The 55,183-nt window shown below is 71.9% G+C and carries 58 protein-coding genes (1 of these 58 cut by a window edge); 35 read left to right on the forward strand and 23 right to left on the reverse strand.

The features are described from left to right. Positions 1-127: 127 nt before the first annotated feature. Complete coding sequence (locus tag AB0M83_RS21690; RefSeq protein WP_364519643.1) at positions 128-1,342, reverse strand: MFS transporter; 1,215 nt, start codon at positions 1,340-1,342, stop codon at positions 128-130. Between the two features lie 233 nt (positions 1,343-1,575). Beyond that, positions 1,576-1,872 (reverse strand): antibiotic biosynthesis monooxygenase, encoded by a 297-nt coding sequence (locus tag AB0M83_RS21695; RefSeq protein WP_364519645.1) that lies wholly within the window; start codon positions 1,870-1,872, stop codon positions 1,576-1,578. 212 nt (positions 1,873-2,084) lie between these two features. On the opposite strand from AB0M83_RS21695, the gene AB0M83_RS21700 reads away from it, so the two are divergent. The 13 genes from AB0M83_RS21700 (at position 2,085) to AB0M83_RS21760 (ending at position 17,030) form a co-directional block, all read left to right on the forward strand. Continuing rightward, entirely contained in the window at positions 2,085-3,470 is a 1,386-nt protein-coding gene (locus tag AB0M83_RS21700) for an AlkA N-terminal domain-containing protein (RefSeq protein WP_364519647.1), read from the forward strand. Positions 3,471-3,490: 20 nt separating this feature from the next. Beyond that, entirely contained in the window at positions 3,491-4,315 is an 825-nt protein-coding gene (locus AB0M83_RS21705) for an isocitrate lyase/phosphoenolpyruvate mutase family protein (RefSeq protein WP_364519649.1), read from the forward strand. 192 nt (positions 4,316-4,507) lie between these two features. Further along, on the forward strand, positions 4,508-5,704 hold the full coding sequence (locus AB0M83_RS21710) for an acyl-CoA dehydrogenase family protein (protein ID WP_364519651.1): 1,197 nt from the start codon (positions 4,508-4,510) through the stop codon (positions 5,702-5,704). Positions 5,705-5,747: 43 nt separating this feature from the next. Further along, positions 5,748-7,412 (forward strand): ABC transporter substrate-binding protein, encoded by a 1,665-nt coding sequence (locus AB0M83_RS21715; protein ID WP_364519653.1) that lies wholly within the window; start codon positions 5,748-5,750, stop codon positions 7,410-7,412. Between the two features lie 60 nt (positions 7,413-7,472). After that, the gene (locus tag AB0M83_RS21720) at positions 7,473-8,819 is read left to right on the forward strand and encodes a SidA/IucD/PvdA family monooxygenase (RefSeq protein ID WP_364519655.1); all 1,347 of its coding nucleotides are present in this window, start codon (positions 7,473-7,475) and stop codon (positions 8,817-8,819) included. Then, positions 8,816-9,187 carry a cupin domain-containing protein gene (locus tag AB0M83_RS21725; RefSeq protein WP_364519657.1) on the forward strand — a complete coding sequence of 124 codons (372 nt, stop codon included), beginning with the start codon at positions 8,816-8,818 and terminating at the stop codon, positions 9,185-9,187. Before AB0M83_RS21720 ends, AB0M83_RS21725 begins: the two co-directional genes overlap by 4 nt. Continuing rightward, the gene (locus AB0M83_RS21730; protein WP_364519659.1) at positions 9,184-10,722 is read left to right on the forward strand and encodes a class I tRNA ligase family protein; all 1,539 of its coding nucleotides are present in this window, start codon (positions 9,184-9,186) and stop codon (positions 10,720-10,722) included. The genes AB0M83_RS21725 and AB0M83_RS21730 overlap by 4 nt, the downstream gene beginning before the upstream one ends. 395 nt (positions 10,723-11,117) lie before the next feature. Continuing rightward, positions 11,118-12,395: an FAD-dependent oxidoreductase gene (locus tag AB0M83_RS21735; protein WP_364519661.1), complete on the forward strand. Its 1,278-nt coding sequence runs from the start codon at positions 11,118-11,120 to the stop codon at positions 12,393-12,395. Positions 12,396-12,411: 16 nt separating this feature from the next. After that, complete coding sequence (locus tag AB0M83_RS21740) at positions 12,412-13,710, forward strand: ATP-grasp domain-containing protein (protein ID WP_364519663.1); 1,299 nt, start codon at positions 12,412-12,414, stop codon at positions 13,708-13,710. Beyond that, entirely contained in the window at positions 13,707-14,048 is a 342-nt protein-coding gene (locus AB0M83_RS21745) for a hypothetical protein (RefSeq protein WP_364519665.1), read from the forward strand. The genes AB0M83_RS21740 and AB0M83_RS21745 overlap by 4 nt, the downstream gene beginning before the upstream one ends. Then, positions 14,045-15,391, forward strand: a complete 1,347-nt coding sequence (locus tag AB0M83_RS21750) for an FAD-binding oxidoreductase (RefSeq protein WP_364519667.1) — start codon at positions 14,045-14,047, stop codon at positions 15,389-15,391. Before AB0M83_RS21745 ends, AB0M83_RS21750 begins: the two co-directional genes overlap by 4 nt. 23 nt (positions 15,392-15,414) lie before the next feature. Then, positions 15,415-15,921, forward strand: a complete 507-nt coding sequence (locus tag AB0M83_RS21755) for a flavin reductase family protein (RefSeq protein WP_364519669.1) — start codon at positions 15,415-15,417, stop codon at positions 15,919-15,921. Positions 15,922-15,977: 56 nt separating this feature from the next. Further along, complete coding sequence (locus tag AB0M83_RS21760; RefSeq protein ID WP_364519671.1) at positions 15,978-17,030, forward strand: radical SAM protein; 1,053 nt, start codon at positions 15,978-15,980, stop codon at positions 17,028-17,030. A gap of 52 nt (positions 17,031-17,082) precedes the next feature. Here AB0M83_RS21760 and AB0M83_RS21765 read toward each other — a convergent pair whose 3' ends face one another. Together AB0M83_RS21765 and AB0M83_RS21770 are read right to left on the reverse strand one after the other, a co-directional pair. Further along, entirely contained in the window at positions 17,083-18,621 is a 1,539-nt protein-coding gene (locus AB0M83_RS21765) for a DUF222 domain-containing protein (protein ID WP_364519673.1), read from the reverse strand. Between the two features lie 186 nt (positions 18,622-18,807). Next, positions 18,808-19,233, reverse strand: coding sequence for a MerR family transcriptional regulator (locus tag AB0M83_RS21770; RefSeq protein ID WP_364519675.1), 426 nt, complete (start codon positions 19,231-19,233; stop codon positions 18,808-18,810). Between the two features lie 24 nt (positions 19,234-19,257). On the opposite strand from AB0M83_RS21770, the gene AB0M83_RS21775 reads away from it, so the two are divergent. Next, positions 19,258-20,643, forward strand: a complete 1,386-nt coding sequence (locus AB0M83_RS21775; RefSeq protein WP_364519677.1) for an MFS transporter — start codon at positions 19,258-19,260, stop codon at positions 20,641-20,643. Here AB0M83_RS21775 and AB0M83_RS21780 read toward each other — a convergent pair. Both AB0M83_RS21780 and AB0M83_RS21785 read right to left on the reverse strand, forming a co-directional pair. Then, positions 20,618-20,902, reverse strand: coding sequence for a MoaD/ThiS family protein (locus AB0M83_RS21780; protein ID WP_364519679.1), 285 nt, complete (start codon positions 20,900-20,902; stop codon positions 20,618-20,620). The genes AB0M83_RS21775 and AB0M83_RS21780 overlap by 26 nt on opposite strands. A gap of 2 nt (positions 20,903-20,904) precedes the next feature. After that, positions 20,905-21,987, reverse strand: coding sequence for an exo-alpha-sialidase (locus tag AB0M83_RS21785; protein WP_364519681.1), 1,083 nt, complete (start codon positions 21,985-21,987; stop codon positions 20,905-20,907). A 171-nt stretch (positions 21,988-22,158) separates the two neighbouring features. Between AB0M83_RS21785 and AB0M83_RS21790 the strand changes: the two genes are divergently transcribed. From AB0M83_RS21790 to AB0M83_RS21800, 3 genes are all read left to right on the forward strand, one after another. Further along, positions 22,159-22,530: a YciI family protein gene (locus tag AB0M83_RS21790; protein ID WP_364519683.1), complete on the forward strand. Its 372-nt coding sequence runs from the start codon at positions 22,159-22,161 to the stop codon at positions 22,528-22,530. 51 nt (positions 22,531-22,581) lie between these two features. After that, positions 22,582-23,406, forward strand: a complete 825-nt coding sequence (locus AB0M83_RS21795; protein WP_364519685.1) for an NAD(P)H-binding protein — start codon at positions 22,582-22,584, stop codon at positions 23,404-23,406. Positions 23,407-23,490: 84 nt separating this feature from the next. Then, on the forward strand, positions 23,491-24,372 hold the full coding sequence (locus tag AB0M83_RS21800) for a M48 family metalloprotease (RefSeq protein ID WP_364519687.1): 882 nt from the start codon (positions 23,491-23,493) through the stop codon (positions 24,370-24,372). Here AB0M83_RS21800 and AB0M83_RS21805 read toward each other — a convergent pair. The 3 genes from AB0M83_RS21805 to AB0M83_RS21815 are packed head-to-tail and all read right to left on the reverse strand — an operon-like array spanning position 24,362 to position 26,000. Continuing rightward, positions 24,362-25,336, reverse strand: a complete 975-nt coding sequence (locus AB0M83_RS21805) for an NAD(P)-dependent alcohol dehydrogenase (protein WP_364519689.1) — start codon at positions 25,334-25,336, stop codon at positions 24,362-24,364. The genes AB0M83_RS21800 and AB0M83_RS21805 overlap by 11 nt on opposite strands. Continuing rightward, positions 25,333-25,557, reverse strand: coding sequence for a helix-turn-helix transcriptional regulator (locus AB0M83_RS21810; protein ID WP_364519691.1), 225 nt, complete (start codon positions 25,555-25,557; stop codon positions 25,333-25,335). Before AB0M83_RS21810 ends, AB0M83_RS21805 begins: the two co-directional genes overlap by 4 nt. Further along, positions 25,551-26,000, reverse strand: coding sequence for a hypothetical protein (locus tag AB0M83_RS21815; protein ID WP_364519693.1), 450 nt, complete (start codon positions 25,998-26,000; stop codon positions 25,551-25,553). The genes AB0M83_RS21810 and AB0M83_RS21815 overlap by 7 nt, the downstream gene beginning before the upstream one ends. 106 nt (positions 26,001-26,106) lie before the next feature. Here AB0M83_RS21815 and AB0M83_RS21820 point away from each other — a divergent pair, with 106 nt between their 5' ends. Continuing rightward, entirely contained in the window at positions 26,107-26,457 is a 351-nt protein-coding gene (locus AB0M83_RS21820) for a YciI family protein (RefSeq protein ID WP_364519695.1), read from the forward strand. Positions 26,458-26,463: 6 nt separating this feature from the next. Then, entirely contained in the window at positions 26,464-27,702 is a 1,239-nt protein-coding gene (locus AB0M83_RS21825) for an RNA polymerase sigma factor (RefSeq protein WP_364519697.1), read from the forward strand. Positions 27,703-27,869: 167 nt separating this feature from the next. On the opposite strand, the gene AB0M83_RS21830 is transcribed toward AB0M83_RS21825, so the two are convergent. Together AB0M83_RS21830 and AB0M83_RS21835 are read right to left on the reverse strand one after the other, a co-directional pair. Next, positions 27,870-28,487 (reverse strand): enoyl-CoA hydratase/isomerase family protein, encoded by a 618-nt coding sequence (locus tag AB0M83_RS21830; protein WP_364519699.1) that lies wholly within the window; start codon positions 28,485-28,487, stop codon positions 27,870-27,872. Beyond that, positions 28,487-29,077, reverse strand: a complete 591-nt coding sequence (locus AB0M83_RS21835; RefSeq protein WP_364519701.1) for a TetR/AcrR family transcriptional regulator — start codon at positions 29,075-29,077, stop codon at positions 28,487-28,489. The genes AB0M83_RS21830 and AB0M83_RS21835 overlap by 1 nt, the downstream gene beginning before the upstream one ends. Positions 29,078-29,130: 53 nt before the next feature. On the opposite strand from AB0M83_RS21835, the gene AB0M83_RS21840 reads away from it, so the two are divergent. After that, the gene (locus tag AB0M83_RS21840; RefSeq protein ID WP_364519703.1) at positions 29,131-29,484 is read left to right on the forward strand and encodes an arsenate reductase family protein; all 354 of its coding nucleotides are present in this window, start codon (positions 29,131-29,133) and stop codon (positions 29,482-29,484) included. On the opposite strand, the gene AB0M83_RS21845 is transcribed toward AB0M83_RS21840, so the two are convergent. Continuing rightward, complete coding sequence (locus tag AB0M83_RS21845) at positions 29,481-30,692, reverse strand: threonine synthase (RefSeq protein ID WP_364519704.1); 1,212 nt, start codon at positions 30,690-30,692, stop codon at positions 29,481-29,483. The genes AB0M83_RS21840 and AB0M83_RS21845 overlap by 4 nt on opposite strands. Before the next feature lie 11 nt (positions 30,693-30,703). Further along, positions 30,704-31,195: an emopamil-binding family protein gene (locus AB0M83_RS21850; RefSeq protein WP_364519706.1), complete on the reverse strand. Its 492-nt coding sequence runs from the start codon at positions 31,193-31,195 to the stop codon at positions 30,704-30,706. A 30-nt stretch (positions 31,196-31,225) separates the two neighbouring features. On the opposite strand from AB0M83_RS21850, the gene AB0M83_RS21855 reads away from it, so the two are divergent. Continuing rightward, positions 31,226-32,020 (forward strand): DUF1295 domain-containing protein, encoded by a 795-nt coding sequence (locus AB0M83_RS21855; protein WP_364519708.1) that lies wholly within the window; start codon positions 31,226-31,228, stop codon positions 32,018-32,020. After that, positions 31,987-32,829, forward strand: coding sequence for a carbon-nitrogen hydrolase family protein (locus AB0M83_RS21860; RefSeq protein WP_364519710.1), 843 nt, complete (start codon positions 31,987-31,989; stop codon positions 32,827-32,829). The genes AB0M83_RS21855 and AB0M83_RS21860 overlap by 34 nt, the downstream gene beginning before the upstream one ends. Before the next feature lie 17 nt (positions 32,830-32,846). Here AB0M83_RS21860 and AB0M83_RS21865 read toward each other — a convergent pair whose 3' ends face one another. The 3 genes from AB0M83_RS21865 to AB0M83_RS21875 form a co-directional block, all read right to left on the reverse strand. Then, positions 32,847-33,593: an SDR family oxidoreductase gene (locus AB0M83_RS21865; protein WP_364519712.1), complete on the reverse strand. Its 747-nt coding sequence runs from the start codon at positions 33,591-33,593 to the stop codon at positions 32,847-32,849. 91 nt (positions 33,594-33,684) lie between these two features. Then, entirely contained in the window at positions 33,685-34,596 is a 912-nt protein-coding gene (locus AB0M83_RS21870; RefSeq protein ID WP_364519714.1) for a LysR substrate-binding domain-containing protein, read from the reverse strand. Next, positions 34,596-35,858, reverse strand: a complete 1,263-nt coding sequence (locus AB0M83_RS21875; RefSeq protein WP_364519716.1) for a cytochrome P450 — start codon at positions 35,856-35,858, stop codon at positions 34,596-34,598. Before AB0M83_RS21875 ends, AB0M83_RS21870 begins: the two co-directional genes overlap by 1 nt. Before the next feature lie 209 nt (positions 35,859-36,067). Between AB0M83_RS21875 and AB0M83_RS21880 the strand changes: the two genes are divergently transcribed. Beyond that, entirely contained in the window at positions 36,068-36,796 is a 729-nt protein-coding gene (locus tag AB0M83_RS21880) for an alpha/beta hydrolase (protein WP_364519718.1), read from the forward strand. 240 nt (positions 36,797-37,036) lie between these two features. Continuing rightward, positions 37,037-40,264: a tetratricopeptide repeat protein gene (locus AB0M83_RS21885; RefSeq protein ID WP_364519720.1), complete on the forward strand. Its 3,228-nt coding sequence runs from the start codon at positions 37,037-37,039 to the stop codon at positions 40,262-40,264. Here the strand turns inward: AB0M83_RS21885 and AB0M83_RS21890 are convergent. Continuing rightward, positions 40,201-40,425, reverse strand: coding sequence for a hypothetical protein (locus AB0M83_RS21890; protein ID WP_364519721.1), 225 nt, complete (start codon positions 40,423-40,425; stop codon positions 40,201-40,203). The genes AB0M83_RS21885 and AB0M83_RS21890 overlap by 64 nt on opposite strands. Beyond that, entirely contained in the window at positions 40,422-41,219 is a 798-nt protein-coding gene (locus AB0M83_RS21895; protein WP_364519723.1) for an L-histidine N(alpha)-methyltransferase, read from the reverse strand. Before AB0M83_RS21895 ends, AB0M83_RS21890 begins: the two co-directional genes overlap by 4 nt. A 28-nt stretch (positions 41,220-41,247) precedes the next feature. Here AB0M83_RS21895 and AB0M83_RS21900 point away from each other — a divergent pair, with 28 nt between their 5' ends. The 3 genes from AB0M83_RS21900 (at position 41,248) to AB0M83_RS21910 (ending at position 45,364) form a co-directional block, all read left to right on the forward strand. Further along, entirely contained in the window at positions 41,248-42,693 is a 1,446-nt protein-coding gene (locus AB0M83_RS21900) for a PLP-dependent aminotransferase family protein (protein ID WP_364519725.1), read from the forward strand. Positions 42,694-42,843: 150 nt separating this feature from the next. Then, positions 42,844-44,613 carry an MFS transporter gene (locus AB0M83_RS21905; protein WP_364519727.1) on the forward strand — a complete coding sequence of 590 codons (1,770 nt, stop codon included), beginning with the start codon at positions 42,844-42,846 and terminating at the stop codon, positions 44,611-44,613. Positions 44,614-44,677: 64 nt separating this feature from the next. After that, a complete protein-coding gene (locus AB0M83_RS21910; RefSeq protein WP_364519729.1) occupies positions 44,678-45,364 on the forward strand; it encodes a hypothetical protein in 687 nt (228 codons plus the stop codon). On the opposite strand, the gene AB0M83_RS21915 is transcribed toward AB0M83_RS21910, so the two are convergent. The 3 genes from AB0M83_RS21915 to AB0M83_RS21925 form a co-directional block, all read right to left on the reverse strand. After that, the gene (locus AB0M83_RS21915; RefSeq protein ID WP_364519731.1) at positions 45,354-46,451 is read right to left on the reverse strand and encodes an acyltransferase; all 1,098 of its coding nucleotides are present in this window, start codon (positions 46,449-46,451) and stop codon (positions 45,354-45,356) included. The two genes, AB0M83_RS21910 and AB0M83_RS21915, sit on opposite strands and share 11 nt — an antisense overlap. 157 nt (positions 46,452-46,608) lie before the next feature. After that, entirely contained in the window at positions 46,609-47,268 is a 660-nt protein-coding gene (locus AB0M83_RS21920; protein WP_364519733.1) for a peptidylprolyl isomerase, read from the reverse strand. Between the two features lie 25 nt (positions 47,269-47,293). Beyond that, the gene (locus tag AB0M83_RS21925) at positions 47,294-47,548 is read right to left on the reverse strand and encodes a DUF2631 domain-containing protein (RefSeq protein WP_155545384.1); all 255 of its coding nucleotides are present in this window, start codon (positions 47,546-47,548) and stop codon (positions 47,294-47,296) included. A gap of 174 nt (positions 47,549-47,722) precedes the next feature. Here AB0M83_RS21925 and dxr point away from each other — a divergent pair, with 174 nt between their 5' ends. From dxr to AB0M83_RS21945, 4 genes are all read left to right on the forward strand, one after another. Further along, positions 47,723-48,925 carry a 1-deoxy-D-xylulose-5-phosphate reductoisomerase gene (dxr, locus tag AB0M83_RS21930; RefSeq protein WP_364519735.1) on the forward strand — a complete coding sequence of 401 codons (1,203 nt, stop codon included), beginning with the start codon at positions 47,723-47,725 and terminating at the stop codon, positions 48,923-48,925. Positions 48,926-48,928: 3 nt separating this feature from the next. Beyond that, complete coding sequence (locus AB0M83_RS21935; protein WP_364519736.1) at positions 48,929-50,143, forward strand: site-2 protease family protein; 1,215 nt, start codon at positions 48,929-48,931, stop codon at positions 50,141-50,143. A 118-nt stretch (positions 50,144-50,261) separates the two neighbouring features. Then, a complete protein-coding gene (ispG, locus tag AB0M83_RS21940) occupies positions 50,262-51,413 on the forward strand; it encodes a flavodoxin-dependent (E)-4-hydroxy-3-methylbut-2-enyl-diphosphate synthase (protein WP_364519737.1) in 1,152 nt (383 codons plus the stop codon). Positions 51,414-51,430: 17 nt separating this feature from the next. Next, the gene (locus AB0M83_RS21945; RefSeq protein WP_364519738.1) at positions 51,431-52,102 is read left to right on the forward strand and encodes a methyltransferase domain-containing protein; all 672 of its coding nucleotides are present in this window, start codon (positions 51,431-51,433) and stop codon (positions 52,100-52,102) included. Here the strand turns inward: AB0M83_RS21945 and AB0M83_RS21950 are convergent. Beyond that, positions 52,091-52,345 carry a hypothetical protein gene (locus AB0M83_RS21950; RefSeq protein WP_364519739.1) on the reverse strand — a complete coding sequence of 85 codons (255 nt, stop codon included), beginning with the start codon at positions 52,343-52,345 and terminating at the stop codon, positions 52,091-52,093. The genes AB0M83_RS21945 and AB0M83_RS21950 overlap by 12 nt on opposite strands. Positions 52,346-52,428: 83 nt before the next feature. Between AB0M83_RS21950 and AB0M83_RS21955 the strand changes: the two genes are divergently transcribed. Beyond that, positions 52,429-53,235 (forward strand): AraC family transcriptional regulator, encoded by an 807-nt coding sequence (locus tag AB0M83_RS21955; RefSeq protein ID WP_364519740.1) that lies wholly within the window; start codon positions 52,429-52,431, stop codon positions 53,233-53,235. Further along, positions 53,232-53,624, forward strand: coding sequence for a VOC family protein (locus AB0M83_RS21960; protein WP_364519741.1), 393 nt, complete (start codon positions 53,232-53,234; stop codon positions 53,622-53,624). The genes AB0M83_RS21955 and AB0M83_RS21960 overlap by 4 nt, the downstream gene beginning before the upstream one ends. 299 nt (positions 53,625-53,923) lie before the next feature. Here the strand turns inward: AB0M83_RS21960 and AB0M83_RS21965 are convergent, their stop codons facing one another. Next, complete coding sequence (locus AB0M83_RS21965; RefSeq protein ID WP_364519742.1) at positions 53,924-54,130, reverse strand: DUF4177 domain-containing protein; 207 nt, start codon at positions 54,128-54,130, stop codon at positions 53,924-53,926. A gap of 100 nt (positions 54,131-54,230) precedes the next feature. Here AB0M83_RS21965 and AB0M83_RS21970 point away from each other — a divergent pair, with 100 nt between their 5' ends. Then, positions 54,231-55,085, forward strand: coding sequence for a GNAT family N-acetyltransferase (locus tag AB0M83_RS21970; protein WP_364519743.1), 855 nt, complete (start codon positions 54,231-54,233; stop codon positions 55,083-55,085). Between the two features lie 72 nt (positions 55,086-55,157). Beyond that, positions 55,158-55,183, forward strand: the start of a protein-coding gene (locus AB0M83_RS21975; protein WP_364519744.1) for a penicillin-binding transpeptidase domain-containing protein. 1,768 nt of this gene lie beyond the right edge of the window; 26 of the gene's 1,794 nt are visible here — the first part of the coding sequence; the start codon lies at positions 55,158-55,160; its stop codon lies beyond the right edge, outside the window.

The raw sequence follows: 55,183 nt of genomic DNA on the forward strand, positions 1-55,183 counted from the left end.
TTTCTTTTTTTTTATTTTTTTTTTTTTTTTTATTTTTTTTTTTTTTTTTTTTTCTTTCTTTGTGTTTCGGGGGCCCTCCCCCCCCCCCCCCCCCCGGCGGCGCCCCCCCCCGTCGGGGTCCGGGACCTCAGGGGGTGGCGCGGCGGGCCGTCATGCCGAGCAGGGCGCACAGCGCCGCCGCCAGGCCGAGCGCACCGCACAGCCACCAGACGCCGTTGCCCAGCGCGACCCACGCGGCGACGCCGAACAGCGGGCCGAGTGCCATGCCGAGGCCGAAAGTCGCCTGGTGGGCGCTGATGTAGCGCGCCTTGACGGCGGCGGGGAACGTCGAGGGGTAGGCGAACATCGTCGGCCCGTTGATCATGATGCCGAAGACGAACACGATCGTGCAGGCGACGAGCGCGACCGCCGAGCCGCCGCTGAGGCCGAACCCGGCGACCCCGAGGCCCATCAGCACGGTCCCGGCCGTGGCGGCGACGTGACCCGGCCAGCGCGTGACGTACGAGGTGATCTTCAGCTCGCACAGGATCAGCACGGCCGACGCGGTCACGAGCACGACGCTGTAGAGACCGGCGGAATGCCCCTCGGCGGTGATCTTCAGCGGCAGGGAAACCGTGTACTGGACGTAGATGATCGACCCGATCAGCACCGAGGCCAGGAAGAACCAGAACCGGCCGTCGCGCAGCAAGATCCCGTACGCGGCACGGGTTCCGTTCCCGGCCGGCTCCGACACCTCGCGCTCGACCCGGCGGTCGGGCAGCAGCCGCACCGCCAAGACCGCGTAGAGCAGCGCGGTCGTCGCGTCGAACCACAGCAGCAGATCCCAGTCGAGCAGGATCAGGCCCGCCGCGATCAGCGGGCTCAGCGCCGCGCCGAGGTTGAGGGCGATCCGCATCATCGAAAAGCCCATGACGCGGTCGGAATCGGGCATCAGCTCGCTGAGCAGGACGGCGGCCGCGGGCCGGTAGCTCTGGGTCGCGAGGCCGGCGAGCAGCATCGCGGCCATCAGCGCGGCGATCAGCCCGGGCCGCCCGAAGAACGGGACGAGCGCGAGGATCACGGCCGAGCCGGACATCGCCGCGGTGATGGTCGCCCGCGGGCCGATGCGGTGCACGAGCTCGCCGCCGGCCAGGCCGCCGAGGACCGAGCCGATGCTGTAGGCGGCGAGGACGAGGCCGGCCTGCCCCGCGGAGAACCCGCGGAAGACCAGGTACAGCACCATGAACGTCTGGACGAACGCGCCGAGCTGGTTGACGAGCACGCCGCCGAGCAGATAGCGGACGGGCGTGGGCGTCCGGCGCAGGACGGCCAGTACGCCGGCGGGTTTTTCGGTGGTGGTCACGGCCGAGCCTCCAGGGGCTGTGCGAAGGGGTGTGCCGCACCTCGATCGGGTGCCGGCTTCCTCATTGCAGCGGCCTGGCCGGTTGACCGGCAGAGTTGGTTTCGCCGGAAAATCAATTCCCGCGTGATGTGGACAACCCCGATAATCGGAGCGTGACGCGGTTGTCGCGGAATTCGCATGCCCGCGCCCGGCCGGACGCAGCGATTGCTGCATCCGGCCGGTATGCGGCAAAATCAGAGGTCGACGATCAGTTCGTGGTCGATTTCGACGAAGTCCGTGATCAGATCGGCGAACTTGCCCGAAATCAGTTCCTTGTAGGCGGCCGAACCGGTGTGCGCGTCGTAGGCGGCCTGGTCGGCGAAGTGCTCGACGAACAGCAGGAAGTCCGGCTTGGCGGGGTCGCGGTAGACGCGGAAGGACAGGGTGCCGTCCTCCTGCCCGGGGCCGAGCGGCGCGAACTCGTGCACGAGCGCCTCGGCCTCGGCCTGCTTGCCCGGCTTGAGGGGGATGGGGAACACCTTCGCCAGCATGGGGGAAACCTCTCGGTAGTGCGGTGCTTGCTCCGGCGACCACTCTGCCGAGCGCCCGGAGCCGCGTCTGGTCAGATCCGGACACGTCTGTCGTCGATGCGTGGCTTCGCCACCCGGACCCGCGAAGAAGTCTTCTCCCGGGGTGCGCACCTGCCCCGGTCCTGTCCGGATCTGGCTAGCGCCGGCCGGGCCCGATCGCCTACACCTGGGACATGACGACTTTTTCGGCCGTGGTCACCACCGGCATCTACTGCCGTCCCGGCTGTGGGGCGAAGCCGCTCGCGGAGAACGTGAAGACGTTCGAGCTGGCCGCCGAGGCCGAGGCCGCCGGGTTCCGGGCGTGCCTGCGCTGCCGCCCCTACCGCGTGGCCGGCCCGGTCGGCGCGGACGCGCCGGAGCTCGTCTGCCGTGCGGTGCAGCTGATCATCGCCGGCGCGCTGGACACGGGCACCGAAGCGGAGCTGGGCCGGCGGCTGGCCGTGTCCCCGCGGCACCTGCGCCGGCTCTTCCACGACCACCTCGGCGTGACGCCGGACCAGCTCGCCCGCTCCCGGCGGTCGCACTTCGCGCGCCGCCTGCTCGACGACTCCGACCTGACCGTCGCGGACGTGGCGTTCGCCGCCGGGTTCGGCAGCCTGCGCCAGTTCAACCGGGACATGAAGCTGGTCTTCCGCGCTTCCCCGCTCGAGCTGCGCAACCGGCGCCGGCGGACCGACCGGCTCGCCGCGGACGGCGGCCTGATGATGCGGCTGCCCTTCGAGTCGCCGCTGAACTGGGAAGCGCTGAGCGCGTTCCTGGCCGACCGCGCGGTCCCCGGGGTCGAGTCGGTGCTCGACGGCGTCTACCGGCGCACGATCAGCCTCGACGGCGAGGCGGGCGTCATCGAGGTGCGCCGCGGCGGCGACGACCACCTGCTGCTGACCGCGCACATGCCGTTCTGGGAGGGCCTCATCCACGTCGTGGACCGCGTCGGGCGGATGGTCGGTGTCGACGCCGACACCAAGCCCGCCGAGGCCGCCTTCGCCGACGACCCGGTGCTGGGCCCGCTGCTGCGCAAGCGGCCCGGCCTGCGCGTGCCGGGTGCCTGGGGTTTCTTCGAAGTCGGCGTGGAAGCCGTGCTGAGCCAGTACAGCGTCCGCGCGCGGGTCCGGCGGCAGCTGGCCGCGCTGGTCGAAGCGGCGGGCCAGCCGGTGCCCGGCCTCGAACACGGCCTGACCCACCTGTTCCCCTCGGCCGAGACGCTGGCCCAGGCGGACCTGGAGGGCGCCCGGCTGCCCGCGAAGACCGCGCGGACGCTGCGTGCGTTCGCCTCCGCCGTGGCCGCCGACGAGACCCTGCTCGACCCCGGGGCGAGCCTGGCCGACTGCACCGCCGGGCTGACGGCGTTGCCCGGCATCGACCGGAGCACCGCCCAGGAGATCGCCCTGCGGCTGGGGCACGCCGACGCCTTCCCGGCCGCCGAGCGCACGGTCGAGGCGACGTTGCTCGAACACGACGTCTTCGCCGACGCCGGCCGGCTGGGCACCGCCTGGCACCCGTGGCGCGCCTTCGCCGCGACCCACCTGATCGCCGCCGGTGTACCGACACCGGCCGCTTGAAACACCCAGAAGGAGAACGGATGTCTGCCACCCGGCTCGCCGAACGGCTGCGCGCCCTGCACACCGACCGCACGCTGGTGCTGCCGAACGCCTGGGACGCCGCCAGCGCGGCCCTCATCGCGCGGGCCGGGGCCCCGGCGATCGCCACGACCAGCGGCGGGGTCGCCTGGTCCGCCGGGCGGCCCGACGGGCACGGCCTCACGCGCGAGGAGATGGCCGAGCTGGTCGCGCGGATCGTGCGCGTCGTCGACGTCCCGGTGACCGCCGACATCGAGGGCGGCTACGGGCCGTCCGAAGATGACGTCGCGGCGACCGTCCGCGCGGTCGTCGAGGCCGGCGCGGTCGGGGTCAACCTGGAGGACTCGACCGCTCCCGGCGGTCCGCTGTTCGACGTCCCGGCGCAGGTCGGGCGGGTTCGCGCGGCCCGTGACGCGGCGACGGCGGCCGGCCTGCCCGGGCTGTGGCTCAACATCCGCACCGACGTCTACCTGTTCGGCATCGGCGAGGCCGAAGGCCGCCTGGACGACGTTCTCTCCCGCGCCGGCGCCTACGCCGCGGCGGGCGCGGACAGCGTGTTCGTGCCGGGCCTGGTCGACCTGGAGACGCTCCGCGTCCTCGTCAAGGAGAGCCCGCTGCCGGTGAACGTGATGGTGTGGCCGGGCGCCCCGACGGTGGCGGAGCTGGAAGCGGTCGGCGTCCGCCGGATCAGCGTCGGCACGGCGATCGCGCAGGCCGCCTACGCGGTCGCCCAGCGCGCGGCGGTGGAACTGCTGGAGCAGGGCACCTACACCGCGTTGGAAGGGGGCCTGGACTTCGGCGCCGTCAACAGCGCCGTGACCGGCTGAGCTCCATCCACGGACGGGCCGCGACGGGGAGGAATCCCCTTCGCGGCCCGTCCGCTGTCTACTCCCGTTGTGCACCCCGTTGATTTTCCTTGACGGCCAACCGTTTCCATCAATTAAAGCGCTGGCTTCAATCACTTCCAAGCGGCCGACCCGGACCGCGACCGAGAAGAAGACCTCGAGGGAAGTGATGTGATGACCGTAGTCGAGCCGCTGCCGGTCCGCCCGCCGGAAACCGCGGCGGAGATCCTCGGCCGGGCCCAGGCACTCGCCCCGGTGCTGCGCGAACGCGCCGAGGAGATCGAACGGGCGCGGCGGCTGCCCGCGGACGTCGTGGACCTCCTGCGCGGCACCGGCGTGTTCCGGATGGGCTTCTCCCGCGACCACGGCGGTCCCGAGCTCACGTCGATCGAGCAGACCGAGGTGATCGAGGCCCTCGCCTACGGCGACGCCGGCGCCGGGTGGTGCGCGATGATCGGGTCGGACACCGGGCTCTACGCGTCGTTCCTGGACCGCGCCGTCGCCGCGGAGATGTTCCCCAGCCTGGACATGGCGACCGCCGGGCTGCTCTTTCCCAACGGCCGTGCGGAAATCGTCCCCGGCGGCTACCGCCTCACCGGCCGCTGGCAGTTCGGCAGCGGTGTCACGCACGCCGACTGGGTCGTCTCCGGGGCGTTCCTCTACCGCGACGGCAAGGCCGAACCCGGCGCCGACGGGTCGCCGCACGAGTCGATCCTGCTCATGGTGCCGAAGGCGGACGTCGAGGTGCTCGACACCTGGCACACCACCGGCCTGGCCGGCAGCGGCAGCTGCGACTACACGATCACCGACGTGTTCGTGCCCGCCGCGCACACGCTCACCTTCGCCGAAGTGCGCGGGGGATCGGGTCCGCTGGCGCAGCCCGAGGTGCACATGCGGAACATGCCGGGCGTCGCGCTCGGCGTCGCCCGCGCCGCGCTCGACCACGCCACGGACGCCTCCGTGTCCGCGGGCCGGGAAGACGACTACCGCACGCAGACCACCTTGGCCGACTGTGAAGGCGACTTCGCCGCGGCTCGCGAAGGCGTCTACGGCGCGTTGCGGCGCCAGCACGAAGTCCTGTCCGCGGGCGGCTCCCTCGACGACCTGACCCCGCGTGAGCGGGCCGCGCTGCCGCTGTCCCGGCGGCACGCGTTCCGCACGGCGCGGTCGATCGTCACCCGCCTCTACGACCTGGTGCAGACCACCGCGATCTACCGGCCTTCGCCGCTGGACCGCTGGCTGCGCGACACCACCACGATGTGCCAGCACATCGTGGCGCAGGACCGGATCCTGCAGACCGCCGGCGCCCACCTCCTCGGTGGCCGCCCCGCGTTCCCGCTGGCCCTCGGCATCACTTCCAGCCGGCGCTGACCCGACCCACCCCAGGCCCCACCCCGAAAGAAGGAAAACACCCATGCGAAAGCTCCGGGCCGCCGTCTGCGCGGCCGCCGTGCTGGCTGTCACGCTCACCGCGTGCAGCACCCCGGGCGGCACCACCGCCGCTCCCACGCCGGACGGCGCCGCCGCGCCCGCCGCGGCGAACATCGACCGCGACGCGGTCATCAGCTACAGCGAAACCGAGCCGGCCAGCCCGCTGGTGCCGGGCAACACCACCGAGGTCGGCGGCATCAGCGTGCTGGGCACGCTGTTCCGCGGCCTCATCGAGTACGACGCCAAGACCGCCGCTCCCCACAACGCCGTCGCGGACTCGGTCACCACCACCGACTCCAAGGTGTGGACGGTCAAGTTGAAGGACGGCTGGACGTTCCACGACGGCACCCCGGTGACCGCCAAGAGCTTCGTCGACGCGTGGAACTACACCGCGTACTCCCCGAACCTGATGGCCGGCGCCAGCTACTTCTCGCACGTCGTGGGCTTCGCCCAGGTCAACAACGCGACCCCGGACGGCAAGCAGCCGGCGGCGCTGCCGGCGGCCAAGGAGCTGCCGGGCCTGAAGATCGTCGATGACAAGACGTTCACCGTCACGCTCGACGCGCCGTTCTCGGAGTTCGGCGTCCAGCTCGGCTACGCGGCGTTCTTCCCGATGCCGGCGAGCTTCTTCGCCGACCGCAAGGCGTTCGAGGCGCACCCCGTCGGCAACGGGCCGTTCAAGTTCGAGTCCTACACGCCGGGCAAGGACCTCGTCGTCAAGCGGTTCGACGGCTTCGCCGGCGCGCAGAAGCCGAACGTCGGCGGCATCGACTTCCGCTTCTACACCGACCTCGACAAGGCGTACGCCGACGTCATCGCGAACAAGCTCGACTTCCTGTCGTTCACGCCGTGGACGTCCACCCAGGGCGGCAAGATCAAGAAGGACCTGCCCGACGACCGGCGCAAGACCTACACCTACCTCGGCTACCAGGCGATCGCGTTCCCGCTGTTCGACAAGCGCTACGACAGCCCGCAGTTCCGCCAGGCCATCTCCATGGCGATCGACCGGAAGGCCCTGATCCAGCAGGTCTTCAACGGCGGCCGCACCCCGGCCGACGGCCTGGTCGCCCCGAACGTCCAGGGCCACCTCGACAACCAGTGCGGCGAGCTGTGCACCTACGAGCCGCAGAAGGCCAAGCAGCTGTTCGACGCCTCGGGTTTCCAGGGTGACATCGAGCTGACTTCGAACATCGACTCCGGCAACCAGGAGTGGATGGAGGTCATCTGCAAGCAGATCCAGGCTTCGCTGGGCCGCACCTGCAAGTTCACCCCGCAGACGACGCTGGGTGACTTCCGCAAGCAGCTCAACAACCGGACCGTCACGGGCATCTACCGCTCGGCGTGGGTCGCGGACTACCCGTCGATCGAGAACTTCCTCAACCCGCTGTTCCGCACCGGTGCCGCTTCGAACGTCGGGCAGTACTCGAACCCGAAGGTCGACGAGCTGCTCAAGCAGGCCGACGCCGCGCCGTCGCAGCAGCAGGGCCAGGCCCTGTACCAGCAGGCCGAAAAGCTGGTCCTGCAGGACATGCCGACCATCCCCATCTGGTGGCAGTCCGGCACCGCGGCCTGGGCGTCCCGGCTGCACAACGTCCAGCCCACCCAGTTCCGCGAACTCGACCTCTTCAGCGTCACCGTCGGCAAATAGCTCCGTGCGGCGCGCCGCGACCCGGCGCGCCGCACGTCGAACCGTGAAAGCAGTGATGACATGACCGTCCACGAGGTGGATGTCCTGATGATCGGAGCCGGCCCCGCGAACCTCGCGCTGGCCGTGGCCCTCGAGGAGTGCGGCCGGGCCGGGGTGGCCCGCTCCGCGATGATCCTCGAACAGTACGAAGACGTGAAGTGGCAGCGCAACCTGATGCTGCCCTGGGCGCGCAGCCAGGTGTCCTACGTGAAGGACCTGGTGACCCTGCGCAACCCGCGCAGCCGGTTCTCCTTCCTCAACTTCATGTACGAGCGCGGCGAGCTCGACGAGTTCGTCAACCTCGGCACCTTCAACCCGTTCCGCTGGCAGATCTCGGCCTATCTGCAGTGGGTGGCCGACTCGCTGGAGCAGGTGAAGATCCGCTACAACGCCCGCGCCGAGCGCGTCCTGCCGATCCACTCGGAGTCCGGCAAGGTGCTCGGCTTCACCGTCCCGCTGTCCGACGGCGACACGATCCTCTGCCGCGACCTCGTCGTCGGCGGCGGCCGCGACGCCCACGTGCCCGAGGTGTTCCGCGGGCTGCCGGCCGAGCGCGTCGTGCACAGCACCGAGTTCAGCACCCGGGTCGCCGAGACCACGGGGCTCGCCCGCCCGGGCAAGCCACTGCGGCCGGTCGTCGTCGGCGGTGCCCAGAGCGCGGCCGAGATGTTCATGGCCCTGCACCAGGAGGCGCCGGGCTCGTCCCCGACGCTGCTGCTGCGCGCGATCGCCCTCAAGGACTACCAGACCAGCAAGTTCGTCAACGAGCTGTTCTTCCCGTCGTTCGTGGACGAGTTCTTCACGATGTCCGAGGAGGCGCGGGCGAAGGTGCTCGCGGAGATGCACCTGACGAACTACGGCGGCCTGGCGGCGCCGTTCCTCGAAGAGCTCTACACGATGCTCTACAAGCAGCGGATGCTCGGCCAGCCCGTTTCGACCATCCGCGGCTCCGCGGACGTCGTCGGCTCCCGGACGGAGCCCCTGCCCGGCGGTGGCGAGGAGATCGTGCTCGACGTCCGCGACCTCAAGCACGACACGGTCGAGCAGGTCCGCTGCGACGCGGTGTTCCTCGGCACGGGCTTCGACCCGCGGATGCCGTCGATGGTCCGCGGCCTGGCCGACTCGATCGGCCTGGAGGGCATCTCCGTCGACCGCCGCTACCGCGCCGACCTCGGCGCCGGCGCCCACGGCGCGCTGTACCTGCAGGGCGTCAACGAGGCGACGCACGGCATCTCGGACTCGCTGATCAGCGTGCTGGCCCAGCGGTCGGCCGAGATCGCCGGGGACATCGTCGAGCGCCGCGTCACGGGCTCCGGCCCCGACGAAGACCGCCGTCGTTCCGACGAGTCCGTGGGGGTGGGGGTGTGATCGACATCCGCCGGCTCGACCGCGACCACCTGGAGCGCGCGTACGGGCTCGACTCGCAGCGGCTGCTGCCCTGGCCGGAACTCAACGCACCGTTCGAAGGCGCCTGGTGCGTCCTGCGTCCCGGCACCACGTCCACCCCGCACGCCCACCACGAGTACGAGATCTTCATCGCCGTCTCGGGCACCGCGACCCTGGTCGTGGACGACGAGCCGCACCCGTTCAGCGCGGGCGACGTCGTCCGGCTGCCGCCGGGGTCGACGCACTGCGTCACCAACCAGGGCGCCGAGGACTTCGAGTACTACGGCGTCTGGTGGGACACCGGGATGTCGGACCGGTTCACGGCCCGCCACGAAGCAGGCGTGTCATGACCGCCCGGACGGTCGTCATCTCGCCCGCCCCGACGGCGAACGGCGACCTGCACCTCGGGCACATCGCGGGGCCGTTCCTGGCCGCGGACGTGCACACGCGCTACGCCCGGTCGCAGGGCCGGGAAGTGTTGCTGGGCACGGGGTTCCAGGACACTTCGACGTTCGTGGTGACGACCGCGCATCGGCGCGGGGTCACCCCGGCGGAGCTGGTCGCCACGTCGGCCGCGCAGATTTCCGCCAGCCTCGAAGCCATGGGCATCGGCGTCGACGGCTACACCGGCGACGACGACCGGTTCACCAAGTGGGTCGTCGACTTCGTCGGCCGGCTGTACTCGGCCGGCAAGCTGGAACTGCGCACGATGAAGTTCCCGTACTCGTCGCGCTCGGGGCAGTTCCTGGTGGACGGCTTCGCGTCCGGCAGCTGCCCGGAGTGCCTCGCCGAGGGCTGCGCGGGACTGTGCGAGAGCTGCGGGCAGCTGGTCGCCGCGGAGGACCTGCTCGACGTCCGGTCCACTTTGGACTCTTCGGACCCCGTGGTGCTGCGCGAAGCCGACGTGCTCGTGCTGCCGGTCGAGCGGTACCGGTCGCGGCTGCAGGCGCACTTCGCGGCGCACGCGCCGGGAATGCGGCCGCACATGGCGCAGGCGATGGCCGCGATGCTGGCGAAGCCGTTGCCGGACTTCCCGGTGACGTACCCGATCTCGTGGGGTATCGAGGTGCCCTTCCCCGAGGTCGCGGGGCAGCGCGTCAACCCGAACGCCGAGCCGATGGCCTGGAGCATGCACGCCACGGCGCTGGCCGCGGAGAAGCGCTCCGGTGCGGTCTCCTCGGAGGACGCGTTGTGGCTGGCCGGCGCGGGTTCGGAGATCGTGTACTTCCTCGGGTTCGACAACATCTACCCGTTCGCGATCGCCGGCCCGGCCATGCTCCTGGCGCTGGACGGGCGCTACGACCTGCCGACGCGGTACTTGACCAACGAGTTCTACGAGCTGGACCACCGGAAGTTCTCCACCAGCCGCGGGCACGTGGTGTGGAGCCGGGACCTGGCCGCCGAGGTGCCGCGCGACCTGATCCGGTTCCACCTGGCCGCGACCAGCCCCGAGCACCAGCGGACGAGCTTCACCCGCGACGGGCTGGCCCGGGTGACGTCGTCACGGCTGGTGTCCCCGTGGAACCGGGTGGCCGACAAGGTGAACCGGTGGGTCGGGATCGGCCCGCTTCCGGTGTCTGCACGGTCGCGTCGCGCGGCTTCGCTGATGGCCGAGCGGTTCGCGGCGTCGTACGAGCTGGCGGGGTTCAGCCTGAACCGCGCGGCGGAGACGATCGCGGAGCAGCTGGCCCGTCTGGACGGCCGCGAGGTGACGGGCGCGAACGCGGGCGACTTCTGCTTCGAGGTCGACCGGCTGCTGCGCGGGGCCGCGCCGATCCTGATGGATCTGGCGGAGCAGGCACTGGGCACGGATCCCGGCGCCGAGGCGGAGTCGTTCACCCCGGCGCCGCTGCCGCGCCTGCGACCGGCGGGGAGCGACCGATGAGTGCGAACACATTGCCGGGCGCGGCGACCGCCGCGCCCGGCGCCGGCCGGGACGGTCCGCTGTCTCGCGTGGGCCTGGAGGCCAGCGCGGGCCGGGGCGACTTGGGCAAGGCGGTTTCCGGGACGAGCCCGGCGCCGACCGCCGGCGCGCGGCAGGCAAGGGCGATTGCCGCCGGCGGGGCTGCTGCTCTGCCGGGCCGCGCGGCGACTGAGGTGCTTGGCGGGGCCGCGACCCCACCGAGTGGTGTGGTGGCCGGGCCGACGAGTGCTGCCGGCCGGCCGGGCACGCCCACGGCCGAGCCGGGCGGGCGCCCGATGGGCGCCGGCGCGCGGCAGGCTAGTGGGCTCGCTGGATCCAGTGGAACCGGCACCCTGCTGGCCGAGACTGGTGCCGGGATGGGGCAGGCAACCGCGGCGACCGCCGGGGCCGCCACCCTGCCGGGCACTGTCACCGCGCCCACCCTGGGTCTGGGCGAAACCGCGTCCCCGGCGGACCTTCCCCCGCACTCCGGTGCCGGACACGACACGCTGCTGACCGCAACCCTGACCACGTCGAGCGCAACTCACCCGGCCATGGCCGCGTCCGCAGCCCGCCGGGCCGGTCGCCGGGGCAGCCTGCGGGTCGTCGTGGTCGGTGGGGGGATCACCGGGTTGCTCACCGCCATCCAGTGCGTCCTCGCCGGGCACCGGGTCGTCCTCCTCGAACGCGGCCCCGTGCCGCACCCCGGGTCCACCTCCTTCGACCAGCACCGCGCGCTGCGGGCGCTCGTCGTCGGGGACCCGGCCGCCACGCGGCGGGCCGCCGAGCTGCACCACCGGTGGCGGGAGCTCGACATGCTGCTGTGCGACCACCTGCCGGGTGCCAACCTGTACCGGCGCGTCGGGGTGCTCCAGGCCCTGCCGCCCGGTCTCGTGCCGTCGGCCGTCGCCACCGCGGGGGCCGCCGGCGTGCCCATCCGGATCGTGCACCCGTCCGGCTACCCCCTCATCGGGTTCCCGAGGGGCAGCGGCGCCGTGTTCGAGCCGCACGCCGGGACGCTGCTCGCCGACCGCGTGCTGCACGCCGCCGCACGGTGGCTGCGGCACCACCCGGACGCCGAGCTGCGGCCCGGCCGGGAAGCCGTCGCCGTCGACCCGGACCAGGCGAAGGTCCAGCTGGCCGACGGCACGACCGTCACCGGCGAAGCCGTCCTCGTCGCCGCCGGTCCCTGGACCGCGGCACTGATCGGCCGGCCCGTCGCGCTGCACCGGCAGACGATGGTCTACCTGCGCCCGCCCGCCGCGCTCGCCCACGCCTGGGCGGCGACGCCCACCGCGGGCGGGATCGGCGCCGACGGGCGGGCGTGGCTGCTGCCCTCGGTGGCGGGCACGCTGCTCAAGGTCAGCACCGACGCCGTCCGGCGTGAGGTGCCCACCCTCTCCGGCCCCGACGACAACGCGGGCTGGGCGGCCCGCGTCCTGGCCGCCGGCATCGTGTCCGATGTGGACGGTTACGACGTCGTGCGCGTCAAGCACTGCCACTACGCCACCTCCGAAGGCGGCGAAACCGGCTTCGTCCGCGTCGGGCCCGCCGCCTGGGCCCGTCCGGCCAGCGGCCCCGACGGCTTCCGCACTGCCCCGCTGGCCGCGGACGCCGTCGTCGCCGAACTCGCCGTCCAGCCCTCGTTCCTCTGACCCGAAAGGACTTTCGATGACCTCGAACCCGGGCGCGCTGCTCGTCATCGGCAGCGGCCTCAAGCTCTACCGCGAATACCTCGTCCGCTCCGTCGCCCGCCGCGCCCGCGAAAACGGGCTCCGGCTGGTCTTGATCAACAACCTCAAGCCGACCTGGCAGCACGAGTACTTCGACGACATCACCGTGGTCAACGTCTTCGACCACGCGCTGCTCGCCGAGACCGCCCGTGAGCTGGCGACCCGCTACACGGTGGCCGGCGTGCTCTGCTGGGACGAGCCGCTGGTCATGCCCGCGGCCGAACTGGCCGACGAGTTCGGCGTGCCCGGCCTGAGCATCCCCGGCGTGCACGGCTGCCGCGACAAGCACAGCTGCCGCGTCCGGCTCACCGCCGCCGGCCTGCCCCAGCCCGGCTTCCACCTGGCCATCGACCTCGACGACGCCCGCGCGGCGGTCACCCGCATCGGCTTCCCGGTGGTCGTCAAGCCCCGCGCGCTCGGCGCCAGCATGGGCGTCTCCCTCGCCCGTGACGCGGGGGAGTTCGACGCCGCGTACCGCGTCGCCCACGAGGCCAGCCTCGTCGGCGACGAGCCCTACCGCGGCGGCGCGATCATCGAAGGCTTCGCCGACGGCCCCGAGATCAGCATCGACGGCGCCGTCCACAAGGGCGAGTACCTGCCGATGTTCATCGCCCGCAAGAGCACCGGGATGCCGCCGTTCTTCGAGGAGACCGGCCACCTGGTCGACTCCGCGGACCCGCTGCTGCGTGACGAAGAGCTGCTGCGCGTCCTGGCCGAAGCGCACCGCGTGCTCGGCATCGAGAACGGCATCACCCACACCGAGGTCCGGCTGACCGACCGTGGTCCGGTGATCATCGAGGTCAACGGCAGGCTCGGCGGCGACCTCATCCCGCTGCTCGGCAAGACGGCCACCGGCATCGACCCGGGCAGCGTGCTGTTCGACGTCGCCACCGGCCAGCGCCCGGACGTCGCGCCGACGCGGTCCGGGGTCGCCGGCATCCGGTTCGGCTACCCGGACCACGACTGCGTCGTGCACTCGGTCGAGGTTCCGTGGGAGGCTCCCGGGCTCGTGATGGCGTCGCCGATGGTCGAGCCCGGCACCACGCTGCGGCTGCCGCCGGGTGGCTACATCGCGCGCCACTCGTTCGTCGCGTGCGAAGCAGACGACGCGGCCACCTGCCGGCAGCGGCTGGAGGACGCGGCCTCGCTGGTCGAGGTGGACTCGGTCGAGATCGAGCCGCCGCCCACCGGCACGACGCTGGCGATGCCGGCCGGGCTCCTGGACGTGGACGAATGAGCATCCACTACGACGGCCGCCGGTTCCGCACGCTGGGCGGTGGCGACGGCACGTACGCGGAGTACCGCCAGCAGGGCGATCTGGTGTGGGCCGAGTTCGAGGGCGGCCACGTCCTGCGCGGCACGGTGACCGGCACCTGCGACGCCGCCGGCGTCCTGCGGCTGGCCTACACGATGGTCCTGGCGAGCGGCGAGGTGATCGCCGGGCACAGCACCAACACCCCGCAGTGGCACGGCGGCACCCTGGTGCTGCGCGAGGTCTGGGAACGCTACGGCGAGCACGCGGCCACCGGCGTCTCCTACCTCGAAGAGGTCATGGCGGAAAGCAGGGTGTCATGACCGCCTGGGACGGCCTGCGCGGCCTCGGCGAGCTCCGGTTCCCCGGCGACCCCGGCTTCGCCGCCGTGTCGCCGGTGAACCGGCGGTTCGCCGCCACCCGCCCGGCGGCGGTGCTCTCGGTCTCGCGCACGGAAGACGTCGCGCGGGCCGTCGGGTGGGCCCGTGCGGAGTCGGTGCCCGTCACGGTCCGCGGCGGCGGGCACAGCTACGCGGGGCACTCGGCGGGCCCCGGCCTGGTGCTCGATCTCGGGCGGCTGTCCGGGATCCGCGTCGACCGCGGGACCGGACGGGTCACCGTCGGCGGCGGGACGCCGATGAAGGCGCTCTACGCCGGGTTGCGCCCGTGGGACCTGACGTTCCCGCTCGGCAACTCCGACACCGTCGGCATCGGCGGCCTGACCCTCGGCGGCGGCGTCACGACGATCTCCCGCGCGCACGGCCTCACGTGTGACGCGCTGGTCTCGACCGACGTCGTGCTCGCGGACGGCCGGGTCGTCACGGCGTCGGCGTCGGAAAACCCGGACCTGTTCTGGGCCTGCCGCGGCGGCGGGGGCGGCAACTTCGGCGTGAACACGAGCTTCACGTTCCAGGCGCGCCCGGCTCCGACCGGCTCGACCTGCGTCGTGCTCTGGGCGTGGCCGCACGCGGTCGAAGTCCTCGCGGCGATGCAGGAAATCATGCTCGCCGCGCCGGAGGCGTTCTCCGCGCGGATCGGCATCTCGCGGTCGGCGGGCGACGACGGCGTCGTCTCCGTGGTGGGCCACCACCTCGGCCCGGCTTCGGAGCTGTGGGAGCTGCTGGCGCCGGCCTTCGCCGTGGCGGCGCCGGACCGGGTGGACATCGAAGACCGGGACTTCTGGGACGCGGCGTCCTTCCTGCACCACAGCAGCGAAGGCGGCGCGTTCGCGGTCCGCACGCGGTGCACGCCGCACGCGATCGCGGACGCTGGGCTGGAGGCGCTCGTCCGGGCGGTCGAGAAGTGGCCCGGCGGCGGCAATCCCGACGGCGCCGGGGTGGCGTTGTTCGCGTGGGGCGGGGCGATCGGCCGCGTCCCGGTGGCGGACACCGCGTTCCCGCACCGGGACACGAAGTTCCTGCTGAGCCTGGACACGTCGTGGGCCGAGGGGGACACGCCGGGGGCCGTCGCGGCGAACCTGGACTGGCTGCACGCGCTGCACGCCGAGACGGGCGAGTTCGCGCCGGACGCGTCGTACGTCAACTTCACCGATCCGGACCTCGAGGACTGGCGCGGCGCCTACTACGGCCCGAACGCCGCCCGGCTCGCCGAGGTCAAGCGCCGGTACGACCCGGACCGGTTCTTCTCCCACCCGCAGGGGTTGTGATGGCTTCCGATCTTCGTGGTGCGATGCGCACCTTCGCGACCGGCGTGTGCGTCGCCACGACGTACCGCGACACCCCCGGCGGCCGGCGGCACGACGCCGTGACCGTCAACTCCCTGGGGTCGATCTCCCTCGACCCGCCGCTGGTTTCGCTGTCGTTCCGCAAGGAGTCGGCGTTCCTGGCGGACCTCCTCGAGACGGGCCGCTGGGTGGTGTCGATCCTCCCGGCGGACGCCCGGGAGGTGGCCCGCCGGTTCGCCGGACCGCGCGCGTCACGCGTCTCCGAAATTGCTGTCCTGGCGGCGAAGCCGGGGGAGCGGACCGGGGCGCTTGTGCTGGACGGCGCGAGCTGGCTGGAGTGCGCCCTGGCCGAGAAGTTCGACCTGGGTGACCACACGCTGGTCGTCGGCGAGGTGCTGGCCACGGGCCACGACCGCCACGCGCCGGCGCTGGTGTTCGTGCACGGCGGCTACCACGCGGTCACCGATCCGCGCCACGTCGCCGGGCCGGGGCAGTGGGGCGAGGCGCTCTAGCGGTCATGTCCGAATCTGGCTAGCCCGGCTGTCCGGGGCCGGGCATGCTCGTCGGGGTGAGTGAAGACGCGATGCGCTGGAGCGGCCAGCGCACGGACCGGGTCGACGAGGGAACGCTGCCGGGCCTGGCCCGGCTGACCGGGTTCGTGCGCAGTGTCCGGACGCCGGAGTTCCGGGACGTGACGTTCCACGAGGTGCTCGCGAAGAGCGCGTTGAACCACGTCCCGGCGGACGCGCGGATGTTGCCGGGCGAGTACACGATCAACCCGTACCGCGGGTGCACGCACGCGTGTCAGTACTGCTTCGCCAGGCCGACCCACACGCGCCTCGGCCTGAACGTGGCCGGCGACTTCGACAACGAGATCATCGTCAAGACGAACATCGTGGAGGTACTGCGCACCGAGCTCGCCCGCAAGCGAAAACTCCCACCGCGCGTGGCGTTCGGCACGAACACGGACGTGTACCAGCGCGCGGAGGGCCGCTACGAGCTGATGCCCGGCATCATCGACGCGCTGACGGGGCACCGGGTGCCGTTCTCGATCCTGACGAAGGGCTCGCTGATCCGCCGGGACCTCGGCCTGCTGGCCCGGGCGGCCGAGCGGACAACGGTGCACCTGGGCGTGTCCTTGTCGATGCTGGACGAGGAGCTGCAGCAGTCGGTGGAGTTCGGCACGGCAACGACGACGGCTCGCTTGGCCACGGTCCGCGCGATCCGCGACGCGGGCCTGGAGTGCACGGTGTTCCTGTCGCCGATCCTGCCGTACCTGTCGGATTCGGTCGCGCAGCTGGAATCCTTGGTGGCCGCGGTGGCTTCGGCGGGGGCCACGGACGTGCTGTACCACCCGCTGTACTTGTCGAGCGGGGTGAAGGACGTGTTCTTCACGTGGCTGCGGCGGACGTACCCGTCGTTGGTGACGGAGTACACGCGGTTGTACTCGTCGGGATCGGAGACGTCGTACCGGCACGAGATCGGGGCCCGGATCCGGCCGTTGATCGCGAAGTACGGATTTCCCGAGCCGGACAAGACGATCGAGGACAAGTTCGCGCTGAACGGCCGGCGGGGGCAGCAGCTTCCGCCTGAGGAACCCGCTCAGGCAACGCTGTTCTGACGGCGTGGGTGTAGGCCCGGAGCCGGTTGGCTGCGGGCCTTTCCCGTTTGGTTCAGGCTGCGAATGGCAGTGGTTGGTGGAGGTTGTTGCGCCGGGGTTTTCGGCGTTTGTCCAGGAACACGGGTGGCAGGAATTCGGGTAGGCCGTCGGTGGCGATGCGGACCTGCCAGCCGGAGCGGTGCAGGAGTCGGTGGTGGTGGGCGCACAGTAGGACCAGGTTGTCCAGCTCGGTCGGCCCGCCGTCTGCCCAGTGCCGGATGTGGTGACCTTGACAGTGACGGGGTGGGCGATGACAGCCCGGGAAGGCGCAGCCGCGGTCGCGCAGGTACAGCGCGCGGCGGAGTGGGGTAGAGACCAGGCGGTGGTGACGGCCGAGGTCGAGGGGTTCGCTCTCGGTGCCGAGGACCGCGGGTATGAGCTTGCAGTCGCAGGCGTGGATGCGGGCTTCGGCGGCGGAGATCGTGCCGAGGTCACCGAGCATGGCTCGACCGACGGCGTTGAGCATGGTGCCGAGGGCGGCTTGATCGGCAGCGGGTGTGGTGGTGCCGTTGTTGCCGACCATGGCCCGGCCGGCGCCGGTCTTGGGGGTGGTGCCGGTATCGCCGAGGGCGGCCGGGCTAGCACCGGTCTCGGGTCTGGGGCCGGTATCGCTGAAGGTGGCCAGACCCGTACCAGCCGTCGGCGGGATGTCTGTGTTGCTGAGGGCGGCCTGACCGGCAGCGGCCTTCGGCATGGTGCCGAAGGCGGCCGAACCGGCAGCGGCGGTGGGTACGTCGGAGTCGCCGAGCATGGTCTGGCCGATGCTCGACTTTAGGTCCGCCAACGACACTGCCACCATCACGTGAGCCCGCTCGCCGGCCTGCGTCGGCAACTCCGGAGAGTTGAACGCCAGGTCGATCGCGTCGGAGAAGGCGTCGCCGTAGCGTTCCAGCGGGGAGCGTAGGTCTGGGCCCTCGTCGGTGCTGTGGCGTTGCGCCAGAGAGTCGAACAGGGCGCTGGCTCGAGCGCCGGTCTCGTCGTCGAAACGGCCGTTCAACTCCCAGAACCCGGTTCTCTTCCGGCGCAACGACAACTCGCGACTGGGCTTGGCCGGTTCGGTCTCGTCCGGTGCAGCGCCATCAGGGTCGAGGTGGGCCAGGATGCGTGCGCCCAGAGCGGCGACCTGTTTGTGCCCGGCCTCGGCGGCGAACGTGAGCAAGTGCTGCTCGGCATCGTCACGGTGCTCGGGCGGGACCTGGGTCATCACCCCGACGATCGTGTCGATCATCGGGCTGCTCAACCGGCCCTCCGCAGCAGCAGCGCCGGTAGCGGGAGCCAAAGCGGGAATGGGAGTGCCGTCGAGGGTGCGGCTCGGGGTAAGGGCGCGGGCTCGCTTCACCACCGTCTCGGCAGCAGCCTTCGGAACATCGGCGAGATGCTCGAAGAGCCGCGCGACAGAACGGTATCCGAACAACTCCATCACGCCGCGAGACTCGATTTCCGCGAGCAGAGTACCGATCTCGGCCTCGGCAGACCGCACAACGGTGAGCAGCGCGGAGACACGGTCGGCCAAGGCCGCCGCCTCCGCTTGCCACAGCGTTTCCCTGTCCACACAACAAGATTACCGACGGCCGAACGCAGATTCATCACTCGATCAGCTGGAAGCTGTACAGCGGCAGGGACACCACTGCGTGGGGAATCGGCGCTCCGGCACCGAGCGGCAAGTGACAACACGAAGCGCCGATTTCCCACGCCCGGCGAAGCCGTATCAGTAAAACTAAGGCAATATCAGTAGAACTCAAGAACCAGGAGCCCAAAGCCCATCAGCATCCCCGGCCTCCAGCCGCCCCCGATAGACCCCGATCTTCCGATCGATCAACTGAAGGTTCTCTTCCAACTCGGCCAACCGGCAAAGCACCTCGGCCCGATGAGCCTCCAGCAAAGCCAGCCGCTCAGCCTCATTCCCCCGCCCGGCGCTCACCAACTCCGCATACCGCCGGATCACCTTGATCGGCATCCCGGTGGCCCGCAGCCTCGTACAGACCTTGATCCACTCGAGATCCACCTGCCGGTACCGCCGCCGACCACCGGAAGTGCGGTCGACGCGCGTGACCACGAGGCCAGCTCGTTCGTAGTAGCGCAGAGTGTGAGCGCTGACCCCGCTACGGCGCGCGGCGTCGGCGATGGTCAGGCCGGCCTCGGGGATCGGTTTGACTTCGAGCACGCTCTAAATCCTACCGTCGACGGCATGAAACCCACGCTTGTGCTGGCGATCTGCTGCGCCAGCATCGTCATCGCCGTCATGGACATCTCCATCGTGACCGTCGCCCTGCCGTCGATCCGCCACGACCTCGGCGCGTCCACAGAGGGTCTACAGTGGACGATTGACGCCTACACGCTGGTGCTGGCCGGGTTCCTCGTGCTCGCCGGATCCACCGCCGACCGGTTCGGGCGCAAGCGCGTCTTCCTGACCGGGCTCGCCGTCTTCGGAGTCGGTTCGCTGCTGTGCAGTGTGGCGCCCGGTATCGGCTGGCTGATCGCCGCGCGCGCCGTCCAAGCCGTCGGGGGCACCATGCTCAACCCCGTCGCCCTGGCCATCGTCGTCACCACCTTCCCCGCCCCGGCCGAACGCGCCCGCGCCATCGGCGTGTTCGGCTCGATGTCCGGGCTGGCGCTCGCGCTCGGGCCGATCCTCGGCGGCCTGCTCGTCGACAGTCTCGGCTGGCGGGCCGTCTTCTGGGTCAACGTGCCGATCATCGCCGTCGCCATCGTGGCCACCGCCGCGTTCGTGCCTGAATCACGCGCTGCCCGGGCCCGCCGGTTCGACCCGGTCGGGCAGGTGCTCGTCGTCCTCGTGCTGGGCTGCGTGGTGGCGACGATCATCGAGGCACGCCGGTCGCCGGTGGTCCTCGGCCTGCTGCTCGTCGCCGGGCTCGCCGCGTTCGCGCTCCTCCGCTACGAACCGCGCCGCGCCGACCCGCTGCTCGAACTGCGCCTCTTCCGCAGTGTCCCGTTCACCGGCGCGATCGCCATGGCGCTGTTCTCCCTCTGCGGGTTCGGCGCCTTCCTGTTCCTCACCACGCAATACCTCCAGGACGTCCGCGGCCTGCCGGCTCTCGGCGCCGGGCTGTGCCTGCTCCCGGTCGGCGTGCTCGTCCTGCTCCTGTCGCGGCGGACGGGACGCCTGGTCGGCACGCGTGGGCCGCGGCTGCCGCTGGTTGTCGCCGGGGTCGCGCTCGCCCTGGGCGGCGCCGCGTCGGTGTGGCTCGGCCCGGCGACGCCGCTGCCGCTCGTGCTCGCGGTCTCCCTGCTGTTCGGCGTCTTCCTCGGCACGGTCAACCCGCCGATCACCACCTCGGCCGTCGCCGGGATGCCGCCGTCGATGGCCGGGGTGGCCGGGTCGCTGGCCTCGGCCGGCCGCCAGACCGGCACGACGCTCGGGGTCGCGCTCGCCGGCACCATCGCGGGCACCGGCGAGACGGCCGGTGTCTGGTGGCTGGTGGCCGCGCTCGGGGCCGGCGTCCTCGCCCTGGCGCTGGTCACCACCGGGCCGCGCGCGACCGCGACGGCCACGCGGGCGGCGGCGCTGTTCGCCGAAGTCGAAGGAGTCAGCCTCCGGCGACCGACGGGATGATCTGCACCTCGCCGCGGTCGCGCAACGCCGCCGACGGGCCGCCGCGGTGGCGGCACTCCTCGCCGTCGACGTAGAAGTTGACGTACCGGCGCAGCTGCGCCCGCTCGTCGCGCAGCCGCCGTTCCAACGCGGGGTACCGCCGCGCGAGCACGTCGAGCAGGGCGCCCAGCGTGGCCGGCTCGCCGATCTCGACGTCCAGCCGGGACTCGCCGCCGGTCTTCTCTCGCAAGGGACCGGGAACCAGCACGGTGACCAGCACGGTCACACCCTCGCGGCGCGGACGCTCAGCACGTCCGGCAGGTGCGAGACGACCAAGTCCCAGCTGTCGCCGTCGTCCCGGCTGGCGTAGACGTCGCCGGTCCGCGAGCCGAAGTACACCCCGGCCGGGTCGGCGTCGTCGGCGCACATCGCGTCGCGCATGACCCCGGCCCAGTACCCGTCCGGCAGCCCCGCGCCCAGGGCTTCCCACGACTTCCCGGCGTCCTCGCTGCGGTACACCCGGCACCGGCCTCCGGGCGGGAACCGCATGACGTCGGCGGTCAGCGGGAACGTGTAGATCACCTCGGGCCGGTGCGGGTGGACGACCATCGGGAAGCCGAAGTCGCTGGGCAGGCCGTCGGCGATGGACTGCCAGCTCGCCCCGGCGTCGTCGCTGCGGTAGACGCCGTGGTGCACCTGCGCGAAGAACCGGTCCGGCGCGCTCGGGTGCATTGCCACCTTGTGCACGCAGTGGCCGTATTCGGGGTACGGGTCGGGCACGTGCACGGCCTTGATGCCCGTGTTGCTCGCCTGCCAGGTCGTGCCGCCGTCCTCGGTGCGGTAGACGCCGCCGGTCGACATCGCCACGGTGACGCGGCCCGGCTCGACCGGGTCCGGGAGCACCGTGTGGATCGCCTTGCCGCCGCCCCCGGGTGTCCAGTGCTCGCGGTGCGGGTGGTCCCACAGTCCGCGGACCAGCTCGAAGGTCCGGCCGCCGTCGGCCGAGCGGAACAGCGCGGACGGCTCGGTGCCGGCGTAGACGACGTCCGGTTCGCTCGCCGGCCCGGGCACGAGCTGCCAGGCCCGGACGAGGGACTCGGCGGTGTCCGGCGGGAACGCGATGGGCGCGTGGTCGGGTTCCTGCCAGGTCGCGCCCAGGTCGTCGCTCGTGGCGACGCTCGGCCCGAAGTGCTCGCTGGTGACCCCGGCCAGCAGGCGCGGCGCCGACCGCCGCGTGTCGATGCCGACCGCGTACACCTCGGTCATCGGGTGGTGGGGGCCGGTCACCTCCCAGCTCGTGCGGTCGTCAGTGCTGGTCGCCAGCCACAGACCCTTGCGCGTACCGATCGCGAGCAGTACCGACATCGGACACCTTCCTCCCAGTGACCGGCGTCACAGTACTCTCCCGGAACTCTGTCGAAAAAACTCCGGGGCAAGATGTCGAACGCCGCGCACGGCCGATCGACGCGGGGGTGAAGGCCGGTCGACGAGCTTGGGAAGATCCCGGCCCCGGCGACGAGAACAGGGAGAACGACCATGCGTTTCCTCATGATGCACCGGATCGACGAGAACGACCCGCAGGCGTGGAACCCCACCCCGGAGTTCGTGGAGAAGATGGGCGGGTTCGTCCAGGAGGCGGCCGAGAAGGGCATCCTGATCACCGCCGAGGGCGTCCACAAGTCGGACAAGGGTGCGCTGATCCGCAAGCCGCGCGGCGCGGCCGTCCGGGTCACCGACGGGCCCTTCGCCGAGGCGAAGGAGGTCATCGGCGGGTTCGCGCTGATCAACGCGGCCGACCGGGCGGAGGCCGTGGAGTTCGCCAAGACCTACGTCGAGCTGTTCGACAACGAGATCGAGGTCGAGGTGCGCCAGGTCGTCGAGTACGACGACCTGCCGGCGCAGGACTGACGGCCGCCGGTGGCGCTAGGCTGACCCGGAACCGACTCTGGGGGTAGAGCGATGTTCCTGGTCACCGGCGCCACCGGCAACGTGGGCGCGGAAGTGGTTGCGGCACTGGCGAAAGCGGGCGAACCGGTCCGTGCGCTGGTGCGCCGGCCGGACGCCGCGCTCCCGGACGGCGCCGAAGCCGCCACGGGCGATCTCAACGATCCGGCGAGTCTCGGTGACGCGCTCGAGGGCGTCGACGGGATCTTCCTGCTGCCCGGCTACCACGACATGCCCGGCATGCTGGCTCGGGCGCGTGACGCGGGCGTTCGCCGGATCGTGCTGCTGTCCGGCGGCTCGGCAGCGCTGGAAAACCTGGACAACGCGGTCTCGGCGTACATGACGCTGGCCGAGCGCGCGGTGCGGGAGTCGGGGCTGGACTGGACGTTCCTGCGCCCGCGCGCGTTCATGGCGAACGCGCTGCGCTGGCTGCCGCAGCTGCGCGAGGGCGACACGATCCGCGCGCAGTTCCCGCAGGTGGCGGCCGCGTCCATCGACCCGGCGGACATCGCCGCGGTGGCCGCGCGGGCGCTCGCGGGCGGCCACGAAGGCCGGATCCACGAGCTGACCGGCCCGGTGGCGCTGCGGCCGGCGGACCAGGTCGCGGTGCTGGCCGAGGTGCTCGGCCGGAAGCTCGAGTTCATCGGGCTGTCGGACGACGAGACCCGCGCCGAGCTGGAGGCGACCATGCCGCGCGAGTACGTCGAAGCGTTCTGGGACTTCTACGTGGGCGGAACCCTGGACGAGGCGACGGTGTACCCGACGGTGGCCGAGGGGACGGGCCGGCCCGCCCGCACGTTCGCCGACTGGGCGGCCGCGCACGCCGGCGCGTTTTCCTGACAGCTCCCGGACAGTTCCGGCGGACCGTTGTGCTCCGCCGGGCGCCACGCCAAGGTGGATCCGGCGTCGGCGGGGAGGGGGAGCGTGAGCGACAAAGAGCGGGCGAGGGTGGATCTTTCGGCGGTCCTGGGGGTGGTGCTCGCCGTCCCGGTGGTGGCCAGCAGCCTGCTCGTGCTGGGGCTGCTCGGAAAACTGGTCTGGCCGGCGTACTTCTGGGTGCTCCCGGCCGGCTGGGCGCTGGCCGGCGCGATCACGTTCGTCCCGGTCTACGAGCACGTCGTGCTGTCCGTGCTCCTCAAGATGCGCGAGCCCAGCCAGAACGAGCTGACCTGGCTCACGCCGAGCTGGGCGGCCGTCTGCGCTGCGGCCGGCGTCGACGGCGGCCGGTACCGCTTGTGGGTCGAGCCTTCGCGCGAGCTGAACGCCTTCGCCGCCGGGGGCCGGACCGTCGCGGTGACCCAGGCCGCCCTCGACCTGGAGCGCCCGGGCCTGGAAGCGATCCTCGCCCACGAGCTGGGGCACCACCTGGCCGGGCACACGCGGGCCACCCTGCTGATCCACTGGCTCGAGCTGCCGGCCCGCGTGCTCTCCCGCCTGGTGCGGCTGATCGCCTGGGTCGTGCCGCACGTCGGCCGCGCGTTCCGGTCCTTCGGCCGCTCGGCCGAGGTGCTGGTGACCGTGCTGCTCAGCCTGGGCGTCCTCACCGCGCTCGCGTTCCTCGATCCGTGGCTGCTGCTGACGCCGCTGCTCGGCCCGGTGCTCGCCTGGTCGAAGCGGCTCGGCGAATACCGGGCCGACCGGATGGCGGCGCGGCTGGGGTACGGCCGGGAGCTGGCGCTGCTGCTGAAGGCGTGGAACCTGCGGGACCGCGGGGACGAACGCCGGCTGTGGTCCCGGCTGATGGCCGGGCACCCCGCCCACATCGACCGGGTCAAGCGGCTGAAGGACCTCGGCGTCAGGTTGTGAGCACGGTGAGCACGACCTTGCCCGCCGCGCGGCCCGCGTGGAGGTGGCCGAGCGCGGCGGCGGCGTCGGCGAGCGGGTACGTCCGGTCGAGCACGGGCGTGAGCCGGCCGGCCTCGATCAGGTCCCGCAGGTCGTCGAGGTCCGCGCCGCGCACGCGGGCGACGAGCCCGCGCAACCGCTGTCGGACAAGCGGATTCAGCAGCGCCGCCCGGAACACCCGCTGGATGCCGCCGAGCCACTTGCCGCCGTTTTCGCCGCCGACGATCACGAGCGAGCCGCGCGGGGTCAGCGCCCGGCGCAGGGCGGACAGCGAACGCAGGCCGGCGGTGTCCACGATCAGGTCGTACTGCTGGGCCGCGAAGTCCTCACGCGTGTAGTCGACGACGTGCTCGGCGCCGAGCGAGCGGACCACATCCGTCTTGGCGGTGCTGCACACGCCCGTGACCTCCGCGCCGAAGGCCTGGGCCAGCTGGACCGCGAAGGAACCCACGCCGCCCGCCGCCCCGATGACCAGCACGCGCTGCCCGGGCTGAACACGGCCCACGTCGCGCAGGGCCTGCAGGGCGGTGCTGCCGGAAACCGGCACGGCGGCCGCCTGCTCGAAGGAAAGCCGGCCGGGTTTCGCCGCGACGAGGTCCTGCTTCGCGACGGCGTACTCGGCGAACGCGCCCTCGCAGACGCCGAACACCTCGTCCCCCGGCCGGACCCGCGTGACGCCGTCACCGATCTCCTTGACCGTGCCGGCGAAGTCGAGGCCCCGCACCGGCAGCTTCGGCCGCCGCAGCCCGAACCCCAGCAGGCGCAGCAGGTACGGGTGCCCGGTGGTCAGGTGCCGAACGCCCGGGTCGACGCCGGCCGCGTGCACGCGCACGAGGACCTCGCCGGCACCGGGCGACGGTCTGCCGAGGTCACGGAACTCGAGGACGTCCGGGCTGCCGTAGTGGTCTTGGACGATCGCTTTCACGGTGACTCCTCCGGGTACTGGAACACTTCTTCGAGCGGGACGCCGAACACGTGCGCGATCTGGAACGCCAGCTCGAGCGAGGGCGAGTACCGGCCCTGCTCGATGGCGATGACGGTCTGGCGGGTGACGCCGATCCGGGTGGCGAGCTCGGCTTGGGTGAGCCGGCCGTGCGCGAACCGGAGGGCGCGGATCGAGTTGGTGACGCGGGTCGGTTTCACCACGGCTGGAAACCCCGGCGGTAGGCGAAGATCCGGGCGACCGACCCGAGGATCGCCGAGAGCGTGAAGGCCAGGTAGACGGCGTTGGCGATCCAGAAGTGCGGCGCCCGCACCATCGCCAGCAGCAGGGCCGCGACGGCGCCGATGACGACGAACGAGTGGCCGACGTACTCGCCGAACCGGCCGATCTCGCGGTCGCGCTGGTCCTTCCCGCTGTCCTTCGAGAGCATCGCGGCCAGGATGCTCGCCGCGATCGTCGCGACGATGGACGCACCGACCGTCCACAGCAGCGCCGCGACGTAGGGGACTTCGGCCAGCGGCCGCCCGCCGGCCCGGCCGAGGACCACGACGAGGTACACCGCGTAGCTGGCTATCGAGGCGATCCCGAGGATCCAAACGCGCTTTTCTTCGTGGGTCACCTCGTCAAGGTAAAACAAACCAGACATCGTGTCAAAGTTTCTTGACATGAGAAAATTCCCGGCGAGGGGTGTCCAAGGCGGCGCCGGCCGTTCGTAGTCACCGCGTACGGCAACCGAGCCACTGGAGGATCTCGTGAAGTACCTGATGCTGATCAACGCCTCGCTCGACGCGGACGGCGCGCCCACCGGCTGCAGCACGCTCGAAGACTGGATGCTGTTCGACAAGTCCATGAAGGACGCGGGCGTCCACGTCGGCGGCAACTCGCTCGCCGACTTCACCACCGCCGCGGCGGTCCGCGTGGACGAGCACGGCGAGCGGATCGTCACCGACGGGCCGTTCGCCGAGTCCCGTGAGGTGCTCGGCGGCTACTTCGTCGTCGATGTGCCGGACTTCGACGTCGCGCTCGACTGGGCGGCGCGCTGCCCGGGCGCCCGCGACGGCGGCCACATCGTCGTCCGGCCGCTCGCTTCGTACGGCGACTGACGCGAGATGTCGGGGCGGGTTGAGGCGTCGATCGAGGCGGTGTTCCGGGAGGAGCGCGGGCTGCTGCTCGCCGCGCTCGTCCGCCGGTTCGGCGACCTCGACCTGGCCGAGGAGGTGACGTCGGAAGCGATCGAGGCCGCGCTGGTGCGCTGGCCCGTCGACGGCGTGCCGCCGAAGCCCGGCGCGTGGCTGATGACGACGGCGCGGCGCAAGGCCGTCGACCGGCTGCGCCGCGACCAGGCCTACGCGGCCCGGCTCGCGGTGCTGCAGGTCGAGGCCGAGCGCGCGGCGCCCGCCCCGGCGTCCGACGGCGGCCTGCCGGACGAGCGGCTCCAGCTGTTCTTCACCTGCGCCCACCCGGCGCTGCCCGCGGAGGACCGGACGGCGTTGACCCTGCGTTGCCTGGCCGGGCTGACGACGCCGGAGGTGGCGCGCGCGTTCCTGGTGCCCAGCGCGACGATGGGCAAGCGGATCGTGCGGGCGAAGAACCGGATCCGCGCGGCCGGCATCCCGTTCCGGGTCCCGGACGCCGCCGAGCTGCCCGGTCGGCTGCCGGGCGTGCTGCAGGTCGTCTACTCGATCTTCACCGAGGGGTACGCGGCGAGTTCGGGCCCGGACCTGCAGCGGCTCGACCTCGCGGAAGAGGCGATCCGCCTGGCCCGGATCCTGCGCCGGCTGCTGCCGGGGGAGCGGGAGGTCGCGGGGTTGCTGGCGCTGATGCTGCTGATCCACGCGCGCCGCGAGGCCCGCACGGGCCCGGACGGCGACCTGGTGCTCCTCGACGACCAGGACCGCGGCCGCTGGGACCGCACGATGATCGCGGAGGGGACGGCGTTGGCCGAGCTGGCGCTGACGGGCGGCCCACCGGGACTGTACGGCGTCCAGGCGGCGATCGCGGCCCTGCACGACGAGGCCGCGGACGTGGCGGGGACGGACTGGCCCCAGATCGTGGGGTTGTACGACGTGCTGCGCGGGCTGGCGCCGTCGCCGGTGGTGGAGCTGAACCGCGCGGTGGCGGTGGCGATGAGAGACGGCCCGGCGGCGGGCCTGTCCCTTTTGGACGCACTGGCGGAGGAGCCGCGGTTGCGGGAGTACAGCCCGTTCCCGGCGGCGCGAGGGGATTTGCTCAGCCGCCTGGGCCGCCACGCCGAAGCTGCCGCGGCCTACCGGGACGCGCTGGCTCTTGCCCGCACCGAACCGGAGCGCGCCCACCTGCGCCACCGCCTCGCCGAGGTCGCAATGTGAGGTTCCTGGCGGCGCAGGCCGGTGCCGGCAAACGTCTTGAATGACTCATTCACGGCGTGCGAGGTCCTGAATGACTCATTCAAGACGTTCGGCCGGCCACGGTCGCCCGGAACTGTCGGTGGCCCCCGGTAAGCTGGAAACCGGGGGCCGGAGGCCTACCCCGGGCGCTAAGCCGGCGTACGCAACGCCGTCACCGCGGGGGCGAACATCGTCGCCTTGATCGCGCCCAGCGTGCCGCGGTCCTTGCCCGCCAACGCCGAGACCCGCTCGGAAGCCACCCTCACCACGTCGCCCTCGGCCGCGATCTCGTCCACCAGGCCGAAAGACAAAGCGTCCGCGCCACCGAAACGGCGTCCCGTCGTCATCGACGCGACTGCCGCCGCCGGCGTCAGCTTCCCCTGGATCAGGGCCGCCATCCCCGGTGTGAACGGGATGTTGATGTCGGCCTCCGGGAAGCAGAAATACCCCCGGTCCGAGCGCATCACGCGGAAGTCGTGCGCCATCGCCAGCATCGCGCCCGCGCCGAACGCGTGGCCGTTGATCGCCGCGACCGTCGGGACCGGGAGCGTCAGCACGCGCGCGAACAGCTCCTGGACCTCGGCGACGTACTCCGCTGCCTTGTCCGCGTTGGCCATCAGCCACTCGAGGTCGAGGCCGTTCGAATAGAACTTGCCGCCGCCGGTGGTCACCAGCACGTCGGCCACTTCGTCCAAAGTGGAATGGACGCGCTGCAGCCACTCCGGCGAGAACCGGTTTTCGTCGTCGCCCAAGTGCAAAACGGTCACTATCGGTCCTTCTCTCGAGGGGGCACGGTCAGCACGGCGCGCACGGCGGCGGCCAGCCTCTCCCGCACCAGGGGGTCGGTGATGTCGCGCCGGAAGAACGCGGTCGGCAGGTCGACGACGCAGGTGGTGATCACCTCGACGGCCAGGCCGTCGCCGCGGTCCCACACCTGCCGCGCCAGCCGCACGAGCAGCGCGACCAGGCGTTTGTCCAGTGCGTGCAGGGCGTCCGCGAGCTCGTCGGGCAGATCCGGCCCGAACAGCCGGTCCGCCTTGACGCGCAGCAGCATCCGGGCCCCGTCCGGACGCAGCGAAGCGAACACCGCGGGCGTGTCGGCCGCCGCGACGACGGCCTCCACCGGGGAGGAAGCGGAGTCCACCCGTGTGGTCTGCAGGTCGAGGAACGCGGTCGCCGCACGCAGCCAGACCCGGGCCAGTAGCGCGCTGAGCGAGCCGAACGCGTGGTAGATCGTCCCGTTCGGCACCCCCGCGGCCGCCGCCAGGCCACGCACGGTGACCTCCCCCGACGACGCGACCAGCCGCTCGGCGACGTCGAGCAGCGCGTCGAGGTCGTGGACGCGGGGGCGGGGCATGCCGCGACCGTAACAGAACACGTGCTCCAAAACCAGCGCGGTAAGCTGCCGCCGTGGAGATCTGGGTCAACCCGGCGTGCTCGAAGTGCCGGTCCGCCGTGTCGCTGTTGGACGAAGCCGGCGCGCAGTACACCGTGCGCCGCTACCTCGAGGACCCGCCGACCGCGGCGGAGCTCGAAGCCGTGCTGAAGCGCCTCGGCCTCGAGCCGTGGGACATCACGCGCACCGCGGAGCCGATCGCGAAGGAACTCGGCCTCAAGGCGTGGGGCCGCACCGACGCGGACCGGCCGAAGTGGATCGAGGCCCTGGCCGCACACCCGAAGCTGATCCAGCGCCCGATCATCACGGCCGACGACGGCACGACGGTCGTCGCCCGCGACCCCGGAACGGTCCGCTCGGTCCTCTAGGGAATGCGACCGTCCCGGGGAAGCAGCGGGACGTCGAGCGGCACCGTCTCCGGGTACTTGATCCCGGCGCCGGTGTTCAAGACCACGACGTCCTCGTCGCCGGAAAGCCACCCTGACTCGCGAAGGTGGCGAAGAGCGGCGAAGCACGCCCCGCCCTCCGGGCAGACGAACGTTCCCTCGTAAGTGGTCAGCTCCCGTTGCGCCGCAAGCAGTTCCTCGTCCGTGACGGCGACCGCGGTGCCGTCGGTCGCGTACACCGCGTCGAGCACCAGGAAGTCGCCCAGCGCCTTGGGGACGGTGATGCCGAACGCGACCGTCCGGGCGTCGGGGAAGAAAGTACTTTCCCGGTCGCCGCGCGAGAACGCCTCCACGATCGGCGCGCACCCGGTCGCCTGCACCGCCACCAGCCGCGGCAGCGGCCCGGAAACCCAGCCCAGCTCGCGCATTTCCAGCAGCGCCTTGTAGATCCCGATGATCCCGACCCCGCCGCCGGTCGGGTAGAGGATGACGTCGGGCAGCCGCCAGCCGAACTGCTCGGCGATCTCGTACCCCATCGTCTTCTTGCCCTCGATGCGGTACGGCTCTTTCAACGTCGAGACGTCCTGCACCCCCGGACGGCGCTGAACCGCCGCCGCCACGAGCTTTCCCGCGTCGCCGATCAGACCGTCCACCCGGTACAGCTCGGCCCCGGCGGCGACGCACTCGCGCATGGTGATCGCCGGAGCGTCGTCGGGCATCGCGACCAGGCTCGTCATGCCCGCGCGCGCCGCGTACAACGCCCAAGCCGCGCCCGCGTTGCCGTTCGTCGGCATCGCGATCCCGCCCACGTCCAGTTCGGCCGCCCGGGACACCCCGACCGCGGCGCCCCGTGCCTTGAACGTGCCGGTCGGGACCAGGCCTTCGTCCTTCATCCACAGCCGCGAAAGCCCCAGCTCACGGCCGTACCGCGGCAGGCGCAGCAACGGCGTCATGCCCTCGCCCAGGCTCACCACGTGCTCGGGCGAGCGCACCGGCAGCACCTCGTGGTAGCGCCAGAGCGTCGGCTCGCGGCCCGCGATCTCCTTCGGCGTCACGGCTTCGCGGACGCCGTCGAGGTCGTACCGCGCCAGCAGCGGCGCGCCCGACGCCGAGAGACCCTGGACCGCGTCGGCGTCGAGGCGCTCGCCGGTCCGGGAGCATTCGAGGTGGCTGAGGAACGAGTACGGCACGGCGCCTCCGGTCAGAAACGGCGGGTGAACGGGAGTGGCTTGCGCATCCGGACCAGCAGCAGGAGCGGCACCAGGACGTAGGGCAGGTTGAACGCGAGGAACTTCGCCGGGTTGCCGGTGCGGGTGGCCGGGTCGCCGAAGAACTCGACGCCGAACACGACGATCCCGGTCAGCGTGACGATCATCGTCGCGTAGATGACCGACGGCAGCTGGATCCAGTTGCGGCCCGTCAGCAGCGCGAAGACGAGCACGACGTAGAACGGCATGTAGACGAACGCCGAGAGCCCGGTGACGATCCGCATCCAGTCCGGCGGGTGCATGAACAGCGGGTCGGCGTCGTGGGCGTACCAGTAGTTCGAGTTCACGAAGAAGTTGCCCGACGGCTTCGAGAAGTCGACGCCGACGGTCGGCAGCAGGTCGCTGATCAGCGACGTCACCGTGAAGGCCGAGAACAGCACCGCGAAGAACACGTCGATCTTCCGGTCCCGCAGCGGCAGGTTCATGGGATCGATCCTAGGTCCTATTGTGGGCGGATGGACGCGCTGCGGGTCTGCCTGTACGTCTTCGCCGGAGTGACGCTCGGCACCTGGGTGACATCGGTGCTGACCAGGGAATACTCCTGGGTCGACCGGATCTGGTCGATCGTGCCGGTCGCGTACCTGGCGATCTTCGCCGGCGCGGCGGGGTTCGCCGACGCGCGCCTGGACGTGATGTTCGCCCTGGTCACCCTGTGGGGGATCCGGCTGACGTTCAACTTCGCCCGGAAGGGTGGTTACGCCCGCGGCGGCGAGGACTACCGGTGGGCGGTGCTGCGCGAGCGGATGGCGCCGTGGCAGTTCCAGGTGTTCAACTTCTTCTTCATCTCGCTCTACCAGAACGCGATCCTGCTGCTGATCACGTTGCCCGCGCTGACGGCGCTGGAGCACCAGGGCTCGTTCGGGGTGGCGGACGTCGTCGTCGCGGTGATCTTCGCCGGGTTCCTGCTCGGGGAGACGGTCGCGGACCAGCAGCAGTGGGTGTTCCACCGGGAGAAGCACGCGGGCCGCGCGTCGACGCGGTTCCTCCAGGACGGGCTGTTCCGCTATTCGCGGCACCCGAACTTCTTCTTCGAGCAGGCGCAGTGGTGGGCGGTCGCGGCGTTCGGCGTCGTCGCCGGCGGTCTGCAGTGGACGGTCATCGGTGCGGTGCTGCTCACCTTGCTGTTCGTCGGCTCGACGAAGTTCACCGAGAGCATCACGAAGTCGCGGTACCCGGAGTACGCGGACTACCAGCGCCGGGTGTCCGCGGTGGTGCCGTGGCCGCCGAAGCGCGAGCCCGTCCGCGGATGACCGTCGTCGCCGCGCTCCAGCTCGGGACGGGCGTCTCCCTCGAGCGGATCCTGGAGTTCGAAGAAGAGATCCGCGGTGCCTCCCTGGTGGTGCTCCCCGAAGCCGTGCTCGGCGGGTACCCGGGCCGGGAGCCGTTCGTCGGCTACTTCCGAGCATCGATCTCGGTGCCGGGTCCCGAGACGACCGCGCTGGCCGGCCTCGCGGCGCGCACGGGCGCGAGCCTGGTCGTGGGCGTGATCGAGCGGGACGGCTCGACGCTGTACAGCACGGCGGTGTTCCTCGATCCCCATCTCGGGCTGGTCGCGAAGCACCGGAAGCTGGTCCCGACCGAGCGGGAGCGGCTCTTCTGGGGCCGCGGCGACGGCTCGACGCTCCCGGCGGTGCCGACGGCGGCAGGCCTGGCGGGGGCGGCGATCTGCTGGGAGAACCACCTGCCGCTGCTGCGCGCGGCGATGTACGCGAAGGGCGTCGAGATCTGGTGCGCGCCGACGGCGGACGACCGCGACGTCTGGCAGGCGTCGATGCGCCACATCGCCGACGAGGGCCGGTGTTTCGTGATCTCGGCCTGCCCGTACGAAAGTGAGGGCGACGACCCGTTCCGCGGCGGGAGCGTGATCGTCGGCCCGCTGGGCGACGTGCTGGCGGGCCCGCTGCGGGACGGCGAAGGCCTGATCACGGCGGAGATCGACCTGGAGGAGATCGTCGCGGCCCGCAAGAGCCTCGACGTCTCCGGGCACTACGCGCGGCCGGACGTCTTCGCGCTGACCGTGGACGAGCGGCCCCAGGACGGCGTCACCTTCCTGCGGTGACGCCGTCCCGACGGGACTCAGACCGCCAGACGTCCGCCGTCCACCGGGAGGATCGCGCCCTGGACGAAGCTCGACTCGTCGGTCACCAGGAACGCGATCGCCGCCGCGATCTCCTCGGGGGCGGCCACCCGGCCGGCCGGGCCCGCCGAGGCCAGCTCGTCCAGGCCGTCGCCGAACACCGCCGTTCCCTCGGTGCGGGTCGGGCCGGGGCTGACCGCGTTGACGCGCACGCCGGACGGGCCGAACTCCGCCGCCCACGCCTTGGTCATCAGCTCGACCGCCGCCTTCGACGAGCCGTAGAGCGCCATGCCCGCCATGCCCCGCGTCGCGACCATCGTGGACACGTTGACGATCGCGCCGCGGCCGCGGGCGGCCATCTCGGGCGCCAGCTCGGCGGTGAGGAAGAACGGCACCTTCACGTTCGTCTCGTAGACGCGGTCGAAGTCGGCTTCAGCCGTGTCCGAAGTGGGCCCGGTGGGGAAGATGCCGGCGTTGTTCACCAGCACGCCGACGTGCCCGCCCACCTCACGGGCCCGTGCGGCCAAGGCGCGCGCCGACGCCGCGTCCGTCAGGTCGGCCGCGACGAAGTCGGCCTTCCCGCCCGCCTCCCGGATGCGCGAGACGACCTCCGCCCCGCGCGCCTCGTCCCGGCCGGACAGCACGACGTGGGCGCCGAGCCCGGCCAGCGCGACCGCCGTCGCCCGCCCGATCCCGCTCGTTCCGCCGGTCACCAGCGCTGTGGTCCCGGACAGTCCTTCAGTCATCACTCAACTCCTCGCGGCCGGGGTGTTTCCCCGGTCATGAGGTTCAAGGACGAGCACCGGGCCGGACTTCCGGATGGGCGTTCGGCGCTGCTTATGCCCGCGATCGGCCGCGCTGATGGTCTTCCAGCGCGGCGACGAACTCCGCGAGGTCGCGGCGGTGCGACGTCGCCGGCCACACGGCCCAGGTCCGCCGCACGATCGGGTTCCCGGCCAGCGGCAGCCACCGGACCGTGTCCGGCATCGGGTACGGCCAGTCGGGCGGCGCGAAGGCGTACGCCCCGCCCGCGCTGACCGCCGGGATCTTGAGCTCGACGATCAGCCGCTGCTCCTCGGGCACTTCCGGCCCGACGTCGAGGCCGTGACTGCGCAGCGTCGCCGCCAGCTCGTCGTACCACGCCGGGCTGCCCGCGCGGGCGAAGGCGAACCAGTCGAGACCGGCCAGGCTCTCCAGGCGCACTCCGTCCGGCCCCGCCAGCTTCTCCGCGAGGTCCGCCGCGAGCAGGACGCCCACGTTCTCCGAGACGACGAGCTGCGCGTCGAGGTCCGGCCCGGCCGGGCGTTCGCGCACGAGGCCGACGTCCAGCTCGCCCGCCCGCAGCGCGGCCACCTGGGCCACCGACGACAGGTGGCGGGCCTGCACCCGCGTGTCCGGGAAGGCCTCCGCGAGCCGCGCGAGGGCCGCGGGCAGCAGCTCGGGCGGCAGCTCGAGGGGGACGCCGACGCGCAGCACGCCACCGCCGGTCTTCGTGTGCCGCGCCATGGCGGCGACGGCCTGGTCGTGGCGGGCCAGCACCGCGCGGGCCTCGCCCAGCAGCGTCGTGCCGGCGTCGGTCGCCTGGACGCCGGTGCTGGTGCGGACCAGCAGCTGGACGCCGAGGCGGCGTTCGAGCGCGGTGATCGTCTGGGACAGCGCCGGCTGGCTGATGTGCAGCTGCCGCGCCGCCTTCGACATGACGCCCGCCTCGACGACCGCGACGAACGCCCGCAGCTCGCGGATCTCCATCAGCGCGCCCACCGGATCGGCAGCGACTTCAGGCCGTTCTGGAAGGTCGACCGCAGCCGCACGGGTTCGCCGGCGAGCGTCACTTCGCCCAGCAGGTCCAGCACCGCGCCGAACATCGCCCGCAGCTGGACCCGGGCGAGGTGCGCGCCGAGGCAGAAGTGCGGGCCGTGGCCGAAGGTCAGGTGGTCGTTCGGCGTGCGGCCGATGTCGAACGCGTCCGGGTCGGCGAACACGCTCTCGTCGCGGTTGGCCGCCGAGAACCAGACCACCACCTTGTCCCCGGCCCGGATGTCCACATCGGACAGCCGGGTGTCCGCGGTCGCCGTGCGCCGGAAGTTCATGACCGGCGTCCACCAGCGGAGCATCTCTTCGACCGCGGACGGCAGCAGTGAGCGGTCGGCCAGCAGCCGCCGGTACTGCCCGGGGTGCGAGAGCAGCGCCAGCATCCCGCCGGGCAGGCCGTTGCGCAGCGTTTCGTTGCCCGCCACGGAAAACAGCCAGAAGAGGTTCTCGAACTCGGCGAGCGAGACGCGTCCGCCGTCGTCGCCGACGTGCCGCATCAGGTTGCTCATGACGTCGTCGCCCGGGTGCTCGCGCTTGTACTCGCCGAGCGCGTTCGCGTAGGCGTAGAGGTCCGGCATGCCGGCGCGGGTGCGCGGGTCCGGCATCGACCCGTCCGGACCCGGCGACGGGCGGACGGCGAGCGCGGCCCGTGCGAGGTCGGTGACCTCCGAAGCGGAGACGGTCGAGCTGACCGCGTACTCGGCGTCCTGGTACCCGATGACCCGGTTGCTCCAGTCGTACATCAGCCGCCGGTCCTGCTCCGGCACGCCGAACACCGCGGCGAGGGTGAGCAGCGGCAGGTCGGCGGCGACCTTGGCGAAGTCGCACTCGCCCCGCCCGGCGACGGCCGCGACGAGGTCCCGCGCCGACGTCTCGATCCGCTCGGTCAGCTTCGCGATCGCGCGGGGCGTGAACGCCCGCGTAAGCAGCCCGCGCAGCCGCCCGTGCTCCGGCGGGTCCATGTTGAGCATCATCCGGCGCACGTAGGCGAGGTCCGACGACGTCGCGGGGTCGCGGATCTGCGTCCCGCCGAGCTGCGAGGAGAAGAGGGCGGGATCACGCAGGACGCGCCGCACGTCGGCGTGCCGCAGCACGGCCCAGAAGTCGTCGACGCGCACCACCGGCGACGCGCGCCGAAGCCGCGCCAGCTCGTCGTACGGGACGCCGCGCACATAGGTGTCCGGATCGGTGATCCCCACGAACCGACCCTAGCCGCTGTCCGGCGAGTCAAGCTCGCGGTCTTCGCGCCCAGGCGGCCCCTGGCGGCACGGGCGGATCGCCCGAGTACGGCCCAGTACGAGGGCGCCCCGCCCGCACCGCCAGGAACCACCTGGATCACGAAGCCCATCGAGCAGACTCACCGGACAGCGCCTAGCCGCGCCCACCGACACTTTGGCAGGCTGCTCCGATGGACACGCTCAACATGCGCACCGGCGGCGAGGGCGAACCGGCCATCCTGTTCCTGCACGGCCTCGGGGCGACCGGCGCGGTGTGGGCCCACCTGACCGGCCAGGTGCCGCGGCGCGTCCTGGTTCCCGACCTGCCCGGCCACGGCCCGTCCGCGCCGCTGCCGCACTACAGCTTCGAGACGCTGACGACGGCCGTCGCGCGGGCGCTGCCCGGGAAAGGCCCGCTGGTCGTCGCCGGGCACTCGCTCGGCGGGGTGCTCGCGCTCGAACTCGCGTCCGGCAAGTACGACGTCGAGGTCGCCGGCGTGCTCGCGCTGGGTGTGAAGGTGGAGTGGAGCCAGGAGGACCTGGGTCGCGCGGCGAGCTTCGCGGCGCGGCCGCCCCGGGTGTTCGAGACGCAGGCCGAAGCCGACCAGGCGTACCTGAAGGTGTCCGGGCTGCTCGGCATCGCACCCGCGGACCCGGCCGGGCTTCGCGAGACCGAGGGAGGTTGGCGTCTCGCGATGGACCCGGCCGCGTTCGGCGTCGGCGCGCCGGACATGCCGGCGCTGCTCGCCGCGGCGCGGTGCCCGGTCGTGCTGGCGGCGGGCGAGCACGACCCGATGTGCCGCCCGGAGCAGCTGCGTGCGCTGGACCCGGACGCGGTCACGCTCGCCGGTCTCGGGCACAACGCCCATGTCGAGGACCCAGCCGCCATCCGCGCCCTGTTGGAACGCTTCGGCGTCTGAAGGTTCGGGTGCAGCCGTCGTACCCCACGCGACGGCTGCTCCGAACCCCTCGTCACCACCGGACCCGCACAGCCTAGGAAACCGCGGTGGACGTACGCCTGTACTCGCCGCCTCCGCCGCCGTCACCCTCGGTACCTGCGGAAACGGTTATCTTCGCCGTTCGGTGGTACAGGTATAGCGGCACGATCGGAATGCTGGAGGGGTACGTTCCGCTGCGGGGCACGCGGGGAGAGGACGCCTGTGGACGAAGGCCTGCCGTTCGCCCGGTGGCTGCGGGAACGGCGTGTGCGCGCCGGCCTCACCCAGGCCCAGCTGGCCGAGCGCGCCGGCTTGAGCCAGCGCGCGGTGCGCAACGCCGAGCTCGGCAGTGTCCGCCGGCCCCGGCCGGAGACGGAACGTCGGCTGCGGGAAGCGCTTGCCGAAGCACCTCCGGAGCGGGTGCGGATCGGCGTCCTCGGGCCGCTCACCGTCTGGCGCGGAGAGTCCCCGGTCGAGATCGGCGCCGAAAAGCAGCGCCTGCTTCTCGCGATGCTGGCGTTGCAGCCGAACCGCACGGTCCGGCGCGAGGACCTCGTCGACGTCATCTGGGACGAGCCGCCGCCGTCCTGCCTCGAGCTGCTCCACACCTACGTCGCGCGGCTGCGGCGCGCGCTGCGGCCCGCCGACGTCATCGCGACCGACAAGGGCGGCTACCGGCTGACCGCCGGCGAGGACGACCTCGATCTCCTGCGCTTCGAGGCGTGCCTGGAAGAGAGTGCTCACCACGAGGCCCTGGAGCTCTGGCGCGGCCCGGCCCTCGCCGACGTCGAACGGCTCCGGCAGCACCCCGCCCGGCTGGCCCTGGCGATGAAACGCGCGAAGACGGTGATGGCGTACGCCGAGGCCGCGGACCCCGAGGACGCGGCGGTCCGGCTGCGCGCGCTCATCGCCGAGGAGCCGTTGAACGAGTTGGCGCACGCCCGGCTGATGCAGGTGCTCGCCGCGTCCGGACGGCAGGCCGCGGCGCTGGCGGTGTTCGAAGAGATCCGGCTGCGGCTGGACGGCGAGCTGGGCATCGAACCCGGCTCCGAGCTGCGCGCGGCCCAGCGGCAGGTGCTGCGCCAGGACTTCGCCGCCCCGGAACCGCCGGCCCGCGTCCCCGCGCAGCTGCCCGCGGACGTCGCCGGCTTCCGCGGCCGCACCGGCCAGCTGGCCGAGCTCGACGCCCTCCTGGCGGGCGGCGGCACGGGCGCGCGCATCGCCGTCCTGTCCGGCACCGGCGGCGTCGGCAAGACCGCCCTCGCCGTCCACTGGGCCCAGCGGTCCCTCGGCGAATTCCCGGACGGCCAGCTCTACCTGGACCTCCACGGCTACGGCACGGTCCGGCCGGTCGAGCCGGGCGACGCGCTGTCCGGGTTCCTGCGCGCCCTCGGCGTCGACGGCGCGGACATCCCCGCCGAGCAGGAGGAGCGCGCCGCGAAGTTCCGCACCGCGCTCACCGGCCGTCGCATGGTGCTGCTGCTGGACAACGCCGGCTCGGTCGGGCAGGTCCGCCCGCTGCTGCCCGGCTCGGCGTCGTGCCTGGTCCTGGTGACCAGCCGCGACGCGCTGCCCGGGCTGGTCGCACGGCACGGCGCCCGCCGCGTCCTCGTCGACCTGCTGACCGACGCCGAAGCCCTCGACCTGCTGCGCACGCTGCTCGGCACGCGCGTCGACGACGAGCCGGACGCCGCCGAGGCGCTGATCGGCTACTCGGCCCGGCTGCCGCTGGCGCTGCGGCTGGTCGCGGAGCTGGCACTGAGCCGGCCGGGCGAGCGGCTCGCCGAGCTCGCGGCCGAGCTCGCCGACGAACACCGCCGGCTCGACCTGCTCGACGGCGGCGGCGACCCGCTCACCGCGGTCCGCGCCGTCTTCTCCTGGTCCTACCGGCACTTGGCGGCCGACGCCGCCCGCGTGTTCCGCCTCTGCGGCCTGCACCCGGGCCGCGACCTGACCCCTGCCGCGATCGCCGCGCTCGCCGGCGTCCCCCTGCCGGAGGCGGAACGGCTGACGGCCACGCTGGTCCGCGCCCACCTCGCGCAGGAGACCGGCGACGACCGCTTCCAGCAGCACGACCTGCTGCGCGTCTACGCCGCCGAGCTCGCGGCGCGGGACGAGACCGAGAGCCACGACGCGCAGGAGCGGCTGTTCGACTTCTACGTCCGGTCGGCCGCGCAGGCCATGGACGCCGTCCTGCCGCAGGAACGCCACCTGCGCCCGCGCGTGCCCGACCCCGACGTCAAGGTGATCGACGCGCCGGCGTGGCTGGAGGCCGAGCGCCGCAACCTCCTGGCCGTCGCGGCGCACGCGACGCGGCACGGGTGGGCCGACCACCTGCGGCTGCTGTCCGGGATCCTGTGGCACTACCTGGACGTCGGTGGCTACCACGAAGAATCGCTGGTGCTGCACTCACACGCGTCGGCGCTGGCCCACGACGCCGGCGACCGGGCGGCCGAGGCCGAGCCGCTGATCCTGATCGCGCTCGGCCACTGGCGCGTCGGCCGCTCCCGGGAAGCACGCCGGTACCTGGAGGAGGCGCTCGTCCTCGCCCGCGAGACCGGCGACCAGCGCACCGAAATCCACGCCGTCAACACCCTCGGCCTGGTCTGCCGGGCGCTGGGCCGGTTCACCGAGGCGATCACGTACTCGACCGAAGCCCTGTCCCTGGCCCGCAAGGCCGGCGACCGCACCAGCGAAGGCCTCGTCCTGGTGGTGCTCGGCTGCTCCTGCCGCGGCATCGGCCGCTACGGCGAAGCGCTCGGCTACCTCGAAGAAGCCCGCGCCCTCGCCCGCGACATCGCCGACCGCACGAGCGAGGGCTACGCCCTGGTCAACACCGGGGACGCGTTGTCCGCGCTGGGCCGCCACGACGAAGCGGTCCGTGCCGTGGAACAAGGGCTGGAGCACTTCCGCGCCATGGGCGTGTGGGTGAGCGAGGGGTACGCGCTGGGCATCCTCGGCGACATCGAGCACGCGCGCGGCCGGTACGCGGAAGCCGCGGCGCACCTCGAACGGGCGCTCGAAATCGCGCAGGAGACGGGCAGCCCGACCAACCGCAGCCTCGCGCTGAAGCACCTCGGCGACGTCCGCCTCGCGCAGGGCCGGCACACGCAAGCGGCCCAGCACCTCGAAGAGGCACTGGGCCTGGCCCGCGAATGCGGCGACCGGGGCGCGGAGTCCCGGGTGCTCAACAGCCTGGGGGCGCTGGCGGCGGCCCGGGGCGCGTCGGCGGAGGCGCTCGGCCACCACCGCGAAGCCCTTGCCGTGGCGAAGGAAACGGGCTGCCGCCCGGAGCAGGGAAAGGCCCACTACGGGCTCGGCGAAGTCCACAGTGGACTGGGTGAGCCGGAGACCGCGCGCGAACACTGGGAACGCGCGCTGGCCTGTTACGCCGGGGAGTGCGTGCCCGGCGCGATCCGGGCCCGGGACCGGCTGGCCGACCTGGCGTAGTGGCGTTCGTCGGCGACGAGGTCGCCTTCGAGGCGCTGGACGTCCCGGTCGAAGACGTTCGTGCTGCCCGCCAAGCGGTTGCGCGGGTACGGACGGCGGCGGTAGGCGTGGTCGAGAGCCCAGGCGAGCAGGACGAGGGCGGCGAGAACGGCGATGATCATGACGCTCCTTCCGGAGTGAGAAGGGCTGTTGCCTTGTAGAACGCGTAGTGGAAGGTCCCGTATTCCCTGGTGGTGCGGTGCAGGTCGGCGATCCCGCGGGCCCAGCCGGCTTCGTCGATCAGCCCCCGTGCGACGGCGGTTTCGCCGACGCCTTCGACCATCGCGATGAACGTGTCGCGGGTGAAACCGGTGACGAGGTCCGGCTTCGACGCGTCGACGTAGACCGTCCGCGGTTCGACTGCGACGTCGTCGAAACCGGCGTCGGCGAGAAGCGGGTAGAGGCGCCGGCCGAGGAGCCCGTCGCCGCCGGCGTCGGCCTGCAGGCGAATGAGGCAGTCGATCGCGGCTTGGGCGTGTTCGCTGCGCGGGTGGAAGAACGCCGAGCCGTGGTCGCCCTCGATGACGGTGATCGTCCCGCCCGGCCGCAGCAGGGTTTTCAGGTGGGTCAACGCTTTCTCGGGCTCCGGCAGGTGTTCGAGCACGAAGCAGACGAAGAGGTGGTCCCACTCGCCGTCGAGGGCGAAGAGGTCGGCCTGGCGGAACTCGACGCCCGGGACTCGCCGGCGGGCTTGGCCGAGGGACTCTTCCGAGACGTCGATCGCGGTCAGGTGCGCGTCCGGGCTGCGGGCCGCGAGGTGGACGGTCTGGGCGCCGACGCCGCAGCCGACCTCCAGCACGCGGCTGCCGGCGGGGTAGGCCGTCCCGGCGTGCAGCAGCGCGGCGAGGGTGTCGGCCTGGTCGCCGAGGCGGCGGGCCTCGGGTCCGGTGTATCCGTGCACGTAGGTGGTGTTCATGAGCCCAGCCTGCTGCGACAATGGCCCGATGGACAGAGCCAAAAGCCCGCTTCCGGAGGGGTCCATAGGGTCGGACTTCCTCCAGCTCGACGTCCGCGAGGCGCCGCCGGGCGGGCTCGCGGACTGGCTCGCCGGGCAGCTGCGCGCCGCCGTCGCCGACGGCCGGCTCCCGGTCGGCGGCCGGCTGCCCGCGTCCCGGGTCCTGGCCGCCGAGCTGCGCGTGTCGCGGGGCGTGGTCACCGAGGCCTACCAGCGCCTGATCGACGACGGCCACGCGGTGGGCCGGGGCCGGGCCGGCACGGTGGTGGTGGCCGCGCCCGTGCTCGCTCCCGAACCCGCGCGCGTCCGGCCGCCGTCGAAGGTGATCACGCCGATGCCGGGCGCCGAGGTCTTCGACGCGGTCCGCGCGGCCCCGGCCCGGATCGACCTCACACCGGGTGTCCCGGACCTGACGGCGTTCCCGCGCGCGGCGTGGCTGCGGGCCGAACGAGCGGTGCTGGACGAGCTGGAGCCGGCGCACTTCGGCTACGGCGACCCCCGCGGGGCGCCGGCGATGCGGCTCGCGGTGTCGCACTGGCTGGCGCGCAGCCGCGGCATCCGCGTGGACCCCGGCGAAATCATCGTGGTCGCCGGGGTCGCGCAGGCGCTGACGCTGGTGGGGGAGGTGCTGCGGCAGCACGGCGTCGACGAGATCGCGGTCGAGGACCCGAGTTCGCTGGGCGCGCGCCAGCACCTGCACCACTGCGGCCTGGCGACCCCGCCGGTCCCGGTGGACGACGACGGCCTGCGCGTCGACGGCCTGCGCGCCCCGGCGGTGCTGGTGACGCCGGCCCACCAGTTCCCGATGGGCGTGGTCCTCGGCGGCGAGCGCCGCCGCGACCTGATGCGCTGGGCGGCCGACGGCGGCATCGTGGTGGAGGACGACTACGACGCGGAGCACCGCTACGACCGGGCGCCGGTGCCCGCGGTCCGGTCGATGCTGCCGGAGGTGTGGTACACGGGAAGCGTTTCGAAGCTGCTGGCACCGGCGTTGCGCGTCGGCTGGCTGCTGGCGCCACCGCGGTTCCGCGACGACCTGGTGGCGGCGAAACGGTTCGCGGACCTGGGCAACCCGGTGCTGGCACAGCTGGTCCTGGCCCGGTTGATGGAGACGGGCGAGCTCGAGCGGCAGCTGCGGGTGGTCCGGGCCCGGCACCGCCGCCGTCGTGACGCGATGATCCGTTCCCTCGCCTCGGACCTGCCTTCGGCGGTGGTCCACGGCGCGGCGGCGGGGCTGCATCTGACGATCACGTTCTCTTCGGACCTGGACGACGTCGCACTGGCGGCGGCCGCGCTGGCGGAAGGGGTGAAGGTCCAGCCGCTGTCGTGGCACCGGCAGCTGCCCGGGCGGCCGGGGATGGTGCTGGGCTACGCGGCCCGGACGGCGACGGAGATCGCCGAGGGGGTCGCGGTACTGGGGAAACTCCTGCGCTGACGGCCGTACTCGTGCCGACAAGTAAAGGATCCACAAAGGACAGTCAAGCGAGTGTGATCATGCTCTCCCAGGCGATTCCGGAACTTGGTTGCCATACGCAAGCAAGTTGCTTAGCCTAGCTAAGGGACTTGCGAGCAGAAGGGTTGCACAGTGGCGGAACGCCGGACGTATTCGATCGCGGAACTGGGGCCGCGGTACAAGTGGATCGCGCTGTCCAACACGACGCTGGGCATGCTGATCGCCACGATCAACTCCTCGATCGTGCTGATCGCGCTGCCCGACATCTTCAAGGGCATCGGCATCAACCCCCTCGAACCGGCCAACACCAGCTACCTGCTGTGGATGATCATGGGCTTCCTCGTGGTCACCGCGGTGCTGGTGGTGAGCTTCGGCAGGCTCGGCGACATGTACGGCCGCGCGAGGATGTACAACCTCGGCTTCGCCGTCTTCACCGTTTCTTCGATCATGCTGGCCGTCACCTGGTTCGGCGGTGACGCGGCCGCGCTGTGGCTGATCGGCTGGCGGATCGTGCAGGGCGTCGGCGGCGCCTTCCTGATGGCGAACTCCTCGGCGATCCTCACCGACGCCTTCCCGGCCAACCAGCGCGGGCTCGCGCTCGGCATGAACGGCGTCGCGGCCATCGCGGGCTCGTTCCTCGGCCTGGTCGTCGGCGGCGTGCTCGCCCCGGTCGACTGGAACCTGATCTTCCTGGTGTCGGTGCCCTTCGGCGTGATCGGCACGATCTGGGCGTACCTCAAGCTGCACGACACCGGCATCCGCAAGCACGCGCGGATGGACTGGTGGGGCAACATCACCTTCGCCGTCGGCCTGATCGCGGTGCTCGTCGGCATCACCTACGGCATCCAGCCCTACGGCTCCTCGCAGACCGGCTGGGCCAGCCCGATGGTGCTGAGCTGCCTGATCGGCGGCGTCGCGGTGCTGGTGGCGTTCGTGATCATCGAAACCAAGGTCGACAACCCGCTGTTCCGCCTGTCGCTGTTCAGGATCCGGTCGTTCACGTGGGGCAACGTCGCCAACCTGACGGCGTCGCTCGGCCGTGGTGGCCTGCAGTTCATCCTGATCATCTGGCTGCAGGGCATCTGGCTCCCGCAGCACGGCTACACGTTCGAGCAGACGCCGTTGTGGGCGGGCATCTACATGCTCCCGATGACGGTCGGGTTCCTGGTGGCCGCGCCGACGTCGGGCATCCTCGCCGACCGGATCGGCAGCCGCATGCTCGCCTCCAGCGGCCTGTTCATCACGGCCGTGACGTTCCTGCTGCTGATCATCCTGCCGGTGAACTTCGACTACTGGGCGTTCGCGGCGATCCTGCTGATCAACGGCATCGGCATGGGCATGTTCTCCTCGCCCAACCGGGCCGAGGTGATGAACAGCCTCCCGGCGGACTCGCGCGGCTCCGGCGCGGGCATGATGACGACCTTCCAGAACGCGGCGATGGTCCTGTCGATCGGCTTCTTCTTCAGCCTGATCATCTCGGGCCTGTCGAGCAGCCTCCCGTCGACGATGAAGGCGGGCCTGCTCGCGCACGGCGTCCCCGACGCGGCGGCGACGCAGGTGGCGAACCTGCCGGCGGTGGCGGTGCTGTTCGCGGCGTTCCTGGGGTACAACCCGATCCAGCAGCTCCTGGGCGGCCAGCTCTCGGCGCTGCCCCCGGACCAGGCGTCGTTCCTGACGGGCCGCAGCTTCTTCCCGAACCTGATCTCGGGCCCGTTCCAGTCGGGCCTGGCGGTGGCGTTCGGCTTCGCGATCGCGGTCTGCCTGATCGGCGCGGTGGCATCGTTGCTGACGAAGGACGCTCGCCCGAAGGACCGCGAGTCGGTGGGCGAGGAGCTGGCGGCGGTGGCCGGGGAGTCCGGCGGCGGACCGAGCGAATTGGTGTCGCCGTCGGTCGAACGCTGACGGTGGTTTCGGAGCCGGGTGCCGCAGTTGCGCGGCACCCGGCTTTTCCCGTTGGGGGGCGGAGATGGTTCCCGAGAACGCCGGGCGCCTCGGCGAGCTGCTGGCCGAGGCCGGTACCCGTGCGTGCGCCCTGGCCCGCGAGGCACTGACCACGGGCGCGCCGGCCGACTTCTGGGAGAAAACCCAGCCGACGTCGAGCACGCGGTCGCTCTACGGCCGCCGGGAGCAGACCAGCCGCCGGGCGGGGCAGGGCTCGGTCGGCTTCGAAGCGGCCGTCCGCGCGTTGTGCGCGTACCGGGGCGCGGTGCTCGCGCGGGCGCAGATCGACGACCGTTCGCGCGGCGGCTACTTCTTCGAGGTGTTCCTGCCGCCGGACTTCGGCCGGGTCATCGCCTGCTTCGGCGTCGCGCGGGGCCGCCCGGTCCCGGCTTCGGACGCGCCACCCTGGACGCCGCTCGACGACATCGTGCACAGCCACACCCTGGAGACTCCGGACAAGGTCGTGAAGCTGCGCGAAGACGGCATCCCGGACGTGGCGGCGAGCCTGGTCACGAGCCTGGAGCGCACCCTCGCGATGCGCCGGTGGCGAAACTTCCGGCGGCACGCCGAGCTGGTGCCGGCCTTTCCTTCGCCCGCGGCGGCGGGTCCCCTGACCGCGGCGCTGGCCCAGGCTCTCGCCGAGCCCTACCCCAGCGCGCTCCTGGTGGCGATCATCGAGGACGCGCTGGCCGCGGTGCGGGTCAGGCCGTGACGAGCGCGGGTTCGGCGATCTCCGCCGCCGGCTCCGCCTTCTTCTCGCGGCGGCGGGTGATGATCCGGCGCCCGACGTCGATCATCGGGACCTCGACCCAGCGGTACAACAGGTCGGCGGCCAGCAGCCCGACGATCGTCACGGCGACCGCGGTGAGCGTCCGGTGCGGGGCGAACTGCGGGATCGCGCCCGCGACCGCCACCGCGATGACGCCCTGCATGAGGTAGAGCGAGTACGACCGCTCCCCGATGAACCGCATCGGCCGCCGCGAAAGGACCCAGGCGAGCGGCCCGCCGCCGGCGACCAGCGACGGCACCAGCAGCGCGGCGAGCAGGATGTAGAGCGTGCCGGTGATCGAACCGCCTTCGTCGCTGAGCAGTTCGGTGATCTCGCCGAACATGGTCTGGACCGCGACCAGCGCGGCGGCGACCACCAGCCCGACAGCGGGGTGCGTGAACACCCGCAGCGCGGCGAAGCCCTTGCGGTGGTGCAGCACGATCGCCAGCGTGCAGCCGATGAGGATCGGCGAGTAAGCGCCGGCGTAGGGCATGAAGGGGATCAGGGCGAGCATGAGGGCGACGAGCCCGAGGGAGAGGCTCAGCCGCTTCGCGAAGCCGAGCGCGCCGACACCGAACGCGAGCAGCGGCCAGACGAGGTAGAACTTCTGCTCGATGCCGAGTGTCCAGGCCTGGCCGAACAGGGTCATCTGGTGGAATTCGCCGACGAAGGCGGCGTTCCACGGCAGAGCGGCGATGATCCCGCTGTGCCGCAGGCCCATGCCCCGGAAGTAGGCGAAGACGACGACCACGCCGAGGATGACGTAGTAGACGGGCAGGATGCGGAAAGCTCGCCGGATGTAGAACTCGGCGAGCGACACCCGGCCGTTGCGGGCTTCCTCACGCAGGGCCAGGGTGGTGATCAGGAAGCCGGAGAGCACGAAGAACAGGTGGACGCCGATCCAGCCATTGGCCCGCACCCAGCTGGGCCCCCCGTAGTGGAAGACGACGACGAGCACGGCGGCGATGGCCCGGACCCCGTCGAGGGCGTCGAATCTTCGGGTGGCCAGGTAGGTTTCGTGTGTGATCATCGTGTCCCCCCTCAGGCTGCTCACAGCTTGGCCAATGTAATCGGGCGGGACCGGCATTCACTCGTTGGGGTGACGTTTCGGGCGTTCAGGCCGGTAGGGTGCTCGGTCGCGACGACGTCGTGGACGGGTCGGGGAAGCGATCGAGCAGGCCGGCGACCTACCAGCCGACGGAAGCCCGCTGGATCTTCACCGGGTGCGCCGGTGCCCCGTCCAACGGCCCGTCCGGGTCGGTCGGGATGATCCCGTCCGCCACCATCCGGTCCAGCGCCTCCATACCGCGCACCACGCGACCCAGCACCGAATAGTTCGCCGGGATGTTCGCGAACGAATGCACGATGAAGAACTCCGACCCGTTCGTCCCCGGCCCCTGGTTCCCCATGGCCACAGTCCCACGCGGGTACGTCTCCGCACCCGAAACCTCATCGGGGAACTTGTACCCCGGCCCGCCCTTCTCGACCTCGTAGATGTCCCCGCACTGGAGAACACCGAGACGCGAAGAGTTCGAAAGCCGCCAGCACTGGGACCGGTCGTAGAACCGCTGAAGAATCAGCGAAACCATGTTGTGCACCGCGCAAGGCGCCGCCCCGGCGCGGTTCAACCGCACCGTCACCGGGCCGTAGTTGAAGCGGAACGTCACGTCCACGGTCCCGCGCGTCAGCGCGAACGGCAGCGGACGCACCACCGGCCGGGCGGCCGGGTTGTCCGGCGTCGGCGTGAAAGTGCACCGGACGACCGGCACTGAAGCCGAAGCCGGCGCCGGCGCCGCCAGCAACGCACCCAGTACACCGACGAGAGCCAGACCCCAGCGCAGCTTCATGCCGGGCACGTTAGCCGGAAACGAACTACTTGCGCCAGGCTGTGCGCTGCTTGCGGATGTCCAGCACGAGCAGCAGGATCAGGAACAGCGACAGGCCGACGAGCCACACGTTCTCGGTGTTGTTCTCGTGGTTGCCCTTGATCATCACCAGCAGGATGATCGCGCTGACCCAGCCGGCGATGCGGGTGGCCTTCGGGAACGAACCGTGCCAGCCCCAGGCCGCGGACGGCTCGTCGCGGGGGTCGACCTCGGGCCGCTTCTCGACCGCCTTGCCTGCCACGATGAACTCCTCAAGACCCTTGAACCACGGACGCGCCGATGATCCCACACCTCCGGGCGCGCCGCGGAGACGGCCCGCGTGGTGCCGGCCACTCGGGAGAGCCCGAGCGGGCCTGGTCGCGCGACGGAACCTCCGGGTGCGCCGCGGAGACGCCCCGCGCGACAATGACCCGCGATGACTACCTCGCGAAGCGTTCTCGTGCTCGGCTCCACCGGGTCCATCGGCGTGCAGGCCCTGGAAGTCGCGGCGCGCAACCCGCACCTCTTCCGGGTGGCCGGCATCGCGGCGGGCGGCGCCGATCCGGCCGCGCTCGCCGCGCAGGCGCTCGCCCACGGCGTCGAGGCCGTCGCCGTCACCAAGGCGACGGCCGCCGAAGACGTCCAGCTCGCGCTGTACGCCGAAGCGCAGAAGCGCGGCTACGACCAGGGCGAGTTCAAGCTCCCGAGGCTTTTCGCGGGCTCCGACGCCGTGACCGAGCTGATCGACGCGGTGAAGGTCGACACCGTCCTCAACGCCCTGCCCGGCTCCCGCGGCCTCGAGCCGACGCTCAAAGCGCTCGCCACCGGCGCCACCCTCGCGCTCGCGAACAAGGAATCCCTCATCGCCGGCGGGCCGCTGGTGCTCGCCGCCGCGAAGCCCGGGCAGCTCGTGCCGGTCGACTCCGAGCACTCCGCCATCGCGCAGGCGCTGCGGGCCGGGCGCCGGAGCGAGGTCGCCCGGCTCGTGCTCACCGCCTCCGGCGGCCCGTTCCGCGGCCGCAAGCGCGCCGAACTCGCCGACGTCACCGTCGAGCAGGCGATGGCGCACCCGACCTGGTCGATGGGCCCGCTGATCACCATCAACTCGGCCACCCTGGTGAACAAGGGCCTGGAGCTGATCGAGGCGGCGCTGCTGTTCGACGTCGAGCCGGCGCGGATCGACGTCACCGTGCACCCGCAGTCGATCGTGCACTCGATGGTGACCTTCACCGACGGCTCGACGATCGCCCAGGCCAGCCCGCCCGACATGCGGCTGCCGATCGCGCTCGCCCTGCACTGGCCCGACCGGGTTCCCGAGGCCGCCCCCGCCTGCACCTGGGACAAGGCCGCGACCTGGACGTTCGAGCCGCTGGACGACGACGCCTTCCCGGCCGTCGAGCTGGCCCGCCACTGCGGCACCGTGGGTGGCTGCCTGCCCGCCGTCTACAACGCGGCGAACGAAGAGCTGGTCGCCGCGTTCCTCGCGCAGAACACCCGCTTCACGTCGATAGTGGACACTGTTTCCGAGGTGGTGGGTGCTGCCGACGAGTGGCGTCGCGAACCGCGCGACGTCGACGACGTTCTCGCCGCCGAGCGCTGGGCCCGCGCGCGGGCCCGTTCGATCATCGAGGGGAAGTAGCGGGTGTCCTACATCATCGGTGTGGTGCTCTTCGCGCTGGGGATCTGCGTCTCCGTCGCACTGCACGAGGCCGGCCACATGGTCACCGCGAAGGCCTTCGGCATGAAGGTCCGGCGGTACTTCGTGGGCTTCGGCCCCACGGTGTTCTCCTGGCGCCGCGGGGAGACCGAATACGGCCTGAAGTGGATCCCGCTCGGCGGCTTCTGCGACATCGCCGGCATGACGGCCCTCGACGAGGTGACGCCGGACGAGGCGCCCCGCGCGATGTGGCGGTTCAAGACCTGGAAGCGCACGGTCGTCATGAGCGCCGGGTCGATCACGCACTTCATCCTCGGCTTCGTCGTGCTCTACCTGATGGCCGTCACGATGGGACTGCCGAACCTGACCGGTCCCACCACGACCGAGCCGGTGCTCGCCGCGACCTCCTGCGCCCGCTCGGCCACGTCGGAGAAGGAGGCCCAGGACCCCAACTGCCCGCCGGGCGCAGCGCGTCCCGCGCAGGCGGCCGGGCTGCGGGCCGGTGACAAGGTCCTCGCGATCGGCGGCAAGCCGGTGGCGACCTGGGAAGCGATGCTCGCCACCGTGCAGGCCACCAGCGGCCCGACGCAGTTCGACGTCCAGCGCGGCGACCAGCGGCTGTCGCTGATCGTCGACGTGCCGAAGGTGCAGCGCTGGACGACCGCCGGCGTCAAGGAGGTCGGCATGATCGGTGCCTCGCCCGTGGTCCCGGCCGCGACCACGCAGTACGGCCCGGTCGCCGCGGTCGGCGCGACGTTCAGCTTCACCGGCACGATGTTCGCGGAGACCGCCCAGCGGCTCGTCGAGTTCCCCGAGCGCATCCCCGCCGTCGTCACCGCGATCTTCGGCGGCGAGCGCGACCCGAACACCCCGGTCAGCGTCGTCGGCGCGAGCCGGATCGGCGGCGAGGCCGTCGAGCGGGGCATCTGGGTGCTGTTCTTCTTCCTGCTGGCCAGCCTCAACTTCTTCATCGGCGTGTTCAACCTGCTGCCGCTGCTGCCGCTCGACGGCGGGCACATCGCGGTGGTCTGGTACGAGCGCGTCCGCGACTGGATCCGCGCCCGGCGGGGCAAGGTGGCCGGCGGGCCCGTCGACTACACGAGGCTGTCCGGGATCACGATGGTGCTGGTGCTCATCGGCGGCGCGGTCACGCTACTCACGGTGACGGCGGACATCGTCAACCCGATTCGTCTGCAGTAGTGCCTCGCCACGGAGGGGTTCCGGCCCCTCCGTGGCGATTCACACAGGCCGTAACGCTGCTCACCGTGACGGTTGACATGGTGCGGGTGGCCCGGTCGGGGTAGGTACGCTGGAGGCCGTGACCGTCGCACTCGGTATGCCCGCCCTGCCCCCGCCCGTCCTCTCCGAGCGCCGCAAGACCCGCCAGCTCCAGGTGGGTTCGGTCGGCGTCGGCAGCGAGTTCCCGATCTCCGTCCAGTCGATGACGACGACGCTCACCTCCGACGTCAACGCGACCCTGCAGCAGATCGCCGAGCTGACCGCCGCGGGCTGCGACATCGTCCGCGTCGCCTGCCCGTCGGCCGACGACGCCGAGGCGCTGCCCGCGATCGCGAAGAAGTCCCAGATCCCGGTGATCGCGGACATCCACTTCCAGCCGAAGTACGTCTTCGCCGCGATCGAGGCCGGCTGTGCTGCGGTCCGCGTGAACCCGGGCAACATCCGGAAGTTCGACGACCAGGTCAAGGAGATCGCGCAGGCCGCGAAGGACCACGGCACGCCGATCCGGATCGGCGTCAACGCGGGTTCGCTGGACAAGCGCCTGCTCGAGAAGTACGGCAAGGCGACGCCGGAGGCGCTGGCCGAGTCGGCGCTGTGGGAGGCGTCCCTGTTCGCCGAGCACGACTTCCACGACATCAAGATCTCGGTGAAGCACAACGACCCGGTGGTCATGGTGCGCGCGTACGAGCTCCTCGCGGAGCAGTGCGACTACCCGCTGCACCTCGGCGTCACCGAGGCGGGCCCGGCTTTCCAGGGCACGATCAAGTCGGCCGTCGCGTTCGGCGCGCTGCTGCGGCAGGGCATCGGCGACACGATCCGGGTGTCGCTGTCCGCACCGCCGGTCGAAGAGGTCAAGGTCGGCATCCAGATCCTGCAGTCGCTGAACCTCAAGCAGCGCAAGCTGGAGATCGTGTCGTGCCCGTCGTGCGGGCGCGCGCAGGTGGACGTCTACACGCTCGCCGAGCAGGTCACGGCCGGGCTCGAGGGCATGGAGATCCCGCTGCGCGTCGCGGTCATGGGCTGTGTCGTGAACGGCCCGGGCGAGGCCCGCGAGGCCGACCTCGGTGTGGCGTCCGGCAACGGCAAGGGCCAGATCTTCGTGAAGGGCGAGGTCATCAAGACCGTGCCGGAGCACGCGATCGTCGAGACGCTCATCGAAGAGGCCATGCGCATCGCCGAAGAGGCGGGCGAGTCCCTCGGCGAGGGCGAGCCGGTCGTCACCGCCGGCTGAATCTCTGGGGGTTCCGGGTGGCGAAGCCCCCGGCCCGGGGCGAAGTCCCGGCTGTCACAGCGTTGCTCGCGGACGAGGCCCTCGAGGCGTCGTCCGTCGTGGCCAACACCGCGATGAACCGGGAGCGCCGGCTGGCCGGGCGCGACGGTTATTCGCGGGTTCTCGGCTTCGACATCCTGAGCCTGCCGCCCGGTGCCCGCTGGCTGGACCTCTGCTGCGGCAGCGGGCGCGCACTCCTCGACGCGGCCGCGGCCCGGCCGGACCTGGACATCACCGGCGTCGACCTGGTCGGGTACTTCGCGGCGGCCGGGCCCGTGCGGTTCGAGACCGCGTCGATCACGGCGTGGGAGCCCTCGGGCCGGTTCGACCTCGTGACCTGCGTGCACGGGCTGCACTACGTCGGCGACAAGCTGGGCGCGCTGCTGCGGGCGGCGTCGTGGCTGAGCGAGGACGGCCTGTTCGTGGCGAACTTCGACGTCGCGGGCATCCGGGTACCCGGCGGCGCGCGGCGAGTCCTGCCGGCGTTGCGGGCCGCGGGGTTCACCTACGACTCACGGACTCGCCGGATCCGGCGCGCGGGGCCGTTCTCCGGCACGCTGCCGTTCCGCTACCTCGGCGCGGACGACCGGGCCGGCCCGAACTACACGGGCCAGCCGGCGGTCTCCTCCTCCTACGAGTCAGCCTTGTAGGTGGTGCTGGGCGGCGTCGCGGATCTGCAGGCGGACGTTCTCCAGCGCGGCGGCGACCTCGTCGATCTGCTGCGCCGCCAGCTGGATCGAGCCCTGGATCGCGGTCGCGGTCGACGTCTCCCCGAGCAGGCCGAGCACCTGCGCCTGCAGGTCTTCGAGTTCGCTCTTGGTGGCGAGCGCGATGCCGGTGGGCACCTGGTCGGCGAGCAGCTCCAGCTGCTGCGCCTGCTCCTGGATCGTCATGGGTGGTTCCTTCCGCGGTGGGGACGCACTGTCCGTGTTAGCAGAAAGCGGAACTGTCGGTGGTGACGTTTACGCTGGCATCCGTGAGCGTGACCTGGGCCGTCCGGCAGCCGCACCCGGTGGTGCGGCCCCTGGTCACGCGCTACGTCGGGTACGCGCAGGACGAGGTGACGCTGCCGGTCCACCGCGGGCTGCCGTCCCGGCACGTGACGCTGGTCATCAGCCTGGCCGGACCGGTCCGGATGGCCGGGCGCAGCTTGCGGGCGCTCGTCGGCGGGCTGCACACGAGCGCGGTGCTGATCCGGCAGGACCGCAGCCAGGCCGGGCTGCAGCTGGAGCTCGACCCGCTGGGCGTGCGGACGCTGCTCGGCGTCACGGCGGCGGAGCTCGGCGGCGAGGTGCACGACCTGGCCGAGTTCGGCCTGGGTTCGCTGCCGGACCGCCTGCGGGAGCTGCCGACCTGGGGCGAGCGGTTCGCCCTGCTCGACGAGGTGCTGGCCGCCCGCGCGGTGGAGCCGGTGGCGCCACCGCCGGAGCTGGGGGAGGCCTGGCGCCGGATGCGGGGCGCCGACGGCCGGGTCCGCGTCACGGACCTGGCCGGCGAGGTCGGCTGGAGCCGCCGTCACCTGGGGGAGCGGTTCCGGGCGGAGCTGGGGCTGGCGCCGAAGCAGGCGGCGCGGGTGCTGCGGTTCGAGCGGGCCGGGCGGCTGCTGCGGCAGGGGCACGCGGACTTGGCCGCGCTGGCCGTCGAGTGCGGCTACTACGACCAGGCGCACCTGACCAACGAGTGGCGGGCGCTGGCCGGGTGCACACCGGGCACGTGGATCGCCGAGGAGCTCCCGTTCCTCCAAGACGACCAGGTGGCGGCGGGGCAAGACTCGCGGGCATGACTCCTGAACCGAACGTCTGGCCCGCCCTGCGCTACGAAGACGCCCCGGCGGCGGTCCGTTTCCTCGTCGACGTCCTCGGTTTCACCGAGGCCCTGGTGGTGCCGGAAGGCGACCTGATCGCGCACGCGGAGCTGCGCTGGCCCGAGGGCGGCGCGGTGATGCTGGGCAGCGTCCGCCCGCCGGACGGGATCCACGACGCGATGAAGCCCGGCACCGGCGCGGTGTACGTGGTCTCGGACCAGGTGGACGAGATCTACGCGCGGGTCAAGGACGCGGGCGCGGAGATCACGGCGGAGCTGACCGACACGGAGTACGGCTCGCACACGTTCAGCCTCCGCGACCCGGAGGGCAACAGCTGGACGATCGGCACCTACCGCGGCGCTGCCTGAGCCAGCCCGGACGTCGTGAACGCCCCGTTCACCGCGTCCGGTGGCCGGCTGGAAGAAGGCGCGGTGATGCGCCGGCCGTGCTGTTCCACGGCCGGCTCGACCTCAGCTGCCGCGGTGGTGCCGTCCGGATGCAGTGAATGACTCATTCCTGGCGTCCGGCGCCAGGAATGAGTCATTCACTGCGGCAAGTCCGGGCCAGTGCGACCGGCCCGGCCCCGGAGAGCGGCGGGTGGGTGCCGCGAGGTCTTTCACCGCGCCCAGCGGCCTGAACGAGTCGTTCATGACCTTCCGGCGCCCGCCTACTGCACCGGCCGCTCGAAGGTCACCAGCAGCCCTTCGACCCCGCCGGGTCCCACCCGGCCCTTCACCTCCGCCGAGGTGATCGCCTTCAGCTGCCACCCGTCGACGGCGTGGTCGTTGAGCAGCTTCTCGAGCTTCCCGCCGGACATCTTGCCGCCGATCAGCTTCTCCCGGACCTCGACGACCTTGTACGTGTACCGCTGCATGCGCCCCATTCTCCTCGCGGACCACGACCCGGGCCGTTCATCTCACCGTGTCGACGGCCTCGCGTTCCGTTTACCGGCGGAATCTGGCACCCTGGAGCCCGTGTTGCGGCTTGCAGGTGCACGGCTGCTCGATGATCGGGACTATCCGGCGGTCCGTGCCGCGCTCGCCGCCGACCCGGTGGGCAGCTGCATGGTCAGCGCCCGGGTCGAGGCTGCCGGTCTCGACCCGTGGCGGCTCGGTGGCGAGCTCTGGGCCGCCGACAGCCGTCCGGTCCGGGCCGGTCGGCTCCAAGGGCTGTGCTTTTCCGGGCCCAACCTCATCCCGCTGCGCGGCAACGCCCCCGCCTTGCGCTCGTTCGCCGATCGCGCCCTGCGCAGACAGCGGACCTGCTCGTCGCTCGTGGGCCCGGCCGAGCAGGTCCTCGGTCTGTGGGACGAACTCGAAGACGAGTGGGGGCCAGCCCGCGAAGTCCGCGACGACCAGCCGCTGATGGCCCTCGACAGCACCCCGCTCGTGGCCGCCGACCCGCTCGTCCGCCCGGTGCGTCCCGACGAGCTCGAGCGGTACCTGCCCGCGGCCGTCGCGATGTTCATCGAGGAGGTCGGCGTCGACCCGCGCAGCGGCGACGGCGGCGCCAGCTACCGCGCCCGCGTCACCGAGCTGATCGGCGCCGGGCGCGCGTTCGCCCGCTTCGAGAACGGCGAAGTCGTGTTCAAGGCCGAGATCGGCGCGATGTCGGCGACCGTCGGGCAGATCCAGGGCGTCTGGGTGCACCCCGACCGCCGCGGCGACGGCCTCGGCACCGCCGGCACCGCCGCCGTGGTCAACCGGCTCGTGCGCGGGCTCGGCCGCACCGCCAGCCTCTACGTCAACGCCTACAACACCCCGGCCCTCGCCGCCTACCGCAAGATCGGCTTCCAGCAGGTCGGCCAGTACGCGACCGTACTCTTCTAAGCGGCTCCAGCCACTCTTCCGTGGCGGCGTTTCGAGGCCGCGACACCCCTGCTGACCAGGCATCATCCCGCCATGAGTGCACGTCGACGCCGCGGTGT

The organism is Amycolatopsis sp. NPDC051106, from assembly GCF_040682775.1.
GTDB lineage: Bacteria > Actinomycetota > Actinomycetes > Mycobacteriales > Pseudonocardiaceae > Amycolatopsis.

Coding starts and splice junctions, on each gene's coding strand:
- AB0M83_RS21695 (WP_364519645.1), bottom strand. CDS start 1,872: ATGCTGGCGAAGGTGTTCCCCATCCCCCTCAAGCCGGGCAAGCAGGCC.
- AB0M83_RS21700 (WP_364519647.1), top strand. CDS start 2,085: ATGACGACTTTTTCGGCCGTGGTCACCACCGGCATCTACTGCCGTCCC.
- AB0M83_RS21705 (WP_364519649.1), top strand. CDS start 3,491: ATGTCTGCCACCCGGCTCGCCGAACGGCTGCGCGCCCTGCACACCGAC.
- AB0M83_RS21710 (WP_364519651.1), top strand. CDS start 4,508: ATGACCGTAGTCGAGCCGCTGCCGGTCCGCCCGCCGGAAACCGCGGCG.
- AB0M83_RS21715 (WP_364519653.1), top strand. CDS start 5,748: ATGCGAAAGCTCCGGGCCGCCGTCTGCGCGGCCGCCGTGCTGGCTGTC.
- AB0M83_RS21720 (WP_364519655.1), top strand. CDS start 7,473: ATGACCGTCCACGAGGTGGATGTCCTGATGATCGGAGCCGGCCCCGCG.
- AB0M83_RS21730 (WP_364519659.1), top strand. CDS start 9,184: ATGACCGCCCGGACGGTCGTCATCTCGCCCGCCCCGACGGCGAACGGC.
- AB0M83_RS21735 (WP_364519661.1), top strand. CDS start 11,118: ATGGGGCAGGCAACCGCGGCGACCGCCGGGGCCGCCACCCTGCCGGGC.
- AB0M83_RS21740 (WP_364519663.1), top strand. CDS start 12,412: ATGACCTCGAACCCGGGCGCGCTGCTCGTCATCGGCAGCGGCCTCAAG.
- AB0M83_RS21745 (WP_364519665.1), top strand. CDS start 13,707: ATGAGCATCCACTACGACGGCCGCCGGTTCCGCACGCTGGGCGGTGGC.
- AB0M83_RS21750 (WP_364519667.1), top strand. CDS start 14,045: ATGACCGCCTGGGACGGCCTGCGCGGCCTCGGCGAGCTCCGGTTCCCC.
- AB0M83_RS21755 (WP_364519669.1), top strand. CDS start 15,415: ATGCGCACCTTCGCGACCGGCGTGTGCGTCGCCACGACGTACCGCGAC.
- AB0M83_RS21775 (WP_364519677.1), top strand. CDS start 19,258: ATGAAACCCACGCTTGTGCTGGCGATCTGCTGCGCCAGCATCGTCATC.
- AB0M83_RS21785 (WP_364519681.1), bottom strand. CDS start 21,987: ATGTCGGTACTGCTCGCGATCGGTACGCGCAAGGGTCTGTGGCTGGCG.
- AB0M83_RS21790 (WP_364519683.1), top strand. CDS start 22,159: ATGCGTTTCCTCATGATGCACCGGATCGACGAGAACGACCCGCAGGCG.
- AB0M83_RS21795 (WP_364519685.1), top strand. CDS start 22,582: ATGTTCCTGGTCACCGGCGCCACCGGCAACGTGGGCGCGGAAGTGGTT.
- AB0M83_RS21815 (WP_364519693.1), bottom strand. CDS start 26,000: ATGTCTGGTTTGTTTTACCTTGACGAGGTGACCCACGAAGAAAAGCGC.
- AB0M83_RS21825 (WP_364519697.1), top strand. CDS start 26,464: ATGTCGGGGCGGGTTGAGGCGTCGATCGAGGCGGTGTTCCGGGAGGAG.
- AB0M83_RS21835 (WP_364519701.1), bottom strand. CDS start 29,077: ATGCCCCGCCCCCGCGTCCACGACCTCGACGCGCTGCTCGACGTCGCC.
- AB0M83_RS21850 (WP_364519706.1), bottom strand. CDS start 31,195: ATGAACCTGCCGCTGCGGGACCGGAAGATCGACGTGTTCTTCGCGGTG.
- AB0M83_RS21855 (WP_364519708.1), top strand. CDS start 31,226: ATGGACGCGCTGCGGGTCTGCCTGTACGTCTTCGCCGGAGTGACGCTC.
- AB0M83_RS21865 (WP_364519712.1), bottom strand. CDS start 33,593: ATGACTGAAGGACTGTCCGGGACCACAGCGCTGGTGACCGGCGGAACG.
- AB0M83_RS21870 (WP_364519714.1), bottom strand. CDS start 34,596: ATGGAGATCCGCGAGCTGCGGGCGTTCGTCGCGGTCGTCGAGGCGGGC.
- AB0M83_RS21880 (WP_364519718.1), top strand. CDS start 36,068: ATGGACACGCTCAACATGCGCACCGGCGGCGAGGGCGAACCGGCCATC.
- AB0M83_RS21890 (WP_364519721.1), bottom strand. CDS start 40,425: ATGATCATCGCCGTTCTCGCCGCCCTCGTCCTGCTCGCCTGGGCTCTC.
- AB0M83_RS21895 (WP_364519723.1), bottom strand. CDS start 41,219: ATGAACACCACCTACGTGCACGGATACACCGGACCCGAGGCCCGCCGC.
- AB0M83_RS21900 (WP_364519725.1), top strand. CDS start 41,248: ATGGACAGAGCCAAAAGCCCGCTTCCGGAGGGGTCCATAGGGTCGGAC.
- AB0M83_RS21910 (WP_364519729.1), top strand. CDS start 44,678: ATGGTTCCCGAGAACGCCGGGCGCCTCGGCGAGCTGCTGGCCGAGGCC.
- AB0M83_RS21915 (WP_364519731.1), bottom strand. CDS start 46,451: ATGATCACACACGAAACCTACCTGGCCACCCGAAGATTCGACGCCCTC.
- AB0M83_RS21920 (WP_364519733.1), bottom strand. CDS start 47,268: ATGAAGCTGCGCTGGGGTCTGGCTCTCGTCGGTGTACTGGGTGCGTTG.
- dxr (WP_364519735.1), top strand. CDS start 47,723: ATGACTACCTCGCGAAGCGTTCTCGTGCTCGGCTCCACCGGGTCCATC.
- AB0M83_RS21950 (WP_364519739.1), bottom strand. CDS start 52,345: ATGACGATCCAGGAGCAGGCGCAGCAGCTGGAGCTGCTCGCCGACCAG.
- AB0M83_RS21960 (WP_364519741.1), top strand. CDS start 53,232: ATGACTCCTGAACCGAACGTCTGGCCCGCCCTGCGCTACGAAGACGCC.
- AB0M83_RS21965 (WP_364519742.1), bottom strand. CDS start 54,130: ATGCAGCGGTACACGTACAAGGTCGTCGAGGTCCGGGAGAAGCTGATC.